The 55,119-nt window shown below is 68.3% G+C and carries 51 protein-coding genes, 1 other RNA gene and 1 riboswitch (1 of these 53 running past the window's edge); of the genes, 17 read left to right on the top strand and 35 right to left on the bottom strand.

Translation table 11 applies throughout. The annotated features are described in order from the left end of the window. Window positions 1–22 precede the first annotated feature (22 nt). From pcaF to RCF34_RS16115, 3 genes are read right to left on the bottom strand one after another with little or no spacing between them, the layout of a single operon-like run. Window positions 23–1,237: a 3-oxoadipyl-CoA thiolase gene (pcaF, locus tag RCF34_RS16125; RefSeq protein WP_308709074.1), complete on the bottom strand. Its 1,215-nt coding sequence runs from the start codon at window positions 1,235–1,237 to the stop codon at window positions 23–25. Continuing rightward, a complete protein-coding gene (locus tag RCF34_RS16120) occupies window positions 1,234–2,019 on the bottom strand; it encodes a CoA-transferase subunit beta (RefSeq protein WP_093257255.1) in 786 nt (261 codons plus the stop codon). Before RCF34_RS16120 ends, pcaF begins: the two co-directional genes overlap by 4 nt. 3 nt (window positions 2,020–2,022) lie before the next feature. Then, window positions 2,023–2,871, bottom strand: coding sequence for a CoA transferase subunit A (locus RCF34_RS16115; protein ID WP_059316339.1), 849 nt, complete (start codon window positions 2,869–2,871; stop codon window positions 2,023–2,025). Between the two features lie 207 nt (window positions 2,872–3,078). Between RCF34_RS16115 and RCF34_RS16110 the strand changes: the two genes are divergently transcribed. Next, window positions 3,079–3,300, top strand: a complete 222-nt coding sequence (locus RCF34_RS16110; RefSeq protein WP_308709073.1) for a VF530 family protein — start codon at window positions 3,079–3,081, stop codon at window positions 3,298–3,300. Between the two features lie 102 nt (window positions 3,301–3,402). Here RCF34_RS16110 and RCF34_RS16105 read toward each other — a convergent pair whose 3' ends face one another. Beyond that, on the bottom strand, window positions 3,403–4,350 hold the full coding sequence (locus RCF34_RS16105; protein ID WP_308709072.1) for a class I SAM-dependent methyltransferase: 948 nt from the start codon (window positions 4,348–4,350) through the stop codon (window positions 3,403–3,405). Between the two features lie 233 nt (window positions 4,351–4,583). Here RCF34_RS16105 and RCF34_RS16100 point away from each other — a divergent pair, with 233 nt between their 5' ends. Beyond that, window positions 4,584–6,710 (top strand): TonB-dependent siderophore receptor, encoded by a 2,127-nt coding sequence (locus RCF34_RS16100; protein WP_308709071.1) that lies wholly within the window; start codon window positions 4,584–4,586, stop codon window positions 6,708–6,710. Window positions 6,711–6,912: 202 nt separating this feature from the next. Here RCF34_RS16100 and RCF34_RS16095 read toward each other — a convergent pair whose 3' ends face one another. From RCF34_RS16095 to RCF34_RS16075, 5 genes are all read right to left on the bottom strand, one after another. Then, window positions 6,913–7,710 carry an ABC transporter ATP-binding protein gene (locus RCF34_RS16095; protein WP_308709070.1) on the bottom strand — a complete coding sequence of 266 codons (798 nt, stop codon included), beginning with the start codon at window positions 7,708–7,710 and terminating at the stop codon, window positions 6,913–6,915. Next, window positions 7,707–8,765: an iron ABC transporter permease gene (locus RCF34_RS16090; RefSeq protein ID WP_308709069.1), complete on the bottom strand. Its 1,059-nt coding sequence runs from the start codon at window positions 8,763–8,765 to the stop codon at window positions 7,707–7,709. Before RCF34_RS16090 ends, RCF34_RS16095 begins: the two co-directional genes overlap by 4 nt. Continuing rightward, window positions 8,762–9,880 carry an ABC transporter substrate-binding protein gene (locus RCF34_RS16085; protein WP_308709068.1) on the bottom strand — a complete coding sequence of 373 codons (1,119 nt, stop codon included), beginning with the start codon at window positions 9,878–9,880 and terminating at the stop codon, window positions 8,762–8,764. Before RCF34_RS16085 ends, RCF34_RS16090 begins: the two co-directional genes overlap by 4 nt. Window positions 9,881–10,005: 125 nt before the next feature. Further along, complete coding sequence (locus RCF34_RS16080; protein WP_308709067.1) at window positions 10,006–11,382, bottom strand: MFS transporter; 1,377 nt, start codon at window positions 11,380–11,382, stop codon at window positions 10,006–10,008. Between the two features lie 117 nt (window positions 11,383–11,499). Further along, window positions 11,500–12,354, bottom strand: a complete 855-nt coding sequence (locus RCF34_RS16075) for an IclR family transcriptional regulator C-terminal domain-containing protein (protein ID WP_017642952.1) — start codon at window positions 12,352–12,354, stop codon at window positions 11,500–11,502. 142 nt (window positions 12,355–12,496) lie between these two features. On the opposite strand from RCF34_RS16075, the gene RCF34_RS16070 reads away from it, so the two are divergent. Further along, window positions 12,497–13,015 (top strand): Mpo1-like protein, encoded by a 519-nt coding sequence (locus RCF34_RS16070; RefSeq protein WP_308709066.1) that lies wholly within the window; start codon window positions 12,497–12,499, stop codon window positions 13,013–13,015. On the opposite strand, the gene RCF34_RS16065 is transcribed toward RCF34_RS16070, so the two are convergent. The 7 genes from RCF34_RS16065 to cobG all read right to left on the bottom strand — a co-directional run bounded on the left by RCF34_RS16065 (window position 13,000) and on the right by cobG (window position 20,440). Beyond that, window positions 13,000–13,764: an ABC transporter ATP-binding protein gene (locus RCF34_RS16065; protein ID WP_308709064.1), complete on the bottom strand. Its 765-nt coding sequence runs from the start codon at window positions 13,762–13,764 to the stop codon at window positions 13,000–13,002. The genes RCF34_RS16070 and RCF34_RS16065 overlap by 16 nt on opposite strands. Continuing rightward, window positions 13,761–14,795 (bottom strand): iron ABC transporter permease, encoded by a 1,035-nt coding sequence (locus RCF34_RS16060; protein ID WP_017642949.1) that lies wholly within the window; start codon window positions 14,793–14,795, stop codon window positions 13,761–13,763. Before RCF34_RS16060 ends, RCF34_RS16065 begins: the two co-directional genes overlap by 4 nt. Beyond that, on the bottom strand, window positions 14,792–15,808 hold the full coding sequence (locus tag RCF34_RS16055; protein WP_308709063.1) for an ABC transporter substrate-binding protein: 1,017 nt from the start codon (window positions 15,806–15,808) through the stop codon (window positions 14,792–14,794). Before RCF34_RS16055 ends, RCF34_RS16060 begins: the two co-directional genes overlap by 4 nt. A gap of 53 nt (window positions 15,809–15,861) precedes the next feature. Then, window positions 15,862–15,925: riboswitch (cobalamin riboswitch) on the bottom strand. A 211-nt stretch (window positions 15,926–16,136) separates the two neighbouring features. After that, window positions 16,137–17,807 (bottom strand): precorrin-3B C(17)-methyltransferase, encoded by a 1,671-nt coding sequence (gene cobJ / locus RCF34_RS16050; RefSeq protein WP_308709062.1) that lies wholly within the window; start codon window positions 17,805–17,807, stop codon window positions 16,137–16,139. Further along, the gene (locus RCF34_RS16045; protein ID WP_308709061.1) at window positions 17,795–18,535 is read right to left on the bottom strand and encodes a precorrin-2 C(20)-methyltransferase; all 741 of its coding nucleotides are present in this window, start codon (window positions 18,533–18,535) and stop codon (window positions 17,795–17,797) included. The genes cobJ and RCF34_RS16045 overlap by 13 nt, the downstream gene beginning before the upstream one ends. After that, a complete protein-coding gene (locus RCF34_RS16040; RefSeq protein WP_308709060.1) occupies window positions 18,535–19,161 on the bottom strand; it encodes a precorrin-8X methylmutase in 627 nt (208 codons plus the stop codon). The genes RCF34_RS16045 and RCF34_RS16040 overlap by 1 nt, the downstream gene beginning before the upstream one ends. Then, complete coding sequence (gene cobG, locus RCF34_RS16035; RefSeq protein ID WP_308709059.1) at window positions 19,154–20,440, bottom strand: precorrin-3B synthase; 1,287 nt, start codon at window positions 20,438–20,440, stop codon at window positions 19,154–19,156. Before cobG ends, RCF34_RS16040 begins: the two co-directional genes overlap by 8 nt. Window positions 20,441–20,537: 97 nt before the next feature. On the opposite strand from cobG, the gene cbiE reads away from it, so the two are divergent. The 3 genes from cbiE to cobM are packed head-to-tail and all read left to right on the top strand — an operon-like array spanning window position 20,538 to window position 23,246. Then, window positions 20,538–21,740: a precorrin-6y C5,15-methyltransferase (decarboxylating) subunit CbiE gene (gene cbiE / locus RCF34_RS16030; protein ID WP_308709057.1), complete on the top strand. Its 1,203-nt coding sequence runs from the start codon at window positions 20,538–20,540 to the stop codon at window positions 21,738–21,740. 55 nt (window positions 21,741–21,795) lie between these two features. Further along, a complete protein-coding gene (locus RCF34_RS16025) occupies window positions 21,796–22,518 on the top strand; it encodes a cobalt-precorrin-6A reductase (RefSeq protein WP_308709056.1) in 723 nt (240 codons plus the stop codon). Continuing rightward, window positions 22,515–23,246, top strand: coding sequence for a precorrin-4 C(11)-methyltransferase (cobM, locus tag RCF34_RS16020; protein ID WP_308709055.1), 732 nt, complete (start codon window positions 22,515–22,517; stop codon window positions 23,244–23,246). Before RCF34_RS16025 ends, cobM begins: the two co-directional genes overlap by 4 nt. Before the next feature lie 99 nt (window positions 23,247–23,345). Here cobM and deoC read toward each other — a convergent pair whose 3' ends face one another. Next, window positions 23,346–24,023, bottom strand: a complete 678-nt coding sequence (deoC, locus tag RCF34_RS16015) for a deoxyribose-phosphate aldolase (protein WP_308709054.1) — start codon at window positions 24,021–24,023, stop codon at window positions 23,346–23,348. 94 nt (window positions 24,024–24,117) lie between these two features. On the opposite strand from deoC, the gene deoR reads away from it, so the two are divergent. After that, on the top strand, window positions 24,118–24,882 hold the full coding sequence (deoR, locus tag RCF34_RS16010) for a DNA-binding transcriptional repressor DeoR (protein ID WP_308709053.1): 765 nt from the start codon (window positions 24,118–24,120) through the stop codon (window positions 24,880–24,882). On the opposite strand, the gene RCF34_RS16005 is transcribed toward deoR, so the two are convergent. From RCF34_RS16005 to RCF34_RS15990, 4 genes are all read right to left on the bottom strand, one after another. Then, window positions 24,875–25,960: an aldose 1-epimerase family protein gene (locus RCF34_RS16005; protein ID WP_308709052.1), complete on the bottom strand. Its 1,086-nt coding sequence runs from the start codon at window positions 25,958–25,960 to the stop codon at window positions 24,875–24,877. The genes deoR and RCF34_RS16005 overlap by 8 nt on opposite strands. Before the next feature lie 13 nt (window positions 25,961–25,973). Further along, entirely contained in the window at window positions 25,974–27,305 is a 1,332-nt protein-coding gene (fucP, locus tag RCF34_RS16000; protein ID WP_308709051.1) for an L-fucose:H+ symporter permease, read from the bottom strand. Window positions 27,306–27,352: 47 nt separating this feature from the next. Continuing rightward, a complete protein-coding gene (gene rbsK, locus RCF34_RS15995; protein ID WP_308709050.1) occupies window positions 27,353–28,279 on the bottom strand; it encodes a ribokinase in 927 nt (308 codons plus the stop codon). A 241-nt stretch (window positions 28,280–28,520) separates the two neighbouring features. Continuing rightward, the gene (locus RCF34_RS15990; RefSeq protein WP_308709049.1) at window positions 28,521–29,846 is read right to left on the bottom strand and encodes a DUF3100 domain-containing protein; all 1,326 of its coding nucleotides are present in this window, start codon (window positions 29,844–29,846) and stop codon (window positions 28,521–28,523) included. A gap of 138 nt (window positions 29,847–29,984) precedes the next feature. Here RCF34_RS15990 and RCF34_RS15985 point away from each other — a divergent pair. Together RCF34_RS15985 and RCF34_RS15980 are read left to right on the top strand one after the other, a co-directional pair. Next, a non-coding RNA gene (locus tag RCF34_RS15985) (sX9 sRNA) lies at window positions 29,985–30,063 on the top strand. 273 nt (window positions 30,064–30,336) lie between these two features. Beyond that, window positions 30,337–31,239 carry a LysR family transcriptional regulator gene (locus tag RCF34_RS15980; protein ID WP_308709048.1) on the top strand — a complete coding sequence of 301 codons (903 nt, stop codon included), beginning with the start codon at window positions 30,337–30,339 and terminating at the stop codon, window positions 31,237–31,239. Between the two features lie 27 nt (window positions 31,240–31,266). Here the strand turns inward: RCF34_RS15980 and RCF34_RS15975 are convergent, their stop codons facing one another. The 3 genes from RCF34_RS15975 to RCF34_RS15965 are packed head-to-tail and all read right to left on the bottom strand — an operon-like array spanning window position 31,267 to window position 34,835. Beyond that, the gene (locus tag RCF34_RS15975; protein ID WP_308709047.1) at window positions 31,267–32,421 is read right to left on the bottom strand and encodes a M20 aminoacylase family protein; all 1,155 of its coding nucleotides are present in this window, start codon (window positions 32,419–32,421) and stop codon (window positions 31,267–31,269) included. A 3-nt stretch (window positions 32,422–32,424) separates the two neighbouring features. After that, window positions 32,425–33,942 (bottom strand): aldehyde dehydrogenase family protein, encoded by a 1,518-nt coding sequence (locus RCF34_RS15970; protein WP_308709046.1) that lies wholly within the window; start codon window positions 33,940–33,942, stop codon window positions 32,425–32,427. A gap of 2 nt (window positions 33,943–33,944) precedes the next feature. Beyond that, the gene (locus tag RCF34_RS15965) at window positions 33,945–34,835 is read right to left on the bottom strand and encodes an NAD(P)-dependent oxidoreductase (RefSeq protein ID WP_308709045.1); all 891 of its coding nucleotides are present in this window, start codon (window positions 34,833–34,835) and stop codon (window positions 33,945–33,947) included. A gap of 341 nt (window positions 34,836–35,176) precedes the next feature. Between RCF34_RS15965 and urtA the strand changes: the two genes are divergently transcribed. The 7 genes from urtA to RCF34_RS15930 all read left to right on the top strand — a co-directional run bounded on the left by urtA (window position 35,177) and on the right by RCF34_RS15930 (window position 42,535). Next, entirely contained in the window at window positions 35,177–36,451 is a 1,275-nt protein-coding gene (gene urtA / locus RCF34_RS15960) for an urea ABC transporter substrate-binding protein (RefSeq protein ID WP_308709044.1), read from the top strand. A gap of 289 nt (window positions 36,452–36,740) precedes the next feature. Then, a complete protein-coding gene (gene urtB / locus RCF34_RS15955; RefSeq protein ID WP_308709042.1) occupies window positions 36,741–38,309 on the top strand; it encodes an urea ABC transporter permease subunit UrtB in 1,569 nt (522 codons plus the stop codon). Next, complete coding sequence (gene urtC, locus RCF34_RS15950; protein ID WP_308709041.1) at window positions 38,306–39,385, top strand: urea ABC transporter permease subunit UrtC; 1,080 nt, start codon at window positions 38,306–38,308, stop codon at window positions 39,383–39,385. The genes urtB and urtC overlap by 4 nt, the downstream gene beginning before the upstream one ends. Next, the gene (gene urtD / locus RCF34_RS15945; RefSeq protein WP_308709040.1) at window positions 39,382–40,227 is read left to right on the top strand and encodes an urea ABC transporter ATP-binding protein UrtD; all 846 of its coding nucleotides are present in this window, start codon (window positions 39,382–39,384) and stop codon (window positions 40,225–40,227) included. The genes urtC and urtD overlap by 4 nt, the downstream gene beginning before the upstream one ends. Window positions 40,228–40,387: 160 nt before the next feature. Continuing rightward, window positions 40,388–41,086 (top strand): urea ABC transporter ATP-binding subunit UrtE, encoded by a 699-nt coding sequence (gene urtE / locus RCF34_RS15940; protein ID WP_282284537.1) that lies wholly within the window; start codon window positions 40,388–40,390, stop codon window positions 41,084–41,086. A 146-nt stretch (window positions 41,087–41,232) separates the two neighbouring features. Further along, the gene (gene aroQ, locus RCF34_RS15935) at window positions 41,233–41,676 is read left to right on the top strand and encodes a type II 3-dehydroquinate dehydratase (RefSeq protein WP_308709039.1); all 444 of its coding nucleotides are present in this window, start codon (window positions 41,233–41,235) and stop codon (window positions 41,674–41,676) included. Between the two features lie 4 nt (window positions 41,677–41,680). Then, the gene (locus RCF34_RS15930; RefSeq protein ID WP_308709038.1) at window positions 41,681–42,535 is read left to right on the top strand and encodes a shikimate dehydrogenase; all 855 of its coding nucleotides are present in this window, start codon (window positions 41,681–41,683) and stop codon (window positions 42,533–42,535) included. Window positions 42,536–42,684: 149 nt separating this feature from the next. Here the strand turns inward: RCF34_RS15930 and RCF34_RS15925 are convergent, their stop codons facing one another. Beyond that, window positions 42,685–44,952 (bottom strand): YgiQ family radical SAM protein, encoded by a 2,268-nt coding sequence (locus RCF34_RS15925; protein WP_308709037.1) that lies wholly within the window; start codon window positions 44,950–44,952, stop codon window positions 42,685–42,687. A gap of 281 nt (window positions 44,953–45,233) precedes the next feature. Between RCF34_RS15925 and RCF34_RS15920 the strand changes: the two genes are divergently transcribed. Further along, the gene (locus RCF34_RS15920) at window positions 45,234–46,610 is read left to right on the top strand and encodes an amino acid permease (protein WP_308709036.1); all 1,377 of its coding nucleotides are present in this window, start codon (window positions 45,234–45,236) and stop codon (window positions 46,608–46,610) included. 108 nt (window positions 46,611–46,718) lie between these two features. On the opposite strand, the gene RCF34_RS15915 is transcribed toward RCF34_RS15920, so the two are convergent. The 10 genes from RCF34_RS15915 to rnr all read right to left on the bottom strand — a co-directional run. Continuing rightward, window positions 46,719–48,200, bottom strand: a complete 1,482-nt coding sequence (locus tag RCF34_RS15915; RefSeq protein WP_308709035.1) for a glucosyltransferase domain-containing protein — start codon at window positions 48,198–48,200, stop codon at window positions 46,719–46,721. 80 nt (window positions 48,201–48,280) lie between these two features. Then, window positions 48,281–49,297, bottom strand: coding sequence for a D-alanine--D-alanine ligase (locus tag RCF34_RS15910; RefSeq protein ID WP_308709034.1), 1,017 nt, complete (start codon window positions 49,295–49,297; stop codon window positions 48,281–48,283). Beyond that, a complete protein-coding gene (gene dnaB, locus RCF34_RS15905) occupies window positions 49,297–50,691 on the bottom strand; it encodes a replicative DNA helicase (RefSeq protein ID WP_158896716.1) in 1,395 nt (464 codons plus the stop codon). Before dnaB ends, RCF34_RS15910 begins: the two co-directional genes overlap by 1 nt. A 150-nt stretch (window positions 50,692–50,841) precedes the next feature. Next, window positions 50,842–51,288 (bottom strand): 50S ribosomal protein L9, encoded by a 447-nt coding sequence (gene rplI, locus RCF34_RS15900; protein WP_308709033.1) that lies wholly within the window; start codon window positions 51,286–51,288, stop codon window positions 50,842–50,844. Between the two features lie 20 nt (window positions 51,289–51,308). Further along, window positions 51,309–52,199 (bottom strand): hypothetical protein, encoded by an 891-nt coding sequence (locus RCF34_RS15895; protein WP_308709032.1) that lies wholly within the window; start codon window positions 52,197–52,199, stop codon window positions 51,309–51,311. Window positions 52,200–52,234: 35 nt separating this feature from the next. Further along, window positions 52,235–52,465 carry a 30S ribosomal protein S18 gene (gene rpsR, locus RCF34_RS15890; protein WP_059316384.1) on the bottom strand — a complete coding sequence of 77 codons (231 nt, stop codon included), beginning with the start codon at window positions 52,463–52,465 and terminating at the stop codon, window positions 52,235–52,237. A 26-nt stretch (window positions 52,466–52,491) separates the two neighbouring features. Then, complete coding sequence (rpsF, locus tag RCF34_RS15885) at window positions 52,492–52,908, bottom strand: 30S ribosomal protein S6 (RefSeq protein ID WP_007161146.1); 417 nt, start codon at window positions 52,906–52,908, stop codon at window positions 52,492–52,494. Between the two features lie 182 nt (window positions 52,909–53,090). Further along, a complete protein-coding gene (locus RCF34_RS15880; protein ID WP_007161147.1) occupies window positions 53,091–53,465 on the bottom strand; it encodes a response regulator in 375 nt (124 codons plus the stop codon). A 130-nt stretch (window positions 53,466–53,595) separates the two neighbouring features. After that, window positions 53,596–54,348: a 23S rRNA (guanosine(2251)-2'-O)-methyltransferase RlmB gene (gene rlmB / locus RCF34_RS15875; protein WP_308709031.1), complete on the bottom strand. Its 753-nt coding sequence runs from the start codon at window positions 54,346–54,348 to the stop codon at window positions 53,596–53,598. Beyond that, window positions 54,345–55,119 carry the final stretch of a ribonuclease R gene (gene rnr / locus RCF34_RS15870; protein ID WP_308709030.1) on the bottom strand. 2,321 nt of this gene lie beyond the right edge of the window, so only the last 775 of its 3,096 coding nucleotides appear in the window; its start codon lies off the right edge, out of view; it ends in the stop codon at window positions 54,345–54,347. The genes rlmB and rnr overlap by 4 nt, the downstream gene beginning before the upstream one ends.

The following is a 55,119-nucleotide window of genomic DNA, read 5'->3' as shown; positions in this document are numbered from 1 at the left end:
ATGAAACCACCACACAAAAAACCTAGATCGACTCCACCCGCTCCACCGCCAGCGCCAACCCCTGGCCGACGCCCACGCACAGGGTGGCGAGCCCCAGGCGGCCGCCAGTCTTTTCCAGGTGGTGCACCGCGGTGAGCACCAGGCGGTTGCCGCTCATGCCCAGGGGATGACCCAGGGCGATGGCGCCGCCATTGGGATTGACCTTGGGGCTGTCGTCGGCCACGCCCAGCTCGCGCAGGACGGCGATGCCCTGGGCGGCGAAGGCCTCGTTGAGCTCGATGACGTCGAAGGCCTCGATGGACAGGTCCAGTTGCCGCAGCAGCTTGCGCACCGCCGGGGTCGGACCGACGCCCATGATGCGCGGCGCCACCCCGCCACTGGCCATGCCCAGCACCTTGGCACGCGGCGTCAGGCCGTGTTTCCTGACGGCGTCCGCCGAGGCCAGGATGATGGCCGAAGCACCATCGTTGAGCCCCGAGGCGTTGCCGGCGGTCACGGTCTTATCCGGGCCGTTGACCGGCTTGAGCTTGGCCAGGCCTTCGGCGGTGGTGTCCGGACGCGGATGCTCGTCCTGCGCCACCACCAGGTCACCCTTCTTGCCCTTGATGATTACCGGAACGATTTCCTCGGCGTAGTAGCCGGACTCCTGGGCCGCGGCGGCACGCTGCTGGCTGCGCAGGCCGAAGGCATCCTGGTCGGCGCGGCTGACGCCATAGTCGGCGGCGACGTTGTCACCGGTGACCGGCATGCTGTCGACGCCATAGGTCTCTTTCAGCGCCGGATTGACAAAGCGCCAGCCCAGGGTGGTGTCTTCCAGTTTCTGGCCGCGCCCGAAGGCACTGTCGGCCTTGCCCATGACATAGGGCGCACGGGTCATGGATTCCACCCCGGCGGCGATCACCAGGTCCATCTCACCCAGGGCGATGGCGCGATAGGCCTGGCCCACCGCCTCCATGCCCGAGGCGCAGAGGCGATTGAGGGTCACGCCCGGCACCGTTTCCGGTAGTCCCGACAGCAAGACCGCCATGCGCGCCACGTTGCGGTTGTCTTCGCCGGCCTGGTTGGCACAGCCCATGAACACCTCGTCCACCGCCGTCCAGTCCACCTGGGGATTGCGCTCCTGCAGCGCCTTGAGCGGAATGGCCGCCAGGTCATCGGCACGTACCGCCGAGAGACCGCCGTTGAGCCGGCCGATGGGGGTCCGAATGGCGTCGCAGATATAGACGGGGCGACTCATTCCTCAGCTCCTTTCTGGCCGCCGTGGGCGGCATTGGTCCGGGCCTGCAGATCACGCAGGGCCGCGAGTTCGGTCGCCGTCGGCGCCGCGCTGGTGGCGACTTGGTCGGCGAAGCGGATGGCCCAGCCGGTGGCGGCCACCACCTGTTCGCGGGTCACTCCGGGATGCAGGGCGGTCACCACGAATTCGTGGGTGCCGGCTTCCGGCTCCATGATGCAGAGGTCGGTGATGATGGCGGTCGGCCCCTTGCCCGGCAGACCCAGCTGCTGGCGGTGATCGCCACCCTCGCCGAAGCCCACCGAGGTGATGAAGGCCAGCTTGTCGACGAAGCTGCGGTGCGACTGCTTTAGGATGATCAGCACCTCCTTGGCCGAACCGGCGATCTCCGGCGCGCCGCCGGCGCCCGGCAGGCGTACCTTGGGCTGGTGGTAGTCGCCGATCACCGTGGTGTTGATGTTGCCGAAGCGATCGACCTGGGCGGCGCCGAGGAAGCCGACGTCGATGCGCCCGCCCTGCAGCCAGTAGCGGAAGATCTCGCCGGTAGGCACCACGGTGTCGGCGGTTTCGGCCAGCTCGCCGTCGCCGATGGACAGCGGCAGCACCGAGGGCTTGGCGCCGATGGGGCCGGATTCGTAGATCAGTACCACGTCCGGCGCATGGGTCAGGCGCGCGAGGTTGGCCGCGGTGGACGGCAGGCCGATACCGACGAAGCAGACGCTGCCATTGCCGAGGCGGCGGGCGGCGGCCACGGTCATCATTTCATTGGTGGTGAAGTCGCTCATGATTCAGGCCTCCGCAGCCAGCTTCGCCTGGAAGGCGGCGAAGTCCGCGGTACCGCGGATGTAGGTGTCGATCCACTGGGTGAAGGTGTCGCGATCGCGGGCGATCGGGTCCCAGGCCTGGTAGAAGCGGTTGTCCCGTTCGTAGTAGCCGTGGGCATAGGACGGATGCGCCCCGCCCGGCACCACGCAGACCGCGCTGAGCGCCCAGGTCGGCAGCACGCAGGCGTTCATCGGCGCCTGGAGATCGTCGACCAGCTCTTCCACGGTGACGATGCAGCGCTGGGCGGCCAGCGCCGCTTCCTTCTGCACGCCGAGGATGCCCTGGATCAGCACGTTGCCCTGGCGGTCGGCCTTCTGCGCATGGATGACGGTGACGTCCGGGCGCACGCTGGGCACCGCGGCCAGCTGCTCGCCGGTGAAGGGGCAGGCGATGGTCTTGATGTCCGGATTGACCTTGGCCAGGTCCGAGCCCTGGTAGCCACGCAGGACGGCGAACGGCAGGTTGGAGGCGCCGGCGACATAGGCGTTGGCCAGGGCCGCGTGGCTGTGCTCGGAAATCTCCAGTTTGTGCGGCCAGCCTTTTTCCACCGCATCGCGCAGCCGGTGCAGGGAGCCGACCCCGGGGTTGCCGCCCCAGGAGAAGATCAGCCGCTTGGCACAGCCGGCACCGATCAGCAGGTCATAGACCAGGTCGGGGGTCATGCGCACCAGGGTCAGGTCGCGCCGATTCTGGCGGATCAGCTCGTGGGCGGCGGCGGTCGGAATGAGATGGGTGAAGCCTTCGAGGGCGACGGTCTCGCCATCGTGGACGAAGCGCTGGATGGCTTCGCTCAGGGACAGGATCTGGGCCATGGATTGTCGACTCGCGTCTTTGTTGTCGGCGCCGCCCGGTGCGGCGGTCTGGAGTCAGACTACAAAGCCCCATCGGCGCAAACAATCCGATAATCGACTAACCGTTCGATTATCGAACAGCATCGTGCGGCAGTCTATCGAGGGCCGCGACGCGCAGCGAGTCGCCGCAGCAGCTACACTGCCCTCCCCTCATCCAGAGCCTAGCCGATGTCCGACAAGCCCCGCGCCTCCCTCGAAGGGATCACCCTCGAAGCCCTGCTCACGCGCCTGGTGGAGCATCACGGCTGGGACGAACTCGGTCGGCGCATCCCGCTGCGCTGCTTCACCCATGAGCCCAGCCTCAAATCCAGCCTGACCTTCCTGCGCCGCACCCCCTGGGCGCGGGAAAAGGTCGAGCAGCTCTATCGGCGACTGCCGAAGCAGGGCTGAGGCGAGCTCCTGCGTAGGTGGGGCTGACACGGCCCCGTCAGCGAAGCGCAACCGGCCAGGGTCAATTGCGCACCGTTGGGCTGCGCTACGCTTGGCGCCAACCTACAACGCTGGTACCTGCTGGAACACCAGCACCTTGAGACCACCCTCGGCGTCCTCGTCGGCGAATTCCGGCGGGTTGGCCAGGCGCTCGACGAAGGCCAGCCCGGGCGCCTCCTGGGCCATGCCGGCGATGAGGAAGTCCGCACCCACGCTGGGATCGTTGACGCAGGCCAGCACCCGGGCGCCGGGGGTGAGCAGTTCGGGCAGGCGGCGCAGGATGCGCGCGTAGTCCTTGGTCAGGGCGAAGCTGCCCTGCTGGAAGCTGGGCGGATCGACGATCACCAGGTCATAGGGCCCCAGCTTGCGCACCTTGCCCCAGGACTTGAACAGTTCGTGGCCGAGAAAGCTGACCTTGCCCAGGTCATGGCCATTGAGTCGGTGATTCTCGCGGCCGCGGGTCAGGGGCCCGCGGGCCATGTCCAGGTTGACCACCTGGCCCGCGCCGCCGGCCAGGGCGGCCACGGAGAAGCCACAGGTGTAGGCGAACAGGTTGAGGATGCGCAGACCGGCGGCCTGGTCGCGCACCCAGCGGCGACCCAGGCGCATGTCGAGGAACAGCCCCATGTTCTGGTGGCGGGTGAGGTCCAGGCCGAACTTCAGGCCGTCTTCGTGGATGACGTGCTCGCCCACCGGCGCGCCGATCAGCGCCTCGCTGGCGGCGTCCAGGCGGTAACGATGCTGCAGGAGCAGGCTGCGGGCGCCGCTGGCGCGCCACGCCGGGGTCTCGCCCAGGACGGTCAGAGTCGTGCGCAGGGCGTCCAGCTCGGCCGCGGGCAATTCGCGAAACAGCCCTACCCGCACCACGCCTTCCAGCCAGTCCACGGTGAGTTGTTCCAGCCCCGGCAGCAGCCGGCCACGGCCGTGCACCAGCCGGCGCGCCTCGGCGGGTGGCGAATCGAGGGCGGCGAGGAGCAGCTCGGAGAGGTGGGCAAGGGTAGCGGTATTCATGGGCGGTCACGACGGCAAAGGAGCGGCATGCTACGGCAAAAGTGCCGGGCTCGCCTCCCGGCGCAGGCCCGCCAGATGCCTGCCGGCAATTGGCTACGAAGGTATTTTGGCGCACCGTCGCCAAGGAACCGACCAGTCCGATGAAAATATGTCTCAGGCGGTAACGACTCGCGGTTGTATCCACTTTGTAAGCCGCTCTAGAATCCGCCTCCCCGAACCCCAGGACGATAACAATGCGCCGGCTGGTCCCTGCTTTCTATCTGCTGCCCCTCTGTGCCCTCCCCCTCGCCGGTCATGCGCAGGAGCAGACGGAAGATTCGCCCCAGGCGCTGTCCGACCTCACCATCGTCGGCGCGGCCGAATCGCCCAACGGTCCGGTCGTGGGCTACAAGGCGGAACGTTCCAGCAGTGCCACCCGTACCGATACCCCGCTGCACGAGACGCCCCAGTCGGTGAGCGTGGTCTCCCGCGAGGCCCTCGACGACCTTTCCGCCACCCGCCTGCAGCAGGCGCTGGACCAGGCCGGTGGCGTCGGCCGTGGCAACAACTTCGGTGGCCAGGGCCTGACCAGCTACACGGTGCGCGGCTTCACCAGCTCCGAATACTTCCGCAACGGCTTCCCCATGAATCGTGGCTATCCCAGCGCACCGGACGCCGCCACCCTGGAGCGGGTCGAGGTCCTGCGCGGCCCGGCGGCGACCCTCTATGGCCGCAGCGATCCGGGCGGCACCTTCAACGTGGTCACCAAGCAGCCGCTGGGCGAGCGCAAGACCACCCTTGGCAGCCAGTTCACCGACCAAGGTCAGAAACGCGGCACCCTGGACACCACCGGCCCGGTGGATGAAGAGGGTCGCCTGGCCTATCGCCTCAACCTGATCGCCGAGGGCGGCGACAGCTTCCGTGACGACGTGCACACCGAGCGCTACGAAGTCGCCCCGGTGCTGAGCTGGCAGGCCACCGACGCCACCCTCATCACCTTCGAGGCGGACATCATCCGCAGCAACGCCCCGCTGGATCGCGGTCGCACCAACTACCTGACCCAGCGCGCCGAGGCCAATCGCTCCACCAATGCCTGGGAAAAGGGCACCACCAACCTGCTGCACAGCGACAGCGAGGCCTATCAGCTGCGCTTCGAGCACCAGTTGAACGACGCCTGGACCCTGGCCGGCGGCTTTCAGTACCTCGACGGCAGCCTCAAGGGCAATGCCGTGGAAGCCAACGGCGTGCAGGCCGACGGCGTGACCCTCGGCCGCAACTTCAACTACCGCAAGCTGGAGTGGACCGATCGCGACCTGCAGCTGAACCTGACCGGTCGCTTCGACACCTTCGGCCTCGGCCACACCCTGATCACCGGGATCGAGGTGGAAGACTACGACTATCAGTCGATCATCCAGCGCTCGCCAGGCAGTGTCAGCGCCTATCCGGTCAACTTGGTCGATCCGGTCCTCGGTCAGCCGCGCCCGGCCCTGACCCGTACGCCGACCCATGACCACGAGACCCTCAAGACCTGGGCGGCCTTCGTGCAGGACCAGATCGCCCTCACCGAGCGCTTCAAGGTGCTGGGTGGCGTGCGCCTGGAGCGCTTCGAGCACGACTACGACAACTTCGTCGCCGGTGGTCAGAGCTGGTCCAATGCCGACAACGCCGTCACCCCGCGCCTGGGCGTCAGCTATGACCTCACCCCGGAGCTGGCCCTCTATGCCAGCGCCTCCAAGTCGTTCAAGCCCAACACCGGCGCGGCGCGCCTGGGTGGCGGCTTCGATCCCGAGGAAGGCAAGGCCTACGAAGTGGGCATGAAGTGGGCGGCGCTGGATGGCCGCCTCGGCGTCGACACGGCGATCTTCCACACGGTCAAGGAAAACGTCCTGACCCCGGACCCGGTCGACCCGAATTTCAACGTCGCCGCCGGCGAGGTGCGCAGCCGCGGCTTCGAAGTCAACGTGACCGGCGACCTGACACCCAACTGGCGCATCCTCGGCGGCTACGCCTTCACCGATGCCGAGGTCACCAAGGACAACACCCTGGCCCGCGGCACGCGCCTGACCAATATCCCGCGCAATGCCGTCAACCTGCTCAACGTCTACGAATTCCATGACGGCGTGCTGCGCGGCCTGGGGCTGGGTGCCAACGTCAAGTACGTCGGTGAGCGCGAAGGCCAGAAAACCATTGCCAGCGACTACCGCATGGACAGCTACACGGTCACCGACCTGTTGAGCTTCTACAAGGTCGACGAGCACCTGCGGCTGAACCTGGACGTGCGCAACGTCTTCAACAAGGGCTACGACGAGAGTTCCTGGAACGCCTACAGCTATCCGGGCGAGCCGCGTACGGTGCAGGCCGGCTTCACCTACACCTTCTAACAGCCTGCTCATAATCTGCTGCGCGTCGGCCAAACCGCGTTGAGAAGGCCCTGGGTCGCCAGCCCGGTCGGAATGCTCATTTACGCTATGTAAACTCGAGCGCGAGTCCGATCCGCTTCCTCAGGCCTTCTCGCGGGGCCGCCCAGGCCTTGTTTGGCTCTAGCTCGCGAGATTATGAACAGGCTCTAAGACCCATGGAAAATCAGGCCTCGCTGAAGGCCTGACCGGTCAGCGGCTGGACCACCGGGCGGCCCTGGCGGTCGTGGAGGATGTCCACCGCCACGCCGTAGGTGGCTTCCAGCAGGTCGGCGGTGACGATGGCGGCGGGTCGCCCGGCGGCCAGCAGGCCACCATTGACCAGCACCAGCAGCGAATCGGCGTACTGGCAGGCCAGGTTGAGGTCGTGCAGCACCACCACGGTCACCCGCTGGTGCAACCGGGTCTCGTGGCGCACGCGATCGAGCAGGTTGATCTGGTGCCGCAGATCCAGGGCGCTGACCGGTTCGTCCAGCAGCATCACCTCGGGTTCGCGCATCAGCACCTGGGCAAAGAACACCAGTTGTCGCTGACCGCCACTCAGGGCGCCCAGCTGGCGCGAGGCCAGGTGGCCGATGCCCACCTCGTCGAGCTTGCCCAGCGCCCGCTCCAGCAAGGCGTCGTCCAGGTGCAGCGTCAGCCGTTCCAGGCGGCCCATGGCCACCGTCTCCAGCACCGACAGCGCCGCCTCGGCATGGGAATCCTGGGGCATGTAGGCCACGCCCTGGCGCCAGCCCTCCCGCTGGCCGCGCAGCGAAGCCCCCGCCACCAACCGCCGCTCGCCGCGCTCGATATGCCCGGCCGCCAGCGGCAGGTCACCGGCCAGGGCGCGCAGCAGGGTGGTCTTGCCGGTGCCATTGGGGCCGAGGATCACATGCACCTGCCCCGCGTGCAGCTCGGTGCAGAGTCCGGAGATCACGGTGCGGTCGCCGCGCTTCAGCGCGAGGTCCTGGAGGCGGATCATGGGCTTGGCCTGCGCGGGGCGAAGATGAGCCAGAGCAGGAAGGGCACCCCGACGATGGCGGTGACGATGCCCACCGGGAACAGCGCCCCGGGCAGGATGGACTTGGACAGCACCGAGGCGAAGGACAGCATCAGGGCGCCGCAGATGGCGGACAGCGGCAACAGGAAACGTTGATCCTCGCCCACCTGCCAACGAGCGATATGGGGCGCGACCAGGCCGACGAAGCCGATCACCCCGACGAAACTGGTCGCCGTGGCGGTCATCACCGCCACCAGGATCAGCACCTTCAGGCGCAGCCGGCGGATGTCCACGCCCAGGCTCTCGGCCCGCGCCTCGCCCAGGCGCAGCGCGGCCAGTTTCCAGGCATCGCGCAAGAGCAGGAGGCAGCACAGCAGGGTCACCCCGGCGACGATGGCCAGGGTGGTCCAGGTGGCGCGACCGAGGCTGCCGAACAGCCAGAAGAGGATCTGCTGGGAAAGCTCCGGCGAGGAGAGGAACTGCACCAGCGACAGCAATGACTGGAACAGGAACAGCAGGGCGATACCGCCGAGTATGATGGTGTCGCTGCCGGTGCGCTTGAGCGAGGCCAGGGCGAAGAGGAACAGCGCCGCCAGCATGGCGAAGGCGAAGGCCCCCAGCGGCACCCCGATCAGCGCGCCCAGGCCGAAGCTGCCCAGCGCCAGGCTGAGGGCGGCGCCACAGCCGGCGGCGGCGGCCATGCCCAGGGTATAGGGGCTGGCCATGGGGTTGTTGAGCAGCGTCTGCATCTGCGCCCCGCCCGCGCCGAGGGCAGCGCCCACCGCCAGCGCCATCAGCGCCACCGGCAGGCGCAGGTCGCGGACGATGGCGTCGGTCATCGGCTGCCGCCCGCCGAGCCCGGTCAGCGACTTGAGCACCTCCAGCGGCGAGAGCAGCGACGGCCCGGTGGCGATGTCCAGCACCAGACCCGCCAGGGTCAACAGCAGAAACACCCCGCAGGCCCGCCAGCGTCGGCGCTCACGGGCGCGTTGCTCGGCGATGGCGTTGCCGTGGCTGGCGTTCGCGGCCTCGCTCATGGCGTCAGGCCTATGGCGAAGGTGCCCTGGGGCTGGATCGGCATGTAGCGGCGATAGTATTCGCGGTAGTTGGCCAGCGGATCCACGTCCTGGAACAGATCCGGATAGAGCTGCTTGGCGATGAACTGCAGCATGGCGAAGTCCTCCAGGCTGCGCGAGGCACCCTGGTAGACGCCATAGAGACGCCCGTCGCGGATCGCCGGCAGATTGGCCCAGCCCGGTCGCTGCATGAAGGCGCGCAGGTGACTGCGGGCATCGTCCGCGGTGACGCCGGGGCCCATGGGCAAGGCGGTGGCATTGCTGTTGTCCTCGCGCCCGGAGATGAAGATGACCTCCGGCTGGGCCATGAGCACCTGTTCCGGATTCATCACCCCCCACCACTGGACGAAGGGCGCGGCGATGTTGTCGCCGCCGGCCAGAGCGACCATGGCGCCCCACATGTTGCGACCGTAGGTGAAGGAGTATTCGGCTGGCCCCTTGTTGCCGAATTCGGCATAGACCCGCGGTTTCGGCCGATTGGCCGCCGCGATGCGGGTCTGGATGTCCCGCACCACCTTGGCGTAGAAGTCGGCCAGCTCGGCGGCGCGCGCCTCCTGGCCGGTGATGACGCCGAGCAGGCGGGTGGAGGTCAGGTGGCGCTCCAGGGTCTGGGCGTTGTAGTCGATCGCCACCACCGGGATGCCGAGTTGTTCGAGGCGCTTGACCTCGCTGTCCAGGGCCTGGAATTGCCAGGCGGCCAGCACCACCAGATCCGGCTTGAGGGCGAGGACCTTCTCCACCGAGAAGCTGTTGTTTTCCGTCTCCCCCACATCGGGAAGGGTCGCCAGGGACGGCCGGTGGGCGACATTGAGCGCCCAGTTGGCCGGCACCTTGCGCTCCCAGGCGCCGCGGGAGACACCGACCACCGCGTCGAAGGCCCGCTCGCCGCCGACCGCCAGGTAGTCGCCATAGTGGAAGCCCAGCACCACGCGCTTGGCCGGCGCCTCGATCGTCACCGTGCGGCCGAGGACGTCGGTGACCTGACGGGTCTCGGCAAAGGCCGGGGCAATCAGAAAACAAGCGATAAGCGTTACCAGCCGGACAGCCCACTGCCCGCGGCGAGCGAAACCTTTCATGGAACCCCTTGGACGTCTGCACCCGCTCTAGACGGGTGACTGCGGAGCGTGCAAAGGGTGCAACTTTACGCGGTGGCAGCGCCTGCGCCTAGCGCCCGCCACCGGCAAAGGGGAAGCCGTCGACGCTAGGTCGCATCGGCATGACTGACCACGCCCTTGATCAGCACCGCCAGGGCGGCGAGACCCGCCGGCAGGAGCAGCGCGGTGAGCACCTGGGTGAAGGTCCAGCCCAGACCCAGCAGGGTCGCGCCCATCCAGGCGCCGGTGATGGCGCCGAAGCGGCCGATGCCGAGCATCCAGGACACCCCGGTGGCGCGGCCATGGGTGGGGTAGTAGCGTGCCGCCAGCGACGGCATGGCCGACTGGGCGCCGTTGATGCACATGCCGGCCACCAGCACCAGGGTAGCGACCAGGGCGACCTGGCCCAGGCTCTGGCCCACGCAATAGGCGAAGACGCCCGCCAGGACGTAGAACAGGCCGATCACCTTGTGCGGATTGAATCTGTCCATGGCCCAGCCGACGAACACCGCGCTGAGCACCCCGCCGAACTGGAACAGCGCGCCGATCAGGGCAGCCTGCTCCAGGCTGGCGCCGGCGTCGCGCATCAGCGTCGGCAGCCAGCTGGTGAGCAGATAGACGATCACCAGGCCCATGAAATAGGTCAGCCACAGCAGCAGGGTGCCGGCGCTGTAGTTGCGGTTGAAGATCACCGCGAAGACGTTGCCGGTCTTGACCGACTGCTGCTCGGGCACCACGAAGTGTCGCGCCTCGGCGGCCTCGCGACCGATGGGCGCCAGCACCCGGCGGATGCGTTCGGCGCGCTTGCCGTGCACCACCAGATAGCGCGCCGATTCCGGCAGCCAGAGCAGCAGCACCACGGCCAGCGCCAGGGGCAGCACGCCGCCCAGCACCAGCAGGCTGTGCCAGCCGTAGGCCGGGATCATCCAGGCCGAGACGAAGCCGCCGCCGGCCATGCCCAGGTTGAACCCGCAGAACATGCTGGTCACCAGCAGCGACTTGAGGCGCTCGGGGGTGTATTCCGAGAGCAGCGTGGTGGCGTTGGGCATGGCCGCACCCAGGCCCAGCCCGGTGAGGAATCTCAGGATCACCAGCTGTTCGAGGTTGGCGCTGAAGGCCGACAGCAGGCTGAAGCCGCCGAAGATGAAGGTGGCGACCACCAGCACGCCCTTGCGACCGAAGCGATCGGCCAGCGGCCCGGAACCCAGGGCGCCAAAGACCATACCGCCCAGCGCGGCGCTCATCACCGGGCCCAGGCTGGCCCGCGGGATGCCCCATTCCACCGACAGCGCCGGGGCGATGAAGCCCATGGCCGCGGTGTCGAGGCCGTCGAGAAAGACGATGAGAAAGCACAGGGCGACGATGCGCCACTGGTAGGCGGACAGCGCCTGGCGATTGATGAAGTGCTGGACGTCCAGGGTGCCGGCTGTCGCCGTGGCCGAAGAATCGGCCAGGGGCACGGCGCCCGCGAGGGTTTGCGTCATGGTGGTCTGCTCGTGTTGTTGTTATCGGCGGATTGCGCCACTGCGCCGACGTTAAGCCCACCTCGAACAGCTGACAATTCGATTATCGGCGATATGGCCGATAATCGACCAGATTCGCTAATGAAACAGCCGGGTGCTCAATTCCTGGCTGGCCGCCAGCAGCACCGGCAGGAAGCGCGTCTCCAGCTCCTGGCGACTGACCCGACTGGCGTGGGTGCCGACGTTGAGCGACGCCAGCACCTGACCGGCAGCGTCTCTCAGGGGCACCGCCAGGGATCTCAGCCCTACTTCCAGCTCCTGGTCGACGATGACGTAGCCCTGCTGGCGCACCTGGCCCAGGCACTCGATGAGCGCTGGCGGCTGATAGAGGGTGCGGCTGGTCTTGGCCTGCAGGTCGGCGTGTTCCAGGTAGTCGTGCAGGGCGGCATCGTCCAGGGCGGCGAGCAGGATGCGGCCCATGGAGGTGCAATAGGCCGGCAGCCGGCTGCCGACGCTGAGGTCCACCGAGATCAGCCGCTGCGGTGTGGCCGAGCGGGCGATGTAGAGGATCTCGTCGCCTTCCAGGGTGGCCATGGAACAGGCTTCGTGCAGCTGTTCGCTGAGGCGGTCGAGCACTGGCTGGGCGGTGACCGCCAGCGGCGTCGACGACAGGTAGGCATGCCCCAGGGTCAGCACCTTGGGCAGCAGCGAATAGGTGCGGCCATCGGTGGTGACGTAGCCCAGCTTCATCAGGGTATGCAGGCAGCGGCGCACCGCGGCGCGCGGGATCTCGGTGCGATGGCTGATCTGGGCGATGGTCAGCTGGCGCTTGCGCTCCTGGAAGGCATGGATGACCGCCAGGCCGCGGGCCAGGGAGGTCATGAAGTTGGGGTCGCCGGTGAAGGCTTCGATGCGCTTGGCCGGCGAGGCGATGATGGGCGGCGCCGCCAGTGGCGGCAGGCCCGTGGCGTGAGCGGTGCGGTTATCGTCCATCGGACCGGTCCTCGGCAGGCTTTTGATCGATTATCGAGCGAGTGGGCGATTATCGCAATCGCATTTCTGCTCGCCGCCGCAGACGCGAGCGCTTATCCGGATCATGCTGAAGTGTCACGCCCAGCCGCCTGGATGCCTGCCGATGAAAACCCTGGAAGATCATCTCAGCCAATACGCGAGCTACCACCGCGATCCGCGCAACATCGCCAGCCACTTTCCCGGCATCCTGCTGATCGTCCTGGCGGTGGCCATCCTGCTGTCGCGTCCGACCTTTACTTTGGTCGGCTGGCCGCTGTCGCCCGCGGTACCTTTGGCCGGGGCGGTGGCGGTCTTCTACCTGCGCCTGGATCGGCCGCTGGGGCTGCTGATGGGCGTCCTGCTCGGTCTTGCCCTCTGGCTGGGTGCCGCGCTGGCGGCCCGGACCACGGGCGTCTGGCTGGGCTGGGGGCTGGGTCTGTTCCTGGTCGGCTGGGCCATCCAGTTCGTGGGCCACCACTACGAAGGACGCAAGCCCGCCTTTCTCGACGACATCGCCGGCCTGGCCATCGGTCCACTGTTCATCGTCGCGGAACTGGTCTTCCTGCTGGGCGGACGCCCGGCGCTGAAGCGGGTGATCGACGAGAGAGCCGGCCCGGTGCGGCGCCGTCAGCCCAGCCGATAGCGAATCGTCGGCCGACCGTCGGGGCCGTCCAGCGTCACCTGCGCCCTCACCCCCCAGACCTGATGGATCAGCGCGGCCGTCAGCACCTCGGCCGGAGCGCCTTCGGCGACCAGGCGACCGTCGCGCAGCACCGCCAGGCGGTCGCAGAACAGCGCGGCCAGATTGAGATCGTGGATGGCCAGCACGCAGGTCGCCGGGAGGCGGCGGACCAGGTCGAGGATCTCCAGCTGGTGCTGGATATCGAGGTGGTTGGTGGGTTCGTCCAGCAAGAGTTCGCTGGGCTCCTGGGCCAGGGCGCGGGCGATCTGGGCGCGCTGGCGCTCGCCACCGGAGAGGCTGTGCCAGCGCCGCGCGGCCTTGTCCACCAGGCCGACCTGGGCCAGGGCGCGCTGGCAGACCTCGGCGTCGCGGACGCTCCAGGCATCGAGCAGGCCGCGATGGGGCGTGCGCCCGAGACGCACCACCTCGGCCACCGACAGATCGGCCTCGGTACCGGCCTGCTGCTCCACCAGGGCGACCCGGCGCGCCAGGTCGCGCCGGCGCAGCACGGCCAGCGGCGTCGCGTCGAGGCTGACCCTGCCCTGCTCCGGCCGGCGCAGCCCGGCCAGCAGCCGCAGCAGACTGGATTTGCCCGAACCATTGGGGCCGAGCAGCCCGAGCACCCCGCCGGGCGGGACCTCGAGGGTCACCCCGGCGAGGATCGGCTGGCCGCCGGCGCTCCAGGCGACGTCGCGCGCGGCGAGGCTCATCGGACCTCCCGTGCGCGATAGAGGATGAAGGCGAAGGCCGGGGCACCGACCAGGGCGGTGACCACGCCGATGGGCAGGGTCTGCTTGGCCACCAGGGTGCGGGCGACGATGTCGGCCAGCACCATGAACAGCGCGCCGATCAGGGCGCAGGTGGGCAGCAGCCGGCCATGCCCGGGACCGACCAGAAAGCGCGCCACATGGGGGATCACCAGGCCGACGAAGCCCACCGCGCCCACCAGGCTGACCAGGCAGGCGGTGATCAGGCCGGTGACGGCCAGCAGCAGCAGGCGCAGTGGTCCCACCGCCACGCCGAGGCTGGCGGCGGCGTCTTCGCCAAAGGCGAAGGCATCCAGCGCCCGGGCACAGGCCAGGCACACCAGCAGGCCGGCGAGGACCACCCCGGCGGCCAGCCAGACATCCGGCCAGCGCACCCCGGCCAGGCTGCCGAGCAGCCAGAACATCACGCTGCGGGCCTGCTCGGCATTGGCCGCGGTGGCGACGATATAAGCGGTCAGGGCATTGAACAGCTGGGAGGCGGCCACCCCGGCGAGGATGATGCGGGTGCTGCCGCCGCTGCCGAGAAAGGGCAGTACCACGGCGAAAGCCAGCACCGCGCCGAGAAAGGCGCCAAGGGACACGCCGAGCACCCCGCCCCCGACGCCCAGCAGCATCACCAGCACCGCGCCGGTGGAGGCGCCCGCCGACAGCCCCAGCACATAGGGTTCGGCCAGGGCGTTGCGCAGCAGCGCCTGGAGGATGGCGCCGGAGACCGCCAGGCCCGCACCGCAGCAGGCCGCCACCAGGGCGCGACTGAGACGGTATTCCCAGACGATGCCCTGGACGATGCGCTCCACCGGATAGGGCCCCAGGCCCAGGCCATTGGCGATGGCCTGCAGACTGGTCAGGGGCGCGATGGGCATCTCGCCGAAGGACGCCGCCAGCACCACGCTCGCCGCCAGCGCCAGCACGGCGGCCAGGCCCAGCAGCCAGCGCCAGGGCCGGGCCCCCTCGGCTGCCAGGGGCAGGCTCATGGTTGCGACTTGGCCAGGTCGGCGGCCAGGGTCTCGACGCTGTCCACCACCCGCAGCGAGGGATTGAGGGTCGGGGCGTCCACCACCAGCAGGTGGTTCTCACGCACCGCGCGCAATTCGCGGGTCAGGGGGTCACTGCGCAGGAAGGCCAGCTTCTTGTCCACGTCATCGGCGGGATAGAGGCGGCGGTCCATGCGCGCCACCACGATATAGTCCGGGTCCAGGCTGGCGATGCGCTCCCAGCTCACCGCCGGCCACTCTTCGGCGCTGTCGACCACGTTGCGCAGGCCCAGGGCACGGGCGATCCAGGCCGGCGCGCCGAGCTTGCCGGCCACCCAGGGATCCCCTTCCAGACGGGGGCTGGAAAACCAGAACAGCACCGAGCGGCCCTGGACCTCGGCCGCCTTGGCCTGCCTACCGGCGGCGGCGATGCGGCGGTCCAGGTCGGCGACCAGGCGCTCGCCGGCCGGTTGCACATCGAGGATGGCGGCCAGCTCCCGGGCTTCACGGGTCACCAGCTGCATGTCGAAGGGGGCGCTGCGGCTGCCATCGCTGTTGGAATCGGCGGTAACCGCCTTGCCTTCGCAATCGCTGGGCGCCACATAGGTGGCGATGCCGAGCTTGGCGAAGCGCGGGAAGTCCGCCACCTCGCCGCCGGGGCCGACGTGATAGGTGTACTGGGCCGCCACCAGGTCCGGTCGGGTGCCGACCACGGCCTCGAAGCTGGGGGCGTTGTCGGCCAGCCGTGGGATGCCCTTGCCCGCCTCCTGCAGATCCACGGGCAAGCCGCCGAACCAGACCCCGGTGCCCACCAGTCGCGCGCTCACGCCCAGACGCAAGAGCAACTCGGTGCTGGCCTGGCCGAGGCTGACCAGGCGCTGGGGCGCGCGCTCGAAGACCAGCTCGCGACCGCAGTTGTGCACGGTCAGCGGATAGGCGCTGGCCGCCTGGGTGGCGAGGGGGGAAACGAACAGCAGGCCGGCGCTGAGCAACGGCAGAAGACGGCGAAACATGGACTCTCCTCGGGATGACGCGTCCCTTGTGGATGATGGATGTCCCCTGGCAAGGTCTGGCTCGCTTCTCGCGAAGCTCACAGTGGCGCGACCGCGCCGGACTCTCACCGGCTTCCCGCCAAGGGATTTAAGAACCTGTCCACGATCTGCTGCGCGTCGGCCAAACAGCGTTGAAAATGGCTTCGGAATGCTCATTTACCACTCGTAAACTCCGCTTCCTCAGCCATTTTCGCCTTGTTTAGCTCTAGCTCGCGAGATCGTGAACAGGTTCTAAGGGGTCGCCGAGGGTGAGCCAGCGGCGACCAGGATTCAAGCACCAAATGTTACTTTATAACAACCCTGGGTCGTACCAGCGCGGCGTATAGACCCATTCGCCGCCGTCGGCCCGCGGAAAGCGTCGGGTATGGCTGGAGCCGAGGATCACCAGGGTGCGCGAATCCACCATCTCGCTGCGCAGGGCGCCGAGGCTGGTGTATTCGAGACCGCCACCGGGACGGCCGACGTCGCGACCGAGGATCACCGGGGTGTTCGCCGAACGGCAGCTGCGCAAGACGTCCAGCGCCCGATCCAGCTGATGCGGCCGGGCCTTGGAGATGGGATTGTAGAAGGCCATGGCCAGGTCCGCCGCCGCGGCCTGGCGCAGGCGCTGCTCGATCACCGCCCAGGGCTTGAGGTTGTCGGACAGGGAGATCAGGCAGAAGTCGTGGCCCAGCGGTGCCCCGGCCAGGGCGGCGCTGGCCATGGCCGCGGTGATGCCCGGCAGGATCTCCAGCTCCACCGCGGCCCAGCGCGGGTCAGCGGCGCCTTCCAGCACCTCCAGCACCGCAGCGGCCATGGCGAAGACGCCCGGATCGCCGGACGAGACCATGACCACCTGGCGGCCGCTGGCGGCCAGTTCGAAGGCGTGGCGGGCACGCTGCAACTCCTCGCGATTGTCGCTGGCATGAGCCAGCTGATCCGGGCGCAAGGGGCCGGCCATCTGCACGTAGGTGGCGTAGCCGAGCACGTCCTGGGCCTGGTCCAGGGCGCGGCGCACCACGGGTGCCATGAGCTCGACCGCGCCGGGGCCGAGACCCACCACGCTGAGACGCCCACGCCGCTGGCCGAGGTCCTCGGCGTCCAGTGGCCGGTCATGCAGGTGCAGGGCGAGGCCCTGGGCCTGGGCCCGCGCCACCGTCGCCCGGGCGAAGTCCGGGGTGCGGGTGTCGACGAATCTCAGGGGTACGGCCAGCGTCTGGCTCAGCTCGGCGAGGCCGGGCGCGGCCATGTCTTCCGCCCGCGCCAGCAGCACCGCCACGGCACCCGGCGCATAGCCGGTGCTGGCGAGCAGCGCGGTCACGGCGGCGGCGGCGGCATCGGCGCGCACCGCCACCAGCACGGCGCGGGGATGGATCAGGAGGGTGTGGTCGTCGGCGCTGGTCATGGGCGAGACCAGGATGCGTTGCCGCGCCTCGGGATCGCGGGCCAGGGGTACCTCATCCAGCCAGGACGCCTCGCCCTCGATGCGCACCGGGGCGCCGGCCAGCAGATCGGCCACCCGGTGCTTGGCCACGTCGACGTCGGCCAGCGCATAGCCGGCCGGTGGATCAAGCAGGCAGGTGCCGAATCTCAGTTCGCCGCTGGTGGTGATGGCCGGGGCCACGTCCAGCAGCGTACCCAGCCGACGGGCCAGGCGATTGGCGCCGGCCAGGCCGCCCAACAGCGGCACCACGGCGCTGCCATCTTCGGCCACCGCCACTACCGGCGGCTCGGCGGTCTTGTCGTCCAGCAGCGGGGCCAGGCTGCGGATGACGATGCCGGCGGCGCAGAGCACCAGCAGCGGGCGCTGTTGCCGATAGAGGTCACGCAGGTGGTCGCCAAAGGCGCTGTAGCTGACATCGCCTTCGACCCGCCCGGCCAGGCCGTGCACCAGGCTGCCCGGCAGGCCGCCCTGCAAGCGGCGGGCAGTGGCCAGGGCACCGGGACCGAGGATGACGATGGCCGGGCTCAACCCTTCCATTTCACCCCCGGCACCACCACCAGCGAGAAATACGGCGAGGCCATGGGGTCGACGGCGTCCAGCGCGACGATGCGCTGGTTGTCCATGGTGGCGCGCTCGATATAGCGGGCACGCTCGTCCAGGCCCAGCTCACGCAGCACCTGGCGCACCTTCTCGAAGTTGCGCCCGAGCTTCATCACCACGGCGGCGTCGGCGCTGGCCAGGCGCGCCTTGAGTTCCTCCGCGGAGAGCACCCCGGAGAGCACCGTGAGGGTCTGGTTGCGATAGACCAGCGGCAGGCCGAGCATGGCCACGCCGCCGAGCATGGAGCAGACCCCCGGCACCACCTGGGCTTCGTAGCGCTCGGCCAGGCGGTCGTGCAGGTACATGTAGGAGCCGTAGAAGAAGGGATCGCCCTCGCAGATCACCGCCACGTCGCGACCGGCGTCCAGATGGTCGGCCACCTGGGCGGCGGCGGTGTCGTAGAAGTCGGCGATCACCGTCTCGTAGGACAGCGGCGGCGCCAGCTTCTCGGTGGTCACCGGATAGACCAGCGGCAGGCGCTGCTGGCCGTCCAGCAGATAGCCCTCGATGACGCCATAGGCATTGCCGCCCTGGCCCGCGCTGGCCTTGGCCTTGGCGACGAAATAGGCCACCACCGGCGCGCCCTGCAGCAGGCGCAGGGCCTTCAGGGTGATGAGTTCCGGATCGCCGGGGCCGACGCCCAGGCCGAGCAGGCGGCCCGCCATCACTCCACCTCCGTGGCCAGGGCATTGACCGCCGCGGCGGCCATCGCGCTGCCGCCCCGCCGGCCGCGGACGATGACATAGGGCACGCCACGACTGTCGGCGGCCAGGGCATCCTTGGACTCCATGGCGCCAACGAAGCCCACCGGCATGCCGAGGATCAGCGCCGGCCTGGGCGCCCCGGCGTCGAGCATTTCCAGCAGATAGAACAGCGCGGTGGGGGCGTTGCCGATCACCACCACGCTGCCGGCCAGATGCGGTCGCCAGCGCTCCAGGGCCACCGCCGAGCGGGTGTTGCCCTGGGCCACGGCCAGCTCGCGGATGCCCTCGTCGTGCAGGGTGCAGATCACCGGGTTGTCGGCTGGCAACCGGGTGCGGGTGACGCCCTCGGCGACCATGCGCGCATCGCAGAGGATGGGCGCGCCGGCCGCCAGGGCCGCGCGACCGGCCGCGCCGGCACCCGGGGAAAAGGCCAGGTCCTGGACCACGTCGACCATGCCACAGGCGTGGATCACCCGCACGGCGAGCTTTTCCAGATCGGCGGGGATGGCCGAGAGATCGGCCTCGGCGCGGATGGTGGCGAAGGATTGGCGATAGATCGCCTGGCCGTCGCGTTCGTATTCAAGCATCACTAGGGCTCCGGGCCAGCCAGGCGGCGGCCTCGTCGAGAGAAAGGTGGGTGGCGCGCCGCCGGCCCGGCCCGGGCTGGGTGGCGTCGCGCACGAAGAGGTCATAGCGACCGGGGGCCACCGCCAGCAGGGTGTGGGGCGCCTGGCCGGCCAGGGCGCAACTGCGCGGGCAGCCGGAGAGGTGCACCTCGACGTCCGCGGGCAGCCGCTCGGCCAGGCGCAGGGCATCGCCCTTGGTGTCGGCCTGGCCCTTGGCGCAGCCCGCGCTGCCGGTACAGGCGACCAGCCGGGCCAGGGGCGCGGCGGGATCGGTGGTCAGCTCCAGGGCAGCCAGGGCGGTGAGTAGCTCGGGTGCCTGGCCGACCGGCACGTCCGGCAGCAGCAGGCCCTGCCACGGGGTGAGGTGCAGGTCGCCATTGCCCAGTCGCTCGGCCAGGTCGGCGACCGCGGCCAGGCTCGCCGCCGACAGCCGCCCGAGGGCGGGCTGGGCGCCGATCCAGCAGCGGCCCGGCTGCCGCTGGAAATGGCGACCCAGGCGCAGCGCGCCGTGCGCGGGGGCGCGGAGGGTCGCTGGAGGCGGCAGCAGATCCAGGCCGGCCAGCAGCTCCGCGACCGGACGCTGCGCCAGCAGCTGGCGCATGCGGCCCTGCTCGGGACCGGCCAGGTCGAGGAAGCGATGCAGCAGTCGCGCGACGGTCGCCACCTCACGGCCTGGAGCGATCAGCCCAACCGGTACGTCCAGCGGCGTGCCGGCGAGACCGAGCGCATAGCCTGCAGGGCGAGCCGACAGCCAGACGTCATGGGGATGATCGAGCCGCGCCAGGGCTTCGCCGCCGTCCAGTTGCAGGGCGAACTTGGGCGACAGGCCATGCAGTCGACGATCGCCTTCCAGCAGTGCGAGCAATCCGGCGGCCAGGGGGCGGACGTCGCGCAGCTGCTGCGGATCGTGCCCCGCCGCGGGGCTGAGCAGCAGATTGCGCACGTCGTCGGCGGCGGGATCGCTGGGGCCGAGACCGGCGGCCTGCAGCTCGGCCACCAGGGCGTCGGCGCCATCCGGGCGCACGCCGCGCAGTTGCAGGTTGGCTCTGTTGGTCAGCTCCAGCACCCCGCTCGCCCAACGCTCGCTGGCGGTGGCGATGGCCCGTGCCTGGGCGGCCGTCAACCGGCCGCCTGGCAACTTCACCCGGCACAGGCCGCCATCGCGCGCGGGCACGATGCGCAGCAGACCCGGACAGGCCGAAGGCCGCGGGACGAGGGCGGAAGGAGACGGAGGATTCACGGCGGAAGGTCGGGCTGAACGGGAAAGACGTTATTATGCCCGCTTTGCCCGACCCCTTGAAAACGGCCGGTCGGCTGACGTTCGATGAGGTTTGTTCATGATCCCCTGGCTGACCGTGGTGGGTATCGGCGAAGACGGTTACCCCGGCCTGGGCAAAAGCGCCCGTCGCGCCCTATTGGAGGCGCAGGTCGTCATTGGCGGTCCACGCCAGCTGGCGCTGCTGCCACCCTGCATCCGCGCCGTCCGCGAGCCCTGGCCGCAACCCTTCGCCCTCGCCCCCGTGCTGGACCGTCGCGGCACCCCGGTCTGCGTGCTGGCCAGCGGCGATCCCATGCTGTTCGGCGTCGGCGCGAGCCTTTCGCGCCAGTTGTCGGCCGACGAATTGCAGGTGTTGCCGGCGCCCTCCTCCTACTCCCTGGCCGCGGCTCGCCTGGGCTGGCCGCTGCAGGACGTCACCCTGCTGTCGGTGGTGGCCCGGCCCCTGGCCGCCGTCGTGCGCCATCTGCATCCTGGCGCCCGCCTGCTGGTGCTGAGCAACGATGGCCACAGCCCCGCCGCCCTGGCCGCGCTGCTGGTGGAACAGGGCTTTGGTGCCAGCCAGCTGCAGGTGCTGGAGCATCTGGGCGGCCCCCTGGAACGCCGTGTTTCCGGTCGCGCCCAGGACTGGTCGCTGGCCGAGGCAGCGGCGCTCAATCTGGTCGCCATCGACGTCCTGAGCGAGACCAGCGAAGCGGGTCTGCCGCTCACCCCCGGCCTGCCGGACAGCGCCTATCGCCACGACGGCCAGCTGACCAAGCGAGACGTACGCGCCGTGACCCTGGCACGCCTGGCGCCGCGCCCGGGCGAACTGCTGTGGGACGTGGGCGCCGGCTGCGGCTCCATCGGCATCGAATGGGCGCGCAGCCATCCCAGTTGCCGGGTGCTGGCCATCGAGGCCGACGCCGGACGCCAGGCCCATATCCTCCACAACCGTGACCACCTCGGTGCCCCGACGCTGCAACTGGTGGCCGGCCAGGCACCGGAGGCGCTGGCCGGTCTGGCCACCCCGGACGCCATCTTCATCGGCGGCGGCCTCACCGCGCCGGGAGTGCTGGACAGCTGCTGGGCCGCGCTGCGCTCCGGCGGCCGGCTGGTCGCGAACGCCGTGACCCTGCAGACCGAAGCCACCCTGGTGGCCTTTCGCGAACGCCACGGTGGCGACCTGACCCGCCTGCAGGTGGCCCAGGCCCAGGCGCTGGGCACCTTCGACACCTGGCGTGCGGCGCTGCCCATCACCTTGCTGGAGGTGGTGAAGCCGTGAATGCTGGTCGCGCCTTGCTTGACGATACCCACGGCGTCCTGACGGAAGCATTCCCATGAAGATCCTCCTGCTCGGCGGTACCACCGAGGCCCTGGCCATCGCCCGGACGCTGCCGGCAGAGGCTATCTACAGCCTGGCCGGTCTCGGTCGGGTGCCCCAGGACCTGCCCTGCCAGGTGCGGGTCGGTGGCTACGGCGGCTCCGCAGGGCTGGCTGCCTTTCTCCACACTGAAGGCATCGAGCTGCTGCTGGACGCCACCCACCCCTATGCGGCGCGGATCAGCCACAACGCCGCGCGGGCTGCGGTCCAGGCCGGCATTCCCTGCTGGGCGCTGCGCCGCTCCGGCTGGCAGGCCGGACCCGACGACGACTGGCGCGAGGTGGCCGACTGGGCCGAGCTGCAGACCGCGCTGGCGTCCTTCGCCCGGCCCTTCTTCACCCTGGGTCGCGAACCCCTGGAACATCTGCAGGAGATTCCCGCCGGGCAGTTCTGGACCCTGCGCCTGCTCGACGCCCATCCCGTCAACGCCCGGGTGCGGATCATCGCCGACCGCGGCCCCTTCGCCCTGGAGGCCGAGCGCGTGCTCTTCGCCCAGGGCGACTTCGATGTGCTGATCAGCAAGAACAGTGGCAGCGCCGCCACCCAGCCCAAGCTCCAGGTGGCCCGCGAGCGGGGCCTGCCGGTGCTGATCCTGCGCCGCCCCACCCTGCCCAGCGTCGATCGTGAATTCGCCAGCGTCGCCGAATTGCTCGCCGCCCTGGCCGAGGAGACCCCATGACCGTCCATTTCATCGGCGCCGGCCCCGGCGATCCCGACCTCATCACCGTCAAGGGCCAGCGGCTGATCCGCCAGTGCCCGGTGATCCTCTATGCCGGCTCCCTGGTACCGCCCGCGGTACTGGAGGGCCACCAGGCCGAGACGCTGATCGACACCGCCCACCTGGACCTGGATGCCATCGTCGGCCATCTGGCCGCGGCCCATGCCCGCGGCCAGGACGTGGCCCGGGTGCATTCCGGCGATCCCTCGCTGTATGGCGCCATCGGCGAGCAGATCCGCCGTCTGCAGGCGCTGGGCATTCCCTATGAGATCGTTCCCGGCGTCACCGCCACCGCCGCCTGCGCCGCCCTGCTGGGTTGCGAGCTGACCCTGCCCGGGGTCAGCCAGACGGTGATCCTCACCCGCTACGCCAGTCGCACGGTCATGCCGGCAGGCGAGGCGCTGGCCGACCTGGCCCGCCACCGGGCGACCCTGGCCATCCACCTCGGCGTCGGCCAGCTGGAACGCATCGTCGCCGACCTCCTGCCGCACTACGGCCCCGGCTGCCCGGTGGCCATCGTCCACCGCGCCAGCTGGCCGGACCAGGACAGCGTCCGGGGCACCCTGGCCGACATCGTCGAACGGACGCGGGACAAGGATTTCCGCCGCACCGCCCTGATCCTGGTGGGCGAGGTGCTGGCGCCGGGGGATTTCCAGGATTCCAAGCTGTATCGGCAAGGGCCGGGCTAGTCCCGTAGGTTGGGCTGAGGCGGCTCCACCGCCGAAGCCCATCACAAAGCGGCATCGTTGGGCTTCGCTGCGCTCAACCCAACCTACGTCGACCCTGCCTCAATACCCCGCCCCACCCTCGCCACCGCTGACGATGGCCACGCCCGAGCTGGTCCCCAACCGGGTCGCGCCGGCCTCCAGCATGGCCAGGGCGGTGGCGCGGTCGCGGACACCACCGGAGGCCTTCACGCCCATCTCCGGACCCACCTCCTGGCGCATCAGCCGCACGTCCTCCAGGGTGGCGCCGCCGTGGCCGAAACCGGTGGAGGTCTTGACGAAGGCGACCCCGAGGTCGCGACAGATCCGGCAGGCCTGGCGCTTCTGGGCCTCGTCGAGCAGACCGGTCTCCAGGATCACCTTGAGCGGTACCGCACCACAGGCGGCCTGCACCGCGGCGATGTCGGCGGACACCTCTTCCAGCAGGCCATCCTTGAGCCAGCCGATGTTGAGCACCATGTCGATCTCCCCCGCCCCGGCAGCGATGGCCTGCTCGGCCTCGAAGGCCTTGGCCGCGCTCAGCCCGGCGCCGAGCGGAAAGCCCACCACCGCGCAGACCTTGACCGCGCTGCCGGCCAGTTGCGCCGCGGCATGGGGGACCTGGGCGGAATTCACGCACACCGAATAGAAGCCATGGGTGCGCGCCTCCTGGCACAGGCGGTCGATCTGGGCGCGGCGGGCGTCGGCGGCGAGCAGGGTGTGGTCGATGGTCTTGGCGAGTTCGCCGGGTTCAAGCTGCATGGGGCCTCCTCAGGCACGGGTAGCGTATGATCGGATCAGAATTCTTGGTTGGTGCGGCCTGCACCTCTAGTCGGACTCCCGTAGCGCACCCCTCATGGATAGCAAGAAAGCCGCTCGGCTCAAGCTGATGCACCAGGCGCTGCAGGACCAGCACGCCATTCACCTGCGCGAGATGGCCCAGCTGCTGGGTGTCTCGGAAATGACCCTGAGACGCGACCTGCGGCTCCCGCCGGACGGCCTGCGCCTGCTTGGCGGTCATGTCACCCGCGATGTCGGCGGCAGCGAGGCGCCCGGCTACCAGGTGGTGGAACAGGACCTGCGCCAGGTCGAGGAAAAGCGCCGCATCGGTCGGCTGGCCGCGGCGCAGATCCGCGCCGGTGATACCGTCTTCCTCGATTGCGGGACCACCACGCCCTTCGTGGTGGACTTCATTCCCGATGACCTGGAATTCACCGCCGTCTGCCACTCGCTCAATGTGCTGGTCAAGCTGCAGCAGAAGGCCAACTGCACCCTGGTGGTCTGCGGCGGGACCTTCCAGCGCAAGAACCAGATCTTCGAGAGTCGCCTGGAGACCGGGGTACTCGATGGCGTGCGCCTCACCCATGCCTTCGTCTCGGCGGCCGGGGTGAGCGCGGACTTCGGCGTCACCTGCTTCAACTTCAACGAGGTCGAGGTCAAGCAGAAGGTCCTGCGCCAGGCCCAGCAGCGGCTGCTGCTGGTCGACCATACCAAGTTCGACGTGGTGCGCGCCGCGCATTTCGCGGCGCTCGACGACTTCGACGGGGTGGTCAGCGACGGGCGCATTCCGCGCAGCTATCGCGAGCGGATCGAGGCGAACGGCGCGCAACTGCTTACCTGATCCGCGCCGGGTCGGCCAGGCGCGCCAACAGCGCCTCGCGTTCGGCGGCGGCGAGGTAGCCGGTGCGCACGCTGAAGGTGCGCCGTTCACCCGGTTGCAGTTGCTGCACCTGGCCCTTGGCGGTCTCGGCCAGATAGCCCTCCGGCTCGCAGGTCGCCGGCAGCACGAAGGCCGCCACCTGCTGATCGGGGTTGTGCAGCACCCAGCGGGTGGCATGGGGCAAGGCCTCCGGGCGATAGGCCGTGTAGAAGGCAGCGCCGCCCGGATGCTCCAGGAGGAAGTGCGCCTCCCCCACCGCGTCGGTACCCGGCGCATCGATGAAGCTGACGATCTCCGGCTGGTAGCGCGCCGGCGCATCCAGCACCCGCAGCCGTTCCGAATCTTCGGCCAGCTCGGCGATGAAGGCCTGCCAGTCGGCGGTCGGCCGCACATGGGCCGGCACGCTGGTGCGTACCCGGGTGCGGGCCACGCCCAGCGGCTCATGGAAGCGGCCGCCGGGCACATAGGCATAATTCATGTGCGCCATGTACATCAGGTCCATGGGCTGGCCGGCCTGGTTTTCCAGCTCCAGGCCCAGCTCGAACACGCCGCTGTCCGGCCTCAGGGTCACGCGGGGCAGGGCGCGATAGCGATCGCCGAAACCCATGGCGTAGTCATGGCGGCCGCCCAGGCGCAGGAAGTCACCCTGCGCATCACGGTCCAGTTCCAGCCAGGCCTCGTCCAGCGGCGCGCAGGGCAGCTCGCCGTGCAGCTCGTGGCTGTCCTCCGGTGCCGGGCAGCCGTTGCGCAGCACCCCGGCGTGGAACATGAAGCAGCCATAGGTCTCGATGATCCGCCGGGTCGGCCGCGGCTGGTCGAACAGCCCCGGCATGGTCAGGCGGCAGCCGTCGAAGGTAGCGTCCCAGACCATCTGTCCCTGGTAGGGCAGCACCACCAGCCGGCCGCGACGATTCTCCAGCGCCAGGGCGCGCACCCCGGAAGGATAGGTCCAGGCGCGCACCTGGAAGGCGTCGCTGGCGAGCAGGGTGCGTTCGCACGCGGTGAATTGCTCAAGGTGCAGTGGAAGGCGTATGGACATGCGGGCGCCCTCCTCAGGCAGCCTGGGCGGCGCCCACCGGCAGCCGCTCGCTGGCCGGATGACGCAGGCAGTAGAGGGCGTAGGCGACGATCACCGTGAAGCACAGCAGCGGCACCGAATAGGCCAGCTGCATGTTGCCACCGGTGTAGTCCGACAGCAGGCCCTGGAAGATCGGGATCACCCCGCCACCGACGATGCTCATCACCAGCAGCGAACCGCCGAACTCGGTGTCCCGGCCGATGCCGTCGACGGTCAGGCCATAGATGGTCGGCCAACAGGGGCCGAGGAAGATGCTCACGCCGACGGCGGCGTATACCGCGGTGATGTTGGGCACCAGGATGGTGTAGGCCAGCAGGGCGATGCACAGCACGCCGTAGACGCCCAGCACCTTGGCCGGATGCCAGCGGCGCATCAGCAGGTTGGCGATCAGCTTGCCGACGAAATAGGCGGCGAAGGTGGTGAGCAGGAACCAGGAGGCGCTGCGCTCGTTCATGCCGCCGAGCTGCATGGCCAGGCGGATGGTGAAGCTCCAGACGCCGACCTGGGCGCCGACGTAGAGGAACTGCGCCAGCACGCCAAAGACGAAGCGCGGATTGCGCCGCAGCCGCCCGAGGCTGGCGGCGATACCGTCGTTTTCGCTGCGCACGGCATCGTTGCCCTTGCAGGACGGATAGCGGGTACAGGCGATCAGCACGAAGATCAGCACCAGCACGCCGATCATCCACTGGTAGGGCGTCAGGGTGGCCTGGATCATCTGCAGCTGCTGGGCGGCGGCCTCGGCAGGATTCATCTGCAGCAGCTGCGCCTGGCTGGCGTCGCCGTCCTTGAACATCACGAAGCTGCCCACGTAGACGCCGGTCATGGCGCCGAAGGGGTGGAAGGTCTGGGAGATGTTCAACCGGCGGGTGCCGGTCTCGCGCGGCCCCAGCAGGGTCGAGTAGGTGTTGCAGGCGGTTTCCAGGAAGGACAGCCCGGCGGCGATCACGAACAGTGCCAGCAGGAACATGCCGTACTTGGCCATGGACGCGGCCGGAAAGAACAGCAGGCAGCCGACCATGTAGAGGAACAGGCCGAAGAGGATGGTCGTCTTGTAGCTGAAGCGCCGCACCATCAGTGCCGCTGGCAGGGCCAGGAAGAAATAGCCGAGATAGAAGGCCGACTGGACGAAGGCGGTCTGGAAGTCACTGAGCAGGAAGGCCTTCTTGAAGTGGGCGATGAGCACGTCGTTCATGCTCGCCGCGGCGGCCCAGAGCGCGAAGATGCAGCACAGCAGGATGAAGGCGAACCACGGGGTGCGGTTCAGGTAGTAGCCGTCGGCGCTGGGCCGCAGGGGTGACTGGCTCATTGTTGTTCTCCGTAGGGATGCCAGGGTGGGGGATCGCCGCGCGTGGGTCAGAGATCCAGGGAAGCGAGGTAGTCTTCGAAGACCGCAGCCTCGGGATAGGAGGTCTGGGTGCCGCGCCCGGTGACCGACAACGCCGAATAGGCCACCGCCCGCTGCATGGCCTCACGCAGGCCCAGCCCCTGGACGCGGCCATGGGCGAAGCAGCCGATGAAGGCATCGCCAGCGCCAGTGGTGTCGAGGGCCGCCACCCGCTGGCCCGGCAGGCTGAATTCGCCCTCCTCGCCCACGTACAGCGCGCCCTGGGCGCCCAAGGTGACCACCACGTGACGGATGCCGCGACCGGCCAGCACTCGCGCGGCGGCGAAGGCGCTCTCGCGATCCTGCACCGGCAGGCCGCTGACCAGGGCCAGCTCGGTCTCGTTGGGAACGAAATAGTCCAGCCGGGCGAGGTGCGCGGCGCTCAGGTCGGCCACCGCCGGCGCCGGATTGAGCAGCACCGGGATACCCAGGCGCTGGCCGCAGTCGATGGCCGCGTAGACCGTCTCCAGCGCGATCTCCAGCTGCAGCACGATCAGCGCGCAGTCGCGCAGGTCGGCTTCCGCGGCCTGGATGTCGGCCGGGCCGAGGGCGGCGTTGGCGCCCTTCACGATGAGGATGCTGTTGTGCGAGTCGGGCTGGACGAAGATCGGCGCCACCCCGCTGGAGCGACCCGGCGCGCGGGTCACGTGACGGGTGTCGATGCCGAAGCGGCGGAAGTTGGCCAGGGTGTTGTCGGCGAAGAGGTCGTCGCCCACCTTGGTCACCATCAGCACCTCGCTGCCCAGCTTGGCCGCGGCGACCGCCTGGTTGGCGCCCTTGCCGCCACAGCCGAGGGCGAAGTCCGGGGCTTCCAGCGTCTCGCCCTGCACGGGTAGACGCTCGATGTAGGTGATGAGGTCGACCATGTTGCTGCCGATGACCGCGATTTTGCCCATGCCGAGCGCGCCTCCGCCTTTCTTGATGTTATTAAATTAACGGTTTTTGTTAATTTTCCATCATAGATACTGCAACTCGGGGCACAGCTCAAGCGCCGGTGATCGTCCACGGACGACAGCGGGCGTCCAGGGCTCGAGGCTGGGAGCTGCGACACGAAATGCGGGGAACGGAGCGATCAGACGGCGGAGCGATACGGCAGCGGGACGCGGCGCACCGGGGACCCGGTGCGCGCGGAGAGGATCAGTGAAACACTTCGGCGATGAAGGCCGCGCCGATGAAGGTGCCGAAGCCGGCGATCAGCGAAACCACCACGATGCGCCAGCCGAGGCGACGGAAGGCCGGGATGTCCTTGGCGATGGACAGGCCGGCGAAGGCCAGCATGGGGGTGATCAGCGCCATGATGCCGACCGCGTTGTGGGCGGCGGTGATCTGCGGCGCCAGCGGGCACCAGGGCGAGGTCAGGAACATGGCCACCAGCGATACCCAGCACACCGCCGGCACCTTGCGGCGGAACAGCTGGCAGAGCAGCTCGCCGACGAAGGCCGCCAGGATCATCACCGCGACCCCCAGGAAAGCAGCCGGTGGCAGCGTCTTGCTCATCACCAGGGTCGCCAGCAGCGCTAGGGCGCCCGAGGCCAGCCAGGCGCTGAAACGTGCCGACCAGCCCAGCTCCACGGGTTCGTCCACCACCGCGGCATCCACCGAACTCTGCTGGAAGGAGGCCCTGGTGGTACGCCCGATGCGCGGCTCCATCACCCGGTAGCCCCAGACCGCCAGCGGCAGGGAGATGAACAGGGTGAAATAGGTGCCCAGGGTCAGGGTAATGAGGTTGGCGGCAGCGGCCAGGGCCATGACCTCCTTGGCCACCTCGGGCGTCTGCTGGGCGGCGATGGCACCGGCCGCGGCGGCCATGATGCTGCCCGAGCCCAGGCCGGCGCCCATGGCCAGGGAATAGGGGTGGAAGATGTTCAGGCTGGCGATGAAGCCGGCCACGATGGCCATGAACACCGCGCCGAACAGGGTGCCGGTCAGGTACTCGGCGAGCACGCCGCGACCTTCCGGGGAATCCATGCCATAGCGTTCGCCGATGATCGCCAGGCTCGGCTCGCGCCCTACCGAGAAGGTGGCACCGATGGCCTCGCGCTTGATGCCCAGCAGCAGGGCCACCGGCAGGCCGAGCAGGATGGTGCCGACGAAATGGCCCAGCTCCTGGAAGGCCAGTGCCCAGCCGGCGGCGATCACCGTGGGCAGCGAGCCCCCCACCACCAGGCCGAGCTTGGCGATGAACACCAGCAAGGTGTATTGCAGGATGGCCGCCGAGCGCACCTGGGCGCCGCGATCGATACCCAGACCCAGCGGCATGCGCTTGCCGACCTGCCCCACCGCCGCACCCAGCAAGAGCGCCCAGATCATCGGCAGCAGCACCACCTTGCCCGGCCCCAGCGGTATGGTGAGGGAGCCGATCAGCTCGGCGATCACCAGCACCACGGCGGCCCAGATGTAGAGTTTCACGGTATCGCTGACAGCGCGGTCCTGGCCGACGGCCAGAGTCGGATGGGCACTCATTCTTCCCCCTGCGGCCCGCTCGCGGGCTCGTTTGTTGGTCTGGTTGGCAGTCGCGAGCGGCTCAGAGCGACCAACAAAACTACTGCGCGTCCGCCAGACGGGCGCGTGCAGTGCTCGGAATCCTCATGTACCGCTCGTACGCTCGTGCGCGAGCCCGGTCCGATTCCTGCGCGCCGCGCGCACCCGCCTGACAACCGCTCGCTACGTTTTGTTAGCCGCTCTTAGGCCCGCTGGGCAGAAAAGGGCTCCGCAAGGGAGCACGACCCGGTCGCTCTGGGGCTCTGGCAGAGGTCGCAAGCAGGGCTTACCGGAGAGTGAAAGCCACGCGCTGACAGTGTCTCGCGTGAGGCTTTCCTTCGTTCCAGGGCTCTGCGTCGAGGGCCTCGGCCAGGCCGGGGCGGCCGTGGTCTTGGCCCGAGTATGGACAGCGGCCTGTTCTCTCTCCAATACTGGAAATGGCCTTTTCCGTTGCCTTTAAGAGAACACACGGATGCGTGGAATTCACGAACAGCGCTTGCATTATTTCGTCGAAGCGGTGCGCCTGGGGAGCGTGCGCGCCGCTGCCGATGCCCTGGATATCGCCCCGTCTGCGGTCAGCCGGCAGATCGCCCAGGTCGAGGCAGAGCTGGGCGTCGACCTCATCGAGCGCCACCGCCGCGGCATCACGCCGACCGAGGCCGGGCGCCTGGTGCTGGACTATTTCCGCCAGCGCCAGACCCAGCTCGACGGCCTGCGCGATGCCATCTCCGATCTCCAGGGCCTGCGCACCGGCCGCGTGGTGCTGGCCATCGGCGAGGGCTTCATCGGCGATCTGTCCTGCAGCCTCGGCGACTTTTCCGCGCGGCATCCGGAGATCGAGGTCAGGGTCAACGTGGTGGGCACCAACGAGGTGATCCGCCAGGTGATGGAAGACGAGGCGCAACTGGGGCTGGTGTTCAATCCGCCGCGCGATCCGCACCTGCGCGTACATGGCAGCCGCGGGCAGCCGCTCTATGCGCTGGTGGCGCCGGAGCATCCGCTGGCCGCGACCCAGGGCCCTGTGACCCTGGCGGAGCTCGGCCAGCATCGCCTGGCCGTGCCGGACATCTCCTACGGCATCCGCCAGATGCTCGACGCCGTGGAGCAGGCCGCCGGCCAGCGCCTGGCGCCAACCCTGACCTGCAACACCTTCGCCCTGCTCAAGCACTATGCCCAGCAGGGCGGCGTGACCCTGCTGCCGCTGTTCGCTGCCACCCAGGAACTGGACAGCGGCGCCTTGCGCGCCCTGCCCCTGGCCGATCCGGGTTTCGCCCGCGCCCACGTCGAGCTGGTGACCCGCCTGGGCCGCAAGCTCGGCCGCGCCGCGGACGAGTTGCGGACCAGCCTGGTGCAGCAGATGACCGCCTTTCGCTGAGCGTCGGCGGCGCTCGCTGCAAGAGGCTTAGACCGGCATCTCCTGGCGCACCAACTCCGCCCACAGCCGCACGGCCGGCTCGATGATGGCGTCGTTGAAGTCGTAGGCCGGATTGTGCAGCGGCGCCGAGGGTCGCTCACCATCGACACCCAGCCAGAGATAGGCCCCCGGACGCGCCGCCAGCATGAAGGCGAAGTCTTCCGAGGCCATGGACGGTGGCACACCGTCGCTGACCCGCTCGGCGCCAAAGGCTGTCACCGCCGCCTGGCGCACCCGCGCTGCCTGCTCGGGATGGTTCTGGGTCACCGGATAGCCGCGGGTGAAATCCAGTTCGCCGCGTACCCCCTGAGCCAGCGGCGCCTGGGCGACGATCTCGCCGATCAGCCGCTCCACCTCGGCGCGCACCGCGCCGTCCAGGCAACGCACCGTACCGCGGAGCCGCGCCACCTCGGGGATGACGTTGATCGCCTCCCCCGCTTCCAGCATGGTCACGCTGACCACCGCGGACGCCAGGGGCGAGATCCGTCGGGCGACGATGGTCTGCAGCTGCAGGATCAGGTCCGCCGCGGCGACGATGGGATCGCGGCCACGCTCGGGCATGGCCGCGTGGCAGCCCTTGCCGGTCAGGGTGATGGCGAAGGTATCCAGCGAGGCCATCATGGCGCCCGGATTGACCACCACCTGGCCGGCCGGCAAGCCCGGCCAGTTGTGCAGGCCGTAGAGGGCGTCCATGGGGAAGCGCTCGAACAGGCCGTCCTCGATCATCTTTTGCGCGCCGCCGAGATTCTCTTCGGCGGGCTGGAAGACGAAATAGAGGGTGCCGCGGAAGTCGCGGTGCTCACTCAGATGGCGAGCCGTGGCCAGCAGGATGGCGGTGTGGCCGTCATGCCCGCAGGCGTGCATGCGCCCGGCGGCGGTGGATCGGTGCGGGACGTCCCCCACCTCCTGCATCGGCAGGGCGTCCATGTCGGCGCGCAGCCCCAGGCTCGGGCCCTCGCCGTGGCGCAACACCCCGACCACACCGGTCCCACCGAGGCCACGATGGACCTCCAGGCCGAAGCCTTCCAGCAATTCGGCCACCCGCGCCGCGGTGCGGTGCTCGGCGAAACCCAGTTCCGGATGGGCGTGGAAATCGCGACGCCAGCGACGGGCGTCGTCCAGCAGAGCTTGGTGAATGGTCATCGGTTACTCCAGGCTGGCGCCGTAGCCGAAGCCGGCGGCGGGGACGGCGGCGGTTTCCACCCAGACGCTCTTCACCTCGCTGTATTCGCGCAGGGCGTCGAGGCCGGAGGAACGACCGTAGCCGCTCTCGCCATAGCCACCGAAGGGCGAGCTGACGTGGATGGTCTTGTAGCCGTTGACCCAGAAGGTACCGGCGCGCACGCCACGGGCCACCCGGTGGGCACGACCGACGTCGCGGGTCCAGACCGCCCCGGCCAGGCCGAAGCGGCTGTCGTTGGCGATGCGGATGGCGTCGGCCTCGTCCTTGAACGGAATGGCCACCACCACCGGCCCGAAGATCTCTTCCTGGGCGCAACTCAGCCCATTGTGACCGGCCAGCACCGTGGGATTGACGTAGTAGCCGGTCCCGGCAGGCAGCGGCTCGACGCCATTGGCGACATGCCGCGCGCCTTCACCCAGGGCTCCTTCCACCATGTTGCGTACATGGGCGAATTGCTTGGCGTTGTGGATCGGGCCGATCTGGGTCTCGGGATCGCTCGGGTCCCCCACCTTGAACTGGCTGGCGGCGCGGGCCACCGCCTGGATGAAGCGCTCGTAGATGGATTCCTGCACCAGCAGCCGCGAGCCGGACACGCAGCTCTGGCCGGCGCCGGAAAAGATCGCCGCCTGGGCGCCGCGCACGGCCAGGTCCAGGTCAGCGTCTTCGAAGACGATGTTGGCCGACTTGCCACCCAGCTCCAGCACCACCGGGATGCAACGCTGGGCCGCGGCGGCGGCGATGTGCCGGCCGGTGGCGGGCGAGCCGACGAAGACCACCTTGCGGATGTCGGCGTGGGCGATCACCTGCTGGCCGACGGTATGGCCCTGGCCGGCGAGCACGTTGACCAAGCCCTTGGGCGCACCGGCGCGTTCCACCAGCACGCCCAGCAACAGCGAGGTCACCGGGGTCAGCTCGGAGGGCTTGAGGATCACCGCGTTGCCGGCGGTGATGGCCGGCGCGACCTGCCAGCCGCCGGTGAAGATCGGCGCATTCCAGGGGGTGATCTGCAGCACCGTGCCCAGGGGTTCGTAGGTCACGTAGTTGAGGTGGCTGGTGGGTACCGGGATGACTTCGCCATGCAGCTTGTCGGCCCAGCCGGCGTAGTACTCGAACATCTCGGCGACCTTGAGCACCTCGACGCGGGCATCGCGGATCGGCTTGTTGGCGGTCAGGGACTCCAGTTGCGCCAGGGCCTCGGCCTCCTCGCGGATCAGGGTACCGACCCGATAGATGATGCGGCCACGCGCCTGGGCGGTCAGGGCGCGCCACTCCTCGCGCGCCCGGCGGGCGGCGGCGTCGGCGCGCTCGACGACGGCCAGGTCGGCATCGGGGTAACTGAAGGCCGGGCTGTCGTCATGGGCGTTGCGCACGGTGATCCGCTCGCCGCTGCCGTCGACGAATTCGCCGTCCACGTAGCTGGCGACCTGCTGGCGGTCGCCCCAGAAGGGCGTGAGCAATTCCAGCGTCTTGGCATTCATCATGATCATTCCCCCTTACCGAACAGGTCTTCGCTGGTGCGTCGCGCGATGGCGCAGAAATCCTCGCCATCGGCCAGGGTCTCGGCGCTGGCCTTCCAGGCCTGGGCCGTGGCCGCGGCCAGCGGCAGGTCGAGGCCGAGTTCGGCGATGAGCTCCTGGGCCAGGCCCACGTCCTTGCGCATCAGGCCCATGGTGAAGCCGGAGTCATAGGCCTTGTTCAGCACCCAGGTGGGGAACATGCCCTGGCTGGCGGCGCTGCGCCCGGAACCGGCGTTGATGCCTTCGAGCAGCTTCTCCGGGGCGACGCCGGCGCGAGCGGCCATGGTCACCGCCTCGGCGGTGGTGATGAGATGCGCCGCGGCCAGCAGGTTGTTGGCGATCTTGGCGATGTTGCCGGCGCCCACGGCGCCTATGTGCACCCGGGTCGCGCTCATGGCTTCCAGCGCCGGCAGCGCCTTGGCCAGGGCCGCCTCGCTACCGCCGATGACCATGGTCATGGTGCCGGCCGCGGCCCCGGCGGGGCCGCCGGAGACCGGGGCATCGAGGAAGTCAGCGCCGACCTCGGCGAAGGCCGCTGCCACCCGGCGGCTGGTCTCGGGGGTGGAAGTGGTGGTGTCGACCACCACGGTGCCCGGCCGCACGCGGCTGACCAGGCCCGCCTCGCCCAGGCACACGGCCTCGACATGCTCGGCCTTGGGCAGCGACAGCACGATCACCTCGCTGGTGGCGGCCAGGGCCGCCAGGTCGCTGGCGATGGCTACGCCCTGGGCGGCGACCCGCTCGCAGGCGGCGCTGGAGGGATCCAGACCGGTGACGGCCATGCCCTTGCGCGCCAGGGTGATCGCCATGTTGCCGCCCATGTTGCCGAGTCCGATGACCCCGATCTGCCTGCCCATGCCCTGTTCCTCTGCTTCGAATGGGGGTGACCGACCCGGTGGCCGGCCTCTGGCGATCGAGTATGGGAGGCGCCAGGCATCACCACCAATACGGCATTCGGACTTTCATGTTGCGCAAAAGGCAACGGCAAGCGAGGGCACCAGCATTGTGCAAAGGCGCGATTCGAGGGCGCCGCCAAGCCCCAGGCTGGTGCGAGGCAAATGACCATAAACGCCTGGACTGCAGGTAAGAGTCCAGTCGCCATGCGCCTTGCCGACGCCTGGCACAGTTCCTGAAAAGCGCCCTGGCGGGCCAGCAGCCCAGCCCAACAACAGCGCACGTTCGCTTAGGAGCCTTTCGCATGAAGCGCCGCCCTCTACTGAAGACCACCCTCGCCGCCTCCGCCCTGCTCATGAGCGGCCTGTTCCCCTGGAGTGCCGCCCACGCCGCGGACACCATCAAGGTCGGCATCCTGCATTCGCTGTCCGGCACCATGGCCATCTCCGAGACCTCGCTCAAGGACATGGCGCTGATGACCATCGACGAGATCAACGCCAAGGGCGGCGTTCTGGGCAAGAAACTGGAGCCCGTGGTGGTGGATCCGGCCTCCAACTGGCCACTGTTCGCCGAGAAGGCGCGCCAGCTGGTGACCCAGGACAAGGTCGCGGTCACCTTCGGCTGCTGGACCTCGGTCTCGCGCAAGTCGGTCCTGCCGGTCTATGAAGAACTCAACGGGCTGCTGTTCTACCCGGTGCAGTACGAAGGCGAAGAGATGTCGCCCAACGTCTTCTACACCGGCGCGGCACCGAACCAGCAGGCCATCCCGGCGGTGGAATACCTGCTGAGCGAAGAGGGCGGCGCCGCCAAGCGCTTCTTCCTGCTGGGCACCGACTACGTCTATCCGCGCACCACCAACAAGATCCTCAGGTCCTTCCTGCACAGCAAGGGCGTGCAGGACAAGGACATCGAGGAGGTCTACACCCCCTTCGGCCACAGCGATTACCAGACCATCGTCGCCAACATCAAGAAGTTCGCCGCGGGCGGCAAGACCGCGGTGGTCTCCACCATCAACGGCGACTCCAACGTGCCCTTCTACAAGGAACTGGGCAACCAGGGCCTGAAGGCCACCGACGTACCGGTGGTGGCCTTCTCGGTGGGCGAGGAAGAACTGCGCGGCATCGACACCAAGCCGCTGGTGGGCCAGTTGGCCGCCTGGAACTACTTCGAGTCGCTGGATAATCCGGTGAACAAGAAATTCGTCGAGGCCTGGAAAGCCTACGCCAAGGCCAAGAACCTGCCCAACTACCAGACCGCCGTGACCAACGACCCCATGGAAGCCACCTACATCGGCCTCCACATGTGGGCCCAGGCGGTGGAAAAGGCCGGCAGCACCGACGTCGACAAGGTCCGCAAGGCCATGGCCGGCCAGACCTTCGCCGCGCCGGACGGCTACACGGTGAAGATGGACGAGAAGAACCATCACCTGCACAAGCCGGTGATGATCGGCGAGGTCCAGGACGACGGCCAATTCAACGTGGTCTGGCAGACCGATGGCCCGGTCCGCGCCCAGCCCTGGAGCCCCTATATCCCTGGCAACGACAAGAAGTCCGACGAGCCGGTGAAGAGCGGCAAGTAAGCCGCTGCCTGATCCCTGGCTCCCCTTCCAAGGGGCGACGTAGGCAAAACCTGAAAGACGGTACCGCGCTCTTCCCCCTCTCCCTCCGGGAGAGGGCCGGGTGAGGGTAGAGACCGGACGCAGCAGAACCACCCGCCCCGCTCCGCCCCCTTTCCCTGGGAAAGGGTGGGATGAGGGCCCGCCAGCGCACCCGGCCAGAGAGCCAGGCGCCGGCACCAGAAACGAGGCCACGCCCGCCCTCCTCCGCGAGCCGGCGCGCAGGAGCCTTTACCCACCGACGAGGCCGCGCATGTCCCTACGCCTTTTTCTTCTGCCCCTGCTGTTGCTGCTCGGCGGCACCGTCCAGGCCGGCCCCGCCGCCGAGCTGGCCGCCGCCAGCGCCAACGACCAGGCCAGACTCCTGCAGGCCTGGGCCGCCGCGCCTGATCCCGCGCAACTCCCGGTCCTCCAGGCGCTGCAGGACGGCCGCTTCTATGTCGATGAAGACAAGCGCCCCTTCTACAGGAGCGGCGACAGCTACAGCGCCGCCGAAGGCGACGCCACCCCCCCCACCGGCACACCCAAGCCGGTACGCCTGAACAACCGCCTGCGCATCCTCATCGGCGCCGCCCAGGCCAGCGGCGGGCTGCTGTCCGCGGAGGCCAGCGTGCGCCTGGCCGCCGTCCAGGCCCTACGCCAGGAGGCCAAGCCCGAACAGCGCCCTTTTCTGGAAAAACGCCTGCAGAGCGAAGCCGACAAGGAGGTGAAGACCGCCCTCGCCGCCGCCCTCGCCAATCTGCAGCTGACCGATTCCGATCCCGCGGTGCGCCTGGCCGCGGTGCGGCTGCTCGGCGAATCCGGCGAGCCCCAGGCCAAGACCCGCCTGCAGGCCCTGCTCGATCCCGCGATGGAAGCCAACGAAGACGTCCGCAAGGCCGCCGCCACCGGCCTCGCCCAGGTGGAGCGCAAGCTGCTGCTGGGCGATCTGCTCGGCCAGGCCTTCACCGGCCTGTCGCTGGGCTCCATCCTGCTGCTGGCCGCCCTGGGCCTGGCCATCACCTATGGCCTGCTCGGCGTCATCAACATGGCCCACGGCGAGATGCTGATGCTCGGCGCCTACAGCACCTATGTGGTGCAGCTGACCCTGCAGCGCCTCGCCCCCGAATGGCTGGCCTGGTACCCGCTGCTAGCGTTGCCGGTGGCCTTCGCCGTCACCGCCGCCATCGGCATGGCGTTGGAGCGCACCGTGATCCGCCACCTCTACGGCCGCCCGCTGGAGACCCTGCTGGCCACCTGGGGCATCAGCCTGATGCTGATCCAGGCGGTGCGGGTGCTGTTCGGCGCCCAGAACGTCGAGGTGGCCAATCCGGCCTGGCTGTCCGGCGGCATCCAGGTGCTGCCCAACCTGCTCCTGCCGTGGAACCGGGTGATCATCCTTGGCTTCGTGGTCTTCGTGTTGATCCTGACCTGGACCCTGCTGAACAAGACCCGCCTGGGGCTGAACGTGCGCGCCGTGACCCAGAATCGCAACATGGCCGCCTGCTGCGGCGTCCCCACCGGGCGCATCGACATGCTCGCCTTCGGCCTCGGCTCCGGCATCGCCGGCCTCGGTGGCGTGGCCCTGTCGCAGATCGGCAACGTCGGCCCGGACCTCGGCCAGAGCTACATCATCGATTCGTTCCTGGTGGTGGTGCTCGGCGGCGTCGGCCAACTGGCCGGCAGCGTGCTGGCGGCCTTCGGCCTGGGCATCGTCAACAAGATCCTCGAACCCCAGATCGGCGCCGTGCTGGGCAAGATCCTCATCCTCGGCCTGATCATCCTGTTCATCCAGAAGCGGCCCCAGGGCCTGTTCGCCCTCAAGGGGAGGGTCATCGATTGAACCAGCCACTCGCGCTTACCGCCGTGCAGAAGGCCGGCCCGCGCCTGAGCCTGGCCGTGCTCGGCCTGGCCCTGGCCGTGCTGATCGCCCTGCCACTGCTGTCCCTGCTCCCGGCCGACAATCCCTTCCAGGTCTCGGCCTACACCCTCACCCTGGTGGGCAAGATCCTCTGCTACGCCATCGTCGCCCTGGCGCTGGACCTGGTTTGGGGCTATGCCGGGATGCTCTCCCTGGGCCACGGGCTGTTCTTCGCCCTGGGTGGCTACGCCATGGGCATGTACCTGATGCGGCAGGCCGCCGGTGCCGGTCTGCCGCCCTTCATGAGCTTTCTTTCCTGGAACAGCTATCCCTGGTTCTGGGCCGGCACCGACCACTTCCTCTGGGCGCTGTGCCTGGCGGTGCTGGCCCCCGGCCTGCTGGCCCTGGCGTTCGGCTTCTTCGCCTTCCGCTCGAAGATCAAGGGCGTCTACTTCTCGATCATGACCCAGGCGCTGACCTTCGCCGGCATGCTGCTGTTCTTTCGCAACGAGACCGGCTTCGGCGGCAACAACGGCTTCACCGGCTTCACCACCCTGCTGGGCTTCCCGGTGGCCGCCCAGGGCACCCGCGCGGTGCTCTTCCTGCTCACCGTGGCCCTGCTGGTGGCCAGTCTCTGGCTGGGCTGGCGCCTGGCACAGAGCAAGTTAGGCCGCATCCTCACGGCGATCCGTGACGCCGAGAACCGGGTGACCTTCTGCGGCTACGATCCGCGCGGCTTCAAGCTGTTCGTCTGGGTGCTCTCGGCGGTGCTCTGCGGCCTGGCCGGGGCCCTCTATGTGCCCCAGGTGGGCATCATCAATCCCAGCGAGATGGCCCCGACCAACTCCATCGAGGCCGCCATCTGGGTCGCCCTCGGCGGCCGCGGCAGCCTCATCGGTCCGGTGCTCGGCGCCGGCATCGTCAACGGCGCCAAGAGCTGGTTCACCGTGGCCTTTCCCGAATACTGGCTGTTCTTTCTCGGCGCCCTGTTCATCGTCGTGACCCTCTATCTGCCGCGTGGCGTGATCGGCCTCATCAAGAAGGAGCGCGACGCATGAAAGCCGCCCCCATTCCCCCCACCGCCGCGGAAGTGCTCGATCCCGGCATCGGCGCCGAGGCCAGCGGCCTCGGCCATCGCGCCGGCACGGGCCTGGACACTCGCCACGGCACCATCCTCAGCCTGGAAGGCATCGAGGTCAGCTTCGACGGCTTCAAGGCCCTGCGCGAACTCAATCTCTACATCGGCGTCGGCGAATTGCGCTGCATCATCGGCCCCAACGGCGCCGGCAAGACCACCATGATGGACGTCATCACCGGCAAGACCCGCCCCGACCGCGGCAGCGCCTGGTTCGGCGAGACCCTGGACCTGACCCGCCTGCAACCGGTGGAGATCGCCCAGGCCGGCATCGGTCGCAAGTTCCAGAAGCCCACGGTGTTCGAGGCCCTGACCGTCTGGGAAAACCTGGAGCTGGCGCAGCGGACCGACAAGTCGGTCTGGGCCAGCCTGGGCGCGCGGCTCTCCGGCGAACAGCGCGATCGCCTGGAGGAGGTGCTCGGCACCATCCGCCTGCAGGAATCCCGCGGGCGCACCGCCGGGCTGCTCTCCCACGGCCAGAAGCAATTCCTCGAGATCGGCATGCTGCTGGTGCAGGAGCCGCAGCTGCTGCTGCTCGACGAACCCGTGGCCGGCATGACCGACGCCGAGACCGAATTCACCGCCGAGCTGTTCAAGTCGCTGGTGCCCCGGCACTCGCTGATGGTGGTGGAACACGACATGGGCTTCGTCGGCAGCATCGCCGACCACGTCACCGTGCTGCACCAGGGCCACGTCCTCGCCGAAGGCTCGCTGGACCAGGTCCAGGCCAACGACCAGGTGATCGAGGTGTACCTGGGGCGCTAGTGCGCGGTCGCGCCCCTGCCCGTAGGTTGGGTCGAGACGGCTCCATCGTCGAAGCCCAACACCGATACGGACCGGGAGCGTTGTGCTTCGCTGCGCTCAACCAACCTACGTCGGCAGGCCACGCGGCCTGCCAGAGACCAGACAACCGGCCGAGGCCCCCATGCTCCAGGTCAACGAACTCCATCAGTACTACGGCGGCAGCCACATCCTGCGTGGCCTGTCCTTCGACGCACCTATTGGCGAGGTCACCAGCCTGCTCGGCCGCAACGGCGTCGGCAAGACCACCCTGCTGCGCTGCCTCATGGGCCTGATCCCGGCCAAGCGCGGCAGCGTCACCTGGGAAGGCCAGGACATCACCGCCCGCAAGCCGCACCAGCGGGTGCAGTCCGGCATCGCCTACGTGCCCCAGGGCCGCGAGATCTTTCCGCGCCTCACCGTCGAGGAAAATCTGCTCATGGGCCTGTCGCGCTTTCCCGCCCGGGAAGCCCGCGAGGTGCCCGAGTCCATCTACGAACTCTTCCCCGTGCTGCGGCAGATGCGCCAGCGTCGCGGTGGCGATCTCTCCGGCGGCCAGCAGCAGCAACTGGCCATCGGCCGCGCCCTGGCCAGTCGCCCGCGCCTGCTGATCCTCGACGAACCCACCGAGGGCATCCAGCCCTCGGTGATCAAGGAGATCGGCACCGTCATCGCCCACCTGGCCAAGCGTGGCGACATGGCCATCCTGCTGGTGGAACAGTTCTACGACTTCGCCAGCGAACTGGCCGACGGCTACCTGGTGATGTCCCGTGGCGAGATCGTCCAGCGCGGCCGCGGGGTCGACATGGAGGCGGAGGGAGTACGGGGACTGGTAGCGATCTAGCGGGCCAAGGTCGATAATCGAACGCTTCCGCAGCCTGCCCTGCCACCCGCCCGCCCGACTCGATTGACGGGATTAACCGGCTGGTACATTTTCTCTCCAGTGCCGGGCAGCGCCTGCTCGGCAAGACAACAAGAGAGAAGGCTGTCATGTCCTCCCGTCGCATCCTGGTCCTCAACGGACCCAACCTCAATCTGCTCGGCACCCGCGAGCCCGCCACCTACGGCCACGAGACCCTGGCCGACGTCGCCCGGCTGTGTGCCGAGACCGCCGCCGCCGAGGGTTACGAGGTGGATTTCCGCCAGACCAATCACGAAGGCGAACTGCTCGACTGGATCCACGCGGCCCGCGGCGCCTATGCCGGGGTGGTGATCAATCCCGCCGCCTGGACCCACACCTCGGTGGCCTTGCGCGACGCCCTGGTGGCCAGCGAGCTGCCGGTCTACGAGGTGCACCTGTCCAACGTGCATCGCCGCGAAGCCTTCCGTCATCATTCCTATGTCTCGGGCATCGCCGTCGGCGTCATCTGCGGCCTCGGCAGCCAGGGATATCGCGCCGCCATCGCTGCCCTCATCGCCCACCAGGGAAACTAACGCCATGACCGCACCCAAATCCGTCCTCGCCGGCCTCATCGGCGCCGGCATCCAGGCCTCGCTGACGCCCGCCATGCACGAGCGCGAAGGCGATGCCCAGGGCCTCAGATACCTCTACCGCCTGATCGACCTGGACGCCCTCGGCCTCGGTGCCGATGCCCTGCCCGAGCTGCTGCAGGCCGCCCAGCGCACCGGCTTCACCGGTCTCAACATCACCTTTCCCTGCAAGCAGGCGATCATCCCCCTGCTCGACGACCTCTCCCCCGAGGCGCGCGGCATCGGCGCGGTGAATACCGTGGTGCTGGCCGACGGCCGCACCGTGGGCCACAACACCGACTGCCTGGGCTTCGCCGAGGGCTTTCGCCGCGGCCTGCCGGACGTGGCCAAGCGCCTGGTGGTGCAACTGGGCGCCGGCGGTGCCGGCAGCGCCGTGGCCCATGCCCTGCTCGCCGAGGGCGTCGACCAGCTGTTGATCTTCGACGTCGAGGCCGAACGCGCCCAGGCGCTGGTGGACAACCTCACCCGCCACTTCGGCCCCGGGCGCGCCGCGGTCGGCACCGACCGGGCCGCCGCGGTCGCCGCCGCCGATGGCCTGGTCAACACCTCGCCGGTGGGCATGGCCAAGCTCCCCGGTATGCCACTGCCGGCCGAGCTGCTGCACCCCGGCCTGTGGGTCGCCGAGATCATCTACTTCCCGCTGGAAACCGAACTGCTGCGCCAGGCCCGCGCCCTCGGCTGCCGCACCCTGGATGGCGGCACCATGGCCGTGTTCCAGGCGGTCAAGGCCTTCGAACTCTTCAGCGGCCGCAGCGCCGACGCCGAACGCATGCAGGCCCACTTCGCCGAGTTGCGCGGGTAACCTCGGTCGCTGCGCTCCACCCAACCTACGCCAGGCTCCCGTAGGTTGGATTGAGACAGCTCCTCCCTCGAAGCCCAACAACCCCGCGCCGGACCTACCGCCCATGAAAAAGGGGAGGCCTCGGCCTCCCCTTTTCGCATGCGCTCGCCTCAGCGCGGCATGTTCGGCTGGCGTCGCGACTTCTTGCGTGGACCGCCCTTGGCGTAGCCGGCGGCCTGGCCTTCCTGCCCCTTGTCCCAGGCCTTGCCGCCATCGCTGGCGCGGGGCGGCAGGCCGGTGTGCTGGGTGAGGACGCGCCCGCCGCCGGTGCCGGCCTTCTTGCTGCCCACCGGGGTGGAATTCTTGCGCCGCGCGCTCTGGTAGCCGGCGTCGCCCACCGGCTGGGTGGCCGGGATCAACTGGTGCTTGCCCGGACCGATCAGGTCGGCGCGCCCCATCTCCTTGAGCGCCTCGCGCAGCATCGGCCATCCCTTGGGATCGTGGTAGCGCAGGAAGGCCTTGTGCAGGCGGCGCTGCTGGTCGCTCTTGACGATGGTCACGCCGTCGCTCTTGTAGGTGACCTTGCGCAGTGGATTCTTGCCGGAGTGGTACATGGCCGTGGCGGTGGCCATCGGCGAGGGATAGAAGGCCTGCACCTGATCCGCACGGAAGCCGTTGCGCTTGAGCCAGAGGGCGAGGTTCATCATGTCCTCGTCCGTGGTGCCCGGGTGCGCGGCGATGAAGTAGGGGATCAGGTACTGCTCCTTGCCCGCCTCCTTGGTGTACTTCTCGAACATCTGCTTGAAGCGGTCATAGCTGCCGATGCCGGGCTTCATCATCTTGTCCAGCGGACCGCGCTCGGTATGCTCGGGCGCGATCTTCAGGTAGCCGCCGACATGGTGGGTGACCAGTTCCTTGACGTACTCGGGCGACTCCACGGCCAGGTCGTATCTCAGCCCCGAGGCGATCAGGATCTTCTTCACCCCCGGCAGCGCCCGCGCCTTGCGGTACAGCTCGATCAGCGAGGAGTGATCGGTATTGAGGTTCTCGCAGATACCGGGGAACACGCACGACGGCTTGCGGCAGTGGCGCTCGATCTCCGGGTCCTTGCAGGCGATGCGGTACATGTTGGCGGTCGGCCCGCCGAGGTCCGAGACCACGCCGGTGAAGCCCGGCACCTTGTCGCGCATCTCCTCGATCTCGCGGATGATCGAGTCATGGGAGCGATTCTGGATGATCCGGCCTTCGTGCTCGGTGATGGAGCAGAAGGTGCAGCCACCGAAGCAGCCGCGCATGATGTTCACCGAGAAACGGATCATCTCGTAGGCCGGGATCCTTTCCTTGCCATAGGCCGGGTGCGGCACGCGCGCATAGGGCATGCCGAACACATAGTCCATTTCCTCGGTGGTCATGGGGATGGGCGGCGGCGTGAACCAGACGTCCACGTCACCATGCCGCTGCACCAGCGCACGGGCATTACCCGGGTTGGTTTCCAGGTGCAGCACGCGGTTGGCGTGGGCATAGAGCACCGGGTCGTTGCGCACCTTCTCGAAGGACGGCAGGCGGATCACCGTCTTGTCGCGGGTCATGCGCGGGCTTGCCAGCAGCTGCACCACCTTGGCTTCGTTGGGATCCTCGACCTCGCCCTTGGCCTGCTCGATGGCACAGGCCTCGGTGTCCTGCGTGTTCACGTAGGGATTGATGATCTTGTCGACGCGACCGGGACGATCGATGCGGGTCGAGTCGACCTCGAACCAGCCCTCGGGCGTGTCCCGGCGGATGAAGGCGGTGCCGCGTACGTCGGTGATGGCCTCGACGCGCTCGCCACGGGACAGCCGCTGGGCGATCTCGACCACCGCCCGCTCGGCGTTGCCGTACAGCAGGATGTCGGCGGTGGCGTCCATCAGGATCGAGCGGCGGACCTTGTCCTGCCAGTAGTCGTAGTGGGCGATCCGGCGCAGCGAGGCCTCGATGCCACCGAGCACGATCGGCACGTGGCTGTAGGCCTCCTTGCAGCGCTGGCTGTAGACCAGGCTGGCGCGATCCGGCCGCTTGCCGGCGACGTTGCCCGGGGTATAGGCATCGTCGGAGCGGACCTTCTTGTCCGCGGTGTAGCGGTTGATCATCGAGTCCATGTTGCCCGCGGCCACGCCGAAGAACAGATTCGGCTCGCCGAGCTTCATGAAGTCGTCCTTAGAATGCCAGTCCGGCTGGGCGATGATGCCCACGCGGAAGCCCTGGGCTTCCAGCAGCCGGCCGATGATGGCCATGCCAAAGGACGGGTGATCGACGTAGGCGTCCCCGGTGACGATGATGATGTCGCAGCTGTCCCAGCCGAGTTGCTCCATCTCCGCCCGACTCATGGGCAGGAAGGGTGCAGGACCAAAGCACTCGGCCCAGTATTTCGGATAGTCGAACAGCGGCGTGGCGGCTTGCATGGCAGCTTCCGGGAAAGGGGTGTTTTCAGGAGGGCGCGAAGAATAGCACAAAAAATGACCAGTTCAGCCCCCGGACATCGATTGCCTTTGGCTATCGACGGTAGCTCGGCCCGGCCCTCACCCCGGGGAGCGAGGGCAAGAGCAACCCCGCGCACCGGCTCTTCCCCCTCCCTCCGGGAGGGCGCCGGGGTGAGGGCATGGCTCTCCCCAAGACCAGGCCCCTGGCGACAGGAGTGCTACCATAGCCGCCCGCTCCCCTCACCACCGAGACACCCCCGTCCATGTCCCAGCCCCAACCCGCCGCCGGCCAGTTGCAGCGCGGCCTGAAGAATCGTCATATCCAGCTGATCGCCCTCGGCGGGGCCATCGGCACCGGTCTGTTCCTCGGCTCGGCCGGGGTACTCAAGTCGGCCGGTCCGGCGATGATCCTTGGCTATGCCATCGCCGGCTTCATCGCCTTCCTGATCATGCGCCAGCTTGGCGAGATGATCGTCGAGGAACCCGTGGCCGGCTCCTTCAGCCACTTCGCCAGCCGCTACTGGGGCCGTTTCCCGGGCTTTCTCTCCGGCTGGAACTACTGGGTGCTCTATGTGCTGGTGGGCATGTCGGAGCTCACCGCGGTGGGCAAGTACGTGCAGTACTGGTGGCCCGAGGTACCGACCTGGGCCAGCGCCCTGGTGTTCTTCGTGCTGGTCAACATGATCAACCTGTTCAATGTGAAGGCGTTCGGCGAGACCGAGTTCTGGTTCGCGCTGATCAAGGTGGTGGCCATCCTCGGCATGATGGCCTTCGGGCTCTGGCTGCTGGTCAGCGGCAGCGGCGGCCCCGAAGCCTCGGTGAGCAATCTGTGGAACCATGGCGGCTTCCTGCCCAACGGCTGGAGCGGCCTGTTCGCGGTGCTGGCGATCATCATGTTTTCCTTTGGCGGCCTGGAGCTGGTGGGCATCACCGCCGCCGAAGCCGACCAGCCGCGCACCGTGATCCCCAAGGCCATCAACCAGGTGGTCTGGCGCATCCTGATCTTCTATGTCGGCGCCCTGACCATCCTCCTTTCGCTGCATCCCTGGGACGAACTGGTAAGCAGCATCGGCGCCGGCGGCGACGACTACGCCGGCAGCCCCTTCGTGCAGACCTTCGCCCTGCTCGGCAGCGACACCGCCGCCCACCTGCTCAACTTCGTGGTGCTGACCGCGGCGCTGTCGGTCTACAACAGCGGCGTCTACTGCACCAGCCGCATGCTCTACGGCCTGGCCGAACAGGGCGATGCCCCGCGCGCCCTGCTGCGCACCACGCGCCGCGGCGTGCCGCTGCTGGGCATCGCCGTGTCCTCGGCGGTGACCCTGCTCTGCGTGCTGGTCAATTATCTGCTGCCGCAGAATGCCCTGGAGCTGCTGATGTCGCTGGTGGTGGCCTCGCTGGTGATCGCCTGGGCGCTGATCAGCCTGACCCACCTGAAATTCCGCGCTGCCCAGCGCCAGGCCGGGCGCACCTCGCACTTCCCGGCGTTCTGGTCGCCCTTCGCCAACTGGCTGTGTCTGGCCTTCGTCGGCATGATTCTGGTGCTGATGCTGCGCATCCCCGGCATCGCCGTCTCGGTCTACGCCATCCCGGTCTGGCTGGCCTTCCTGTTCCTCTGCTACAGGCTGCGCCGCGTCTGATCATCCTCGCACCCATAGCTTGGGCTGAGCGCAGCGAAGCCCAACACCTGGGGCAGGCACCGTTCGTTGGGCGTCGACGACGGAGCCGTCTCAGCCCGACCTACTTCGCTACTCGAACGGCACCCAGGGCCGCTGTGGCTTCATGATGATGCAACCGTCCTCGCCCACCGCCCAGATGTCGTAGAAGCGGTTGTCCACCAGTCGCGTGGCGGCGCCCGGCACGGCCACCCGCTGGCTGCAGCTGTCGCTGTCGGCATCGTCGATCACCCCCAGGTCCAGCAGGCGCTCGGCGATCATGAAGTTGCCCGGCGACAGTCCGAGGATGAAGGGCAACACCGGCACCTGCTCGAAGGTCTTCTGCGCCAGCGGCAGCCAGGCCACCTCCAGCGGACCGCCGGTCCAGAGCATCCGCTTGAGCGGCCGCAGCTCCGGGCGACTGCTGAGGTCGTGGTGCAGCTCCTGGACGAAACCGCGCTCGAAGGTCTTCTGCGCCGAGAGCACCTGGCCATAGGCATAGGCCAGCGACAGCATCCACAGCAGCGGCAGCACCAGCAGCCAGGTCAGCCGTGGCTGGAATCGTTCCAGCAGGTCATGGACCAGCAGCAGCGCCAGGGTCAGGACGACCGCCAGCCCCATCAGGGTGCGGGCCTCGAGGATGAAATCGCTGAACAGCAAGGTGATGCCGGCCACGCCGGCGGCCAGCACCGGCAGGGTCGCACCGTACAGCAGCAGGGGCAGCAGCGCCCGTCGGCCATAGGCGCGGGCATAGGTCAGGGCCCCCAGGCCGTAGCCGATCGCGGCCAGCCCACCGAACAGCCACCACAGCCACAGATTGCCCGGAGTGACCAGCAGGCCGACGCTGTGCAGCACCTCGCCCAGCCGGTGCCAGAGCTCGGGCAACACCTGACCGCCCACGCCGGCGTGCCGGGTGGTAGCCATCAGCTGGTAGGCGGTGAGGAAGTAGAGGGCGCAACCCAGGAGCAGCTGCAGCCCCTGACGCAGCACCAGCCGCAGGGCCTGCTCCGGCGCCTCGCGTCGCTGCACCGCACGGATCAATTCCAGGCAACAGAGGCCGACGAAGACATTGAGCGCCACTTGGTAGAAGGCAATGGCCGCCGCCAGCAGCGCCGCCGGCACCAGCAGCGCCAGCGCGGTATGGCGACTGCGATAGATCGCCGCATAGATCACCGCCACCAGGCTCAGGGCCATGGTGGGGCCATCGTACTGGTAGGTCAGGTTGCCCAGCCAGAAGGGCGAGAACCACAGTGGCAGGAGCGCCAGGCACTGGGTCGGCCGCGGCGCGCCGAAGCAGTGGCGGGCCAGGTCGGTCAGGGCCCAGGCGGCTGCGGCGCAGGCGATCAGCAGCGGCAGGGGAAAGAGATTGAGGGTGCTGCCGCTGAAGGTCAGCAGCCGGTAGAACACCTCGGTGAGCACCCGCCCCTGCTGCCGCCACTCCGGGCCGTTCTCCAGCTGAATACGCCAGTTGTCATCGACGTAAGGGAAGTCGACCAGGATGAAGGGCAGGACGAACAGCAGCAGCGCGGAAAAGAACAGCGCCCGGGTCTGCACCGGGGTGAGCGTCTGGGGCATGGTGGCGGATCCGGATCCGGCTTCGACGGGAGACGCAGCCGCCACCACCCGAAGCGATAGCGGCGCCGGCTGCGCGGGGGTCAGTCCTGCAGGGCCAGCTGGCAGATCCGCTCGCAGAGTTCGTCGAAGTCGATGCCCATGGCCGCCGCCGATTGCGGCAGCAGGCTGGTGGCGGTCATCCCCGGCAGGGTGTTGACCTCCAGGCACCAGAGCCGCCCTTCTGCGTCCAGGCGGAAGTCGGCACGGCTGTAGCCGTCGAGCTTGAGCGCCCGATGCGCGGCCAGGGCTAGGCGGCGCGCTTCCTCGGCGATCTCGGGCGAGACCTCGGCCGGAAACACTTCCACCGCACCCTTGGGCTGGTACTTGCTGGTGTAGTCGAACACCCCGCTCTGGCCGAGGACGATCTCGCCCACCGCCAGCGGCTGGTCGCCCAGCACGCCGACGGTCAGCTCGCGACCGGCGACGAAGCGCTCGATCATCACCTCGCGGTCATAGCGCAGCGCCAGCTCGATGGCCGGTTGCAGGTCTTCGGCGCGGCTGACCTTGCTCAGGCCCACGGTGGAGCCCTGCTGGCTGGGTTTGACGATCACCGGAAAGCCCAGGGTCGCGGCCACGGTCGCGGCAGCCACCGGCGCCATCAGCCAGTCGGCGGTGGGTACCGCGGCGGCACGGAACAGCCGCTTGCTGAGATCCTTGTCCATGGCCACGGCACTGCCCACCCGGCCACTGCCGGTGTAGCGCAATTCGGCCAGGTCGAGCAGGGTCTGCAGGGTGCCGTTCTCCCCGGTGCCGCCGTGCAGGGCGAGGAACAGCAGATCCTGGTCGCCCAACTGGGCACGGCTGAGCACCGCACCGGCATCCTGGCCGCGCATCCGCACCAGGGCGGTCCGCTCCGGCGGTTCGAGCCCGACCCGGGCTTCCAGCAGCGCGCGCTCGGCATCCTCGTCGAGCAGGCCCAGGGCGGTGTCCACGGTCACCACCTGGTGCCCGCGCCGGCGCAGGGCCGCCACCACCTGGGCACCGCTGGCGATGGACACGTCGCGTTCTTCGCTGGTGCCGCCGAGCAGGACCGCGATCTTCAGCTTGTCCTTGACCATCATTCGTCCTCGAAAACGTAGCTGCCGGGCGCGAGATTCTCGAACCGGGTGTATTTGCCGATGAAGGCCAGCCGCGTGGTACCGATCGGACCGTTACGCTGCTTGCCGATGATGATTTCCGCCACGCCCTTGTATTCGGTCTCCGGGTGATACACCTCGTCCCGGTAGACGAACATGATGACGTCGGCGTCCTGCTCGATGGCGCCCGATTCCCGCAGGTCGGAGTTCACCGGGCGCTTGTTCGGCCGCTGTTCCAGCGAGCGGTTGAGCTGGGAGAGCGCCACCACCGGACAATTGAATTCCTTGGCCAACCCCTTGAGCGAGCGCGAGATCTCGGAGATCTCGGCGGTCCGGTTCTCACCGCTGCTGCCGCCGATCTGCATCAGCTGCAGGTAGTCCACCATGATCAGCGCCAAATCGCCGTGCTCACGCACCAGGCGCCGGGTGCGGGCGCGCATTTCCGAAGGACTGATGCCGGCGGTATCGTCGATGAACAGCTTGCGGTCGTTGAGCAGGTTGACCGCCGAGGTCAGCCGCGGCCAGTCGTCGTCGTCCAGCTTGCCGGAACGCACCTTGGTCTGGTCGATGCGGCCGAGGGACGAGAGCATCCGCAGCACGATGGAGTCGGCGGGCATCTCCAGGGAGAACACCAGGACCGCCTTGTCGGTGCGCAGCACCGCGTTCTCCACCAGGTTCATGGCGAAGGTGGTCTTGCCCATCGACGGGCGACCCGCGACGATGATCAGGTCCGCCGGCTGCAGGCCGCTGGTCTTTTCGTCCAGGTCGGCGAAACCGGTGGAGACCCCGGTGATGGCTTCGCTGGAGTTGAACAGGGTGTCGATGCGGTCGATGGCCTTGGTCAGGATGTCGTTGACCCCGACCGGACCACCGGACTTCGGGCGGGCCTCGGCGATCTCGAAGATCTTGCGCTCGGCTTCGTCGAGCAGCTCGTTGGCGCCGCGGCCTTCCGGGTTGTAGGCACTGTCGGCGATGGCGGCGCTGATGCCGATCAACTGCCGCAGGGTGGCCCGCTCGCGCACGATCTGCGCATAGGCCTTGATGTTGGCCACCGAGGGGGTGTTCCTGGCCAGCTCGGCCAGATAGGCCAGGCCGCCCACCTGCGGCAGCTGGCCTTCATTGTCCAGCTGTTCGGACAGGGTCACCACGTCGAACGGCTGGTTGCGTTCGGCCAGACGGGCCACCGCGCGGAAGATGAGTCTGTGGTCGTGGCGATAGAAGTCGCCATCGGACACCTGATCGAGCACGCGCTCCCAGGCGTTGTTGTCCAGCATCAGACCACCCAGCACGGCCTGCTCGGCCTCGATGGAGTGCGGCGGGACCTTGAGGGCAGCGGTCTGCAGATCGTACTGCTCGGGCAGGGAAATCTCGTTCATGCGGAGGTCTTGGGCCCCCATTGCGGGCGGCGAAATGATATTTCGGACGGCAGAAAAGACAAAGGGCACGTCACTGCCTTGGCAATGACGTGCCCGATTGTCGACAGACCGGCGCCGGGGCGCAAGTCCGCCAGTCAGGCGACGGCGCGCTTATTCAGCGACGACGACGATCTTGACGGTAGCTTCGACGTCGGTGTGCAGGTGCACTTCGACATCGTATTCGCCAATGCTGCGCAGCGCGCCGTTGGGCAGGCGAACTTCGCTCTTGTCCAGCTCGACGCCGGCGGCGCTGACGGCTTCGGCGATGTCGCGGGTGCCGATGGAACCGAACAGCTTGCCTTCGTCGCCGGAGTTGGCGGCGATTGTTACGGTCAGGTCAGCCAGCTTGGCAGCACGGGCATCAGCCTCGGACTTCTTCTCGGCAGCCTGCTTCTCGAGCTCGGCGCGACGAGCTTCGAAAGCCTCGACGTTGGCAGCGGTGGCTGCGGTGGCCTTGCCCTGCGGCAGCAGGAAGTTACGGGCGTAGCCGCCTTTGACGTTCACTTTGTCGCCCAGGTTGCCCAGGTTGGCGATCTTTTCCAGCAGGATGACATCCATTGAGTCTTTCCTCTTAACTTTTAACCTTCACCGTCCGCGGGCCCCTGCGGCTCTTGCGCAGACCGCCCACGGAAATCGAACACGCTATCGATCACAGCCAGAATCACCAACAACGGATAGATCAGCTGCCCGAACAGCAGCAGCGTCACGTACAGCCCCACCAGCCAGAATCCTGCCAGGCGCTTGACCGCCACCAGCCCGTGCAGCAGGGCGATGCCGGCAAAGGCCAGCGGCACGCTGCACAGCGGGGTCAGCAAGCCAAGCCCGCTGCCCAGGTTCGGCGCCAGCACCAGCAGGGCCAGAAGGCCGAGCGCGATGGCCGGACGCAGACGCAGGACGCGAAATTCGCGACCGAACCCCTGGGGGTTGTACAGCGCCGCCTGCCAGTAGCGCCCGAGCATCAGGCACAGCAGGCAGGTGATCTGGAAGAACGCCGCCATCAGGCCGGTCAGCACGGGCAGCAGCAACTGCTGCAACTGCGCCTGCTTTTCCGGCGGCAACTGCGCCGCGCTCGGGCCCAACACCTGGGGCAGCAACCGGCGGATTTCCTCCGCCAGTTGCGCGATGCCCTCGGCATAGACCTGCCCCAGCACCAGGGCGAAAACCAACCCCAGCGGGACACTGGCCAACAACACCCGTGTCCAGGACAGGCTCTGGCGCAAAATGGCCGCCAGTAGCGTCGAACCCAGCAACACCAGCACGATGCTGGCATCACCCAGATACAGCCAGAACAGCGCCGGCAGCAGGGCCCAGACCAGCACCCCGGCCGCCGCGGCAGGTCCCCGGCGCAACAGCACCAGGCTGCCACCGGCAGCGGTCATCCAGTACAGCAGCGGCACGACTGCACCCAGTACCACCACGAGGGTGGCTTGAGTACGGCCGCGCATGATGAACTCAGCCAGAGGCCGCATGCCGTGTTTATCCGTTATTCGTGATCAGGCGTCGATCAACGACCGTGGCTGTCGGTGTAGGGCAGCAGGGCCAGGTAACGGGCACGCTTGATGGCGGCGCCCAGCTGACGCTGGTACTTGGCCTTGGTGCCAGTGATACGGCTCGGGACGATCTTGCCGGTTTCGGAGACGTAGGCCTTCAGGGTGTTGAGATCCTTGTAGTCGATCTCTTTCACGCCTTCGGCGGTGAAACGGCAGAACTTACGACGACGGAAGAAACGTGCCATGACAATGATTCCTCGCTAGATCCAGATTACTCGGCGCTGTCGGCGTCGTCGGAGTTGCCTTCGGCGGACTCGGACTCGGACTCGGCAGGACGCTCGCGACGCTCGCGACGCTCGTTGCGGTTTTCTTCGGCCTTGAGCATCTCGGATTGACCGGTGACGGCCTCGTCACGGCGCAGGATCATGTTGCGGATCACGGCGTCGTTGTAGCGGAAGTTGTCTTCCAGCTCGGCCAGGGCCTTGGCGCTGCACTCGATGTTCATGAGTACATAGTGAGCCTTGTGAACGTTGTCGATGGCGTAAGCCAGCTGACGACGGCCCCAGTCTTCCAGGCGATGGACTTTGCCACCGTCTTCTTCGATAGCCTTGGTGTAGCGCTCGACCATGCCGCCCACCTGTTCGCTCTGGTCCGGATGAACCAGGAACACGACTTCGTAATGACGCATTTAATGCTCCTTACGGGTTGCAGCCTGCCGCGGAAACGCGGTCAGACAAGGAGTGAATAGTTCGGATGACTTGCCCTGCGGAATGCGGACGCACTCCGGGCAAGGGGCGACATTCTAGAGAAGGGCGCCGGAGGGCGCAACCGCAGGCATGTCCGGCGCGACCGCCGGACAACCACGGGCACTCAGCGTTGCACGTCGGCCAGGGCCTGGCGGATCTTGTTCAGGTCATAGGGCTTGATCAGCACCCCGACCCGCGCCTCCATGCCCGGCTCTCGCTCGAAGGCATAACCCGAGGCGACGACGATGCGCAGCGTCGGATCCATCGCCAGGGCGCGCCGGGTCAACTCGATGCCGGACATGCCACCCAGTCCGATATCGGTGAACAGCACATCGTGTTCGCGCTGCGGCAGCAACTCCAGGGCAGCCTCTGCCGAGGCGACAGCCGTGACCTGATGGTCCAGCTCCTCGATGACTTCGGTGGTCAGCATGCGCAGCGTGGCATCGTCTTCGACGAGCAGCACTCGCAAGCCTACCGGCTCTTGGATCTCCTGACTCACGCGGGCATCCTCTTGTTGACAGGCCTCGCTCCGGGCATTCCCGGGGCGAGGCCGGTATTCTGCGCACTGCAGCGCGATTCGTATAGTGCGATACACACTGCGTAGGTACCCAGACGTTTCCTGGCGTGGACTACCGGGGCGCAGAGACGCGTCTTTGACGCACCGCCTCGAACAGGCAGACCCCGGTCGCCACCGAGACATTGAGACTGCTGACGCTGCCAGCCATGGGCAAGCGGGCCAGATGATCGCAATGCTCGCGGGTCAGACGGCGCATGCCCTTGCCCTCGGCCCCCATGACCACCACGGTGGGCCCACTCATGTCGACGTCGTAGATCTCCTGGGTCGCCTCACCGGCGGTACCGACGATCCACAGGCCGCGCTTCTGCAGCTTTTCCAGGGTCCGCGCCAAGTTGGTGACGGCCACCAGCGGCAACACCTCGGCAGCACCACAGGCCACCTTGCGCACCACGGCGGTCAGGGTGGCCGACTTGTCCTTGGGCACGATGACCGCCAGGGCCCCGGCGGCGTCGGCGCTGCGCAGGCAGGCACCGAGGTTGTGCGGATCGGTCACGCCATCGAGCACCAGCAGCAGCGGCGGCCCTTCGGCCCGGTCGAGCAACTCCTCGAGCATGGCCTCGCCCCAGACCTGACTCGGACTGACCTGGGCCACCACGCCCTGATGCACACCCTCGGCCAGCTCGTCGAGCAAGGCCCGCGGCTTGCTTTCCACCGCCAGACGCTGACCGGCGGCCAGGTCCAGCAGGGTATCGACCCGCGGCTCGCGCCGCCCTTCGGCGATCCAGAGCTGCTTCACCCGCCGCGGATGGAAGCGCAACAGCGCTTCCACGGCGTGGATACCGTAGACGGTTTCCAACTGGCTCATGCGTCATCCTTAGGGCGCGACTGACCCTTGCGATGAGGCTTCTTCGCCTTGGCCTTGGTCTCGCTCTTGGCTGCCGCCTTGGCCTGGCCTTCGGCCTTGGGCTTGCCTGCCGATTTTTTCTTGGCACTTGCAGCCTTGGCCTTCTTGACCCTGGCATCCACCGCCGCAGCACCCTCGGCAGCCACTCCTTTATCCTGACGTGCTGGCGCCGTGCGGATCTTGGCCGTGTCGCCGGCCTTGCCTTTGTCGCTATTACCCTTGGCTCTGCCCTTGGCCTTGCCTTGGGTTTTGGGCTTGCCGCCCTCGACCTTGGCTTCGGCCAGCAGAGCCTGCTTGACCGCGCGACTACGTCTGACGTCGGTATTACCGAGCAGCTGGTCGTCCTGCTTCGGCGATTTCGGCGAAGTCGCCTCAACCGAGGCTGGCATAGGCGCATTGGCGCCCTGCTGTTGCCCCGCAGCGGCCGCGCGCCGACGAGCGCTGCGCGAGCGCCGCGGTTCGGGCTCCGGCTCTGGTGGAACGCTTGCAGGTGTTGCCTCGACCGCTGCGGCGACACCCTGCTCCTGCGCCGGCGCACCACGACGACCGTTACGCGAGCGGCGGGGTTCACGCTCCGGTTCCGGCGAAAGGCTCTCAGCCGAGGTCTCGGCAGCCGGGACGACGTCTGCTTCTTGCGACGACTTGCCGCGACGACGCCCATTACGTGAGCGGCGAGGCTCACGCTCTGACTCCGGCGAGACGGTAGCAGTCGAGGTCTCGGCGACCGGAAGC

Origin of the sequence: Pseudomonas sp. 102515 (assembly GCF_031085165.1) — a bacterium.
Lineage (GTDB): Bacteria > Pseudomonadota > Gammaproteobacteria > Pseudomonadales > Pseudomonadaceae > Chryseomonas.
Note: the sequence above shows the minus strand (reverse complement) of the source record. Positions and strands in the feature narration are given on the sequence as shown.

What these genes read in the sequence shown, in the direction of transcription:
- RCF34_RS16115 (WP_059316339.1), bottom strand. Translation starts at nt 2,871, where the DNA reads ATGGCCCAGATCCTGTCCCTGAGCGAAGCCATCCAGCGCTTCGTCCAC.
- RCF34_RS15930 (WP_308709038.1), top strand. Translation starts at nt 41,681, where the DNA reads ATGACCGCACCCAAATCCGTCCTCGCCGGCCTCATCGGCGCCGGCATC.
- dnaB (WP_158896716.1), bottom strand. Translation starts at nt 50,691, where the DNA reads ATGAACGAGATTTCCCTGCCCGAGCAGTACGATCTGCAGACCGCTGCC.
- deoC (WP_308709054.1), bottom strand. Translation starts at nt 24,023, where the DNA reads ATGCAGCTTGAACCCGGCGAACTCGCCAAGACCATCGACCACACCCTG.
- RCF34_RS16045 (WP_308709061.1), bottom strand. Translation starts at nt 18,535, where the DNA reads ATGGCGGGCCGCCTGCTCGGCCTGGGCGTCGGCCCCGGCGATCCGGAA.
- fucP (WP_308709051.1), bottom strand. Translation starts at nt 27,305, where the DNA reads ATGAGCCAGTCACCCCTGCGGCCCAGCGCCGACGGCTACTACCTGAAC.
- cbiE (WP_308709057.1), top strand. Translation starts at nt 20,538, where the DNA reads ATGATCCCCTGGCTGACCGTGGTGGGTATCGGCGAAGACGGTTACCCC.
- RCF34_RS16085 (WP_308709068.1), bottom strand. Translation starts at nt 9,880, where the DNA reads ATGAAAGGTTTCGCTCGCCGCGGGCAGTGGGCTGTCCGGCTGGTAACG.
- RCF34_RS15980 (WP_308709048.1), top strand. Translation starts at nt 30,337, where the DNA reads ATGCGTGGAATTCACGAACAGCGCTTGCATTATTTCGTCGAAGCGGTG.
- pcaF (WP_308709074.1), bottom strand. Translation starts at nt 1,237, where the DNA reads ATGAGTCGCCCCGTCTATATCTGCGACGCCATTCGGACCCCCATCGGC.
- RCF34_RS15965 (WP_308709045.1), bottom strand. Translation starts at nt 34,835, where the DNA reads ATGGGCAGGCAGATCGGGGTCATCGGACTCGGCAACATGGGCGGCAAC.
- RCF34_RS15925 (WP_308709037.1), bottom strand. Translation starts at nt 44,952, where the DNA reads ATGCAAGCCGCCACGCCGCTGTTCGACTATCCGAAATACTGGGCCGAG.
- RCF34_RS16055 (WP_308709063.1), bottom strand. Translation starts at nt 15,808, where the DNA reads ATGTTTCGCCGTCTTCTGCCGTTGCTCAGCGCCGGCCTGCTGTTCGTT.
- rlmB (WP_308709031.1), bottom strand. Translation starts at nt 54,348, where the DNA reads ATGAGCCAGTTGGAAACCGTCTACGGTATCCACGCCGTGGAAGCGCTG.
- RCF34_RS16100 (WP_308709071.1), top strand. Translation starts at nt 4,584, where the DNA reads ATGCGCCGGCTGGTCCCTGCTTTCTATCTGCTGCCCCTCTGTGCCCTC.
- RCF34_RS16065 (WP_308709064.1), bottom strand. Translation starts at nt 13,764, where the DNA reads ATGAGCCTCGCCGCGCGCGACGTCGCCTGGAGCGCCGGCGGCCAGCCG.
- RCF34_RS16005 (WP_308709052.1), bottom strand. Translation starts at nt 25,960, where the DNA reads ATGTCCATACGCCTTCCACTGCACCTTGAGCAATTCACCGCGTGCGAA.
- RCF34_RS16120 (WP_093257255.1), bottom strand. Translation starts at nt 2,019, where the DNA reads ATGAGCGACTTCACCACCAATGAAATGATGACCGTGGCCGCCGCCCGC.
- RCF34_RS16075 (WP_017642952.1), bottom strand. Translation starts at nt 12,354, where the DNA reads ATGGACGATAACCGCACCGCTCACGCCACGGGCCTGCCGCCACTGGCG.
- rpsF (WP_007161146.1), bottom strand. Translation starts at nt 52,908, where the DNA reads ATGCGTCATTACGAAGTCGTGTTCCTGGTTCATCCGGACCAGAGCGAA.
- RCF34_RS16025 (WP_308709056.1), top strand. Translation starts at nt 21,796, where the DNA reads ATGAAGATCCTCCTGCTCGGCGGTACCACCGAGGCCCTGGCCATCGCC.
- rbsK (WP_308709050.1), bottom strand. Translation starts at nt 28,279, where the DNA reads ATGGGCAAAATCGCGGTCATCGGCAGCAACATGGTCGACCTCATCACC.
- urtB (WP_308709042.1), top strand. Translation starts at nt 36,741, where the DNA reads ATGTCCCTACGCCTTTTTCTTCTGCCCCTGCTGTTGCTGCTCGGCGGC.
- urtA (WP_308709044.1), top strand. Translation starts at nt 35,177, where the DNA reads ATGAAGCGCCGCCCTCTACTGAAGACCACCCTCGCCGCCTCCGCCCTG.
- RCF34_RS15975 (WP_308709047.1), bottom strand. Translation starts at nt 32,421, where the DNA reads ATGACCATTCACCAAGCTCTGCTGGACGACGCCCGTCGCTGGCGTCGC.
- RCF34_RS15970 (WP_308709046.1), bottom strand. Translation starts at nt 33,942, where the DNA reads ATGATGAATGCCAAGACGCTGGAATTGCTCACGCCCTTCTGGGGCGAC.
- RCF34_RS15920 (WP_308709036.1), top strand. Translation starts at nt 45,234, where the DNA reads ATGTCCCAGCCCCAACCCGCCGCCGGCCAGTTGCAGCGCGGCCTGAAG.
- aroQ (WP_308709039.1), top strand. Translation starts at nt 41,233, where the DNA reads ATGTCCTCCCGTCGCATCCTGGTCCTCAACGGACCCAACCTCAATCTG.
- urtD (WP_308709040.1), top strand. Translation starts at nt 39,382, where the DNA reads ATGAAAGCCGCCCCCATTCCCCCCACCGCCGCGGAAGTGCTCGATCCC.
- RCF34_RS15990 (WP_308709049.1), bottom strand. Translation starts at nt 29,846, where the DNA reads ATGAGTGCCCATCCGACTCTGGCCGTCGGCCAGGACCGCGCTGTCAGC.
- cobM (WP_308709055.1), top strand. Translation starts at nt 22,515, where the DNA reads ATGACCGTCCATTTCATCGGCGCCGGCCCCGGCGATCCCGACCTCATC.
- RCF34_RS16105 (WP_308709072.1), bottom strand. Translation starts at nt 4,350, where the DNA reads ATGAATACCGCTACCCTTGCCCACCTCTCCGAGCTGCTCCTCGCCGCC.
- RCF34_RS15910 (WP_308709034.1), bottom strand. Translation starts at nt 49,297, where the DNA reads ATGGTCAAGGACAAGCTGAAGATCGCGGTCCTGCTCGGCGGCACCAGC.
- RCF34_RS16040 (WP_308709060.1), bottom strand. Translation starts at nt 19,161, where the DNA reads ATGCTTGAATACGAACGCGACGGCCAGGCGATCTATCGCCAATCCTTC.
- RCF34_RS16110 (WP_308709073.1), top strand. Translation starts at nt 3,079, where the DNA reads ATGTCCGACAAGCCCCGCGCCTCCCTCGAAGGGATCACCCTCGAAGCC.
- cobJ (WP_308709062.1), bottom strand. Translation starts at nt 17,807, where the DNA reads ATGGAAGGGTTGAGCCCGGCCATCGTCATCCTCGGTCCCGGTGCCCTG.
- RCF34_RS16070 (WP_308709066.1), top strand. Translation starts at nt 12,497, where the DNA reads ATGAAAACCCTGGAAGATCATCTCAGCCAATACGCGAGCTACCACCGC.
- urtE (WP_282284537.1), top strand. Translation starts at nt 40,388, where the DNA reads ATGCTCCAGGTCAACGAACTCCATCAGTACTACGGCGGCAGCCACATC.
- RCF34_RS15895 (WP_308709032.1), bottom strand. Translation starts at nt 52,199, where the DNA reads ATGCGGCCTCTGGCTGAGTTCATCATGCGCGGCCGTACTCAAGCCACC.
- rpsR (WP_059316384.1), bottom strand. Translation starts at nt 52,465, where the DNA reads ATGGCACGTTTCTTCCGTCGTCGTAAGTTCTGCCGTTTCACCGCCGAA.
- RCF34_RS16080 (WP_308709067.1), bottom strand. Translation starts at nt 11,382, where the DNA reads ATGACGCAAACCCTCGCGGGCGCCGTGCCCCTGGCCGATTCTTCGGCC.
- RCF34_RS16095 (WP_308709070.1), bottom strand. Translation starts at nt 7,710, where the DNA reads ATGATCCGCCTCCAGGACCTCGCGCTGAAGCGCGGCGACCGCACCGTG.
- RCF34_RS16090 (WP_308709069.1), bottom strand. Translation starts at nt 8,765, where the DNA reads ATGAGCGAGGCCGCGAACGCCAGCCACGGCAACGCCATCGCCGAGCAA.
- RCF34_RS16060 (WP_017642949.1), bottom strand. Translation starts at nt 14,795, where the DNA reads ATGAGCCTGCCCCTGGCAGCCGAGGGGGCCCGGCCCTGGCGCTGGCTG.
- RCF34_RS15915 (WP_308709035.1), bottom strand. Translation starts at nt 48,200, where the DNA reads ATGCCCCAGACGCTCACCCCGGTGCAGACCCGGGCGCTGTTCTTTTCC.
- deoR (WP_308709053.1), top strand. Translation starts at nt 24,118, where the DNA reads ATGGATAGCAAGAAAGCCGCTCGGCTCAAGCTGATGCACCAGGCGCTG.
- rplI (WP_308709033.1), bottom strand. Translation starts at nt 51,288, where the DNA reads ATGGATGTCATCCTGCTGGAAAAGATCGCCAACCTGGGCAACCTGGGC.